Source organism: Chryseobacterium metallicongregator, from assembly GCF_031324065.1.
Classification (GTDB): Bacteria; Bacteroidota; Bacteroidia; order Flavobacteriales; family Weeksellaceae; genus Chryseobacterium; species Chryseobacterium metallicongregator.
Genome location: NZ_JAVIXS010000020.1, coordinates 1 through 57,671 on the forward strand (window position 1 = coordinate 1; position 57,671 = coordinate 57,671).

Below are 57,671 nucleotides of genomic sequence, written 5' to 3' on the forward strand. Positions count from 1 at the left end.
CATATTTTCTACAGGGGTGTCAGCCACTCCGTCACCATCATTACCAGGGTTGGCAGTTGAACACAGAACATTGAACGTGTGCTGAAGATTTAGCCAATGTCCAAATTCGTGAGTGAATGTATCAGAAAACTCGTTTGAAGCCACTGTTCCTGCAGCATTAAATATATAACGTCCATTATAAACAACTCTGGCTGTATTTACTGAAGTCATGTATGAATCCGGATACCACGCCACTCCTGATTGATATAAATCCTTATTAGCATATAGGTCATTTTGGATATACACATTCATATACTTTGAATTATCCCAGGCATCTGTGCCAACTTGTGCATCATATCCGCCACCGTTGCCATATCCACCTTTGAAAGGATGAAATACCACTCCACTTGTTGCTTTTCCGGTTGGATCAATTTTAGCTAATCGAAATTCAATGCTTAGCGCTCCTCTGATAGATTGGAAGTCAGGATCTACAGTGTTTGAATCAGTGTTGATTCCATTGAAATTTAAGTTGATTTGTTGCAGCAAGTCAACTACTTTTTGGTAATTTACTTTTACATTACTCTGAGATTCTCCATACACATGAAAAACCACAGGGATGATATAGGTGGGAGAATTCACCTTTTTATTCAATGGAGTTTTGTTTGATTCCATTTTTTTTACAAAATCTTTGGTGAATTTTTCAAAATTTTCATATTCAGCCTTAGATTCAGGATGCAGTTCAAAATGTTTTTTCATCATTTCATCTGCTTTACACTCATGAGGTCTGTTTTCTTGAGCAAAACCTATTATTGGAAATAGGGAAACAAGTAGTAGTAATTTAAATTTTTTCATGATTTTTGGATTTGGTTGTTAATAAATTATTTGAATAATTAAATGGTTTTAGGCATAATTTTTTTTGTGTGTTATGTGATGTTTTTAATTAAATCTTTCAGGGTTGAATATCTTTATCTCAACCGTTGGCTTTTGGTCATTGGCAAGTTCTGAAACTGTTTTTCCAAAAATGGGTCCTAAGCTTAGTCCCATCATTCCGCCGCCGCCTGCAATAATCAGATTCTTCATTTGGGAAGACTGTCCTAAATACGGAAGTCCATCCGGAGCACAAGGTCTGTATCCGAACCAAATTTCAGATTCTTTTGGGGTTTCAACCTTGAAATCGGGTAAATATTTGGGGATGGATTGGATGATTCCTTCTACCCTTTTCATATTAATTTTATCCTGATGGGAAGCCAGCTCCATAGTTCCGCCGAAACGGATCAGTCCATTCATAGGAGTGACTGCTACTCTAGCTTCAAGTAATAATGCTGCATGCTCTAATGTATTGAGAGGATTTTCCGGTTGGTGCATCAACGAATACCCTTTTCCAGGCATTAATTGTATTTTAATACCTGCTTTTTGAGCAAGCTCAGGTAGGAATGAACCTCCTGTCATAATAAATTGATCTGCAGTAAATTCCTTTCCATTGGCAATGAGTGTTTTAATAGTGTTTCCAAAAGTTTTAAAGCCCGTTACTTGATGATGTGTATGAAAAACGACACCATTATTTTTAAGATAAGAGATCATTTGCTTCATCAGCTTCATGGGATTCATGTGGCCGTCACATTTATAATTGATCCCACCGATTACATCCAGCCGGACATTGGGCTCCAGCTCCTGAATTTCTGATTGATCCAGAATATCAACGGGTAATCCCATATTGATGGCTTTGTAAGCCAGTTCTGTTTCCTCTTCTGCAACTTTCTCTGTTTTATAGAGCATTAGAATACCATTTTGATTCAGTTCAAAATCAAATCCGTCTTTTTGGGCAATTTCATCATACAATTTGCTGCTTGCAAGATTAAGATCCCGGATTGCAGATGCAGAGTAATCAACATGTTTCTGGTTGGAATGTTTCAAAAACTTCAATCCCCAGGAAACCAGTCTGGAATTGAGTGAAGGCCTTACATAAAACGGACTTTTACTGTCAAACATCCAGCGTATTCCCTGAGCGACGACACCCGGTGCTGCCAATGGAGTAAAATGACTGGGTACAATCATTCCTGCATTTCCATAGGAGCAGTTGTTGGTAAGGTCATTCTGTTCCAGAATTTCCACCTGCCATCCTTTCTGTAAAAGGTAATACGCTGAGCTTAATCCTACTATTCCTGCACCGATAATCAGTGCTTTTCCTTTATTCTGTGTCATCTTGTTTGTTTACATCACCTGAAATCCTTGCCAATAAGGATCTTCGTCATCAATAATAATATGATTATAGCCGGTAATTCTGGCCCAGCCTTCTACTGACGGGATAATGGCTGGCCTTCCATCAACAGTAGTGGTTCCTTCAATTCTCCCTATAAACTGAGAACCGATATAGCTTTCATGAATGAATTCTTCCCCTTCTTTTAATTTTCCTTTAGCATACCATTGAGCCATTCTTGCAGAAGTTCCTGTTCCGCATGGAGAACGATCCAGAGCATTTTCTCCTACTAACACTGCATTTCTTCCACTCGCTTTAGAATCTGTAGGATTGCCCGTCCATTGAATATGACTTAATCCGCTAATATGTTCAATTTCAGGATGGAAGAATTCATATTTTTCATTGAGTAATTTTCGGATAATCTTTCCATAATGAATGAGCTGGCTGGCCGTAAAATCAGAAATATCTCTGAAATTTTCCTGAGGATCGATAATGGCATAAAAGTTTCCGCCATAAGCTACATCAGCACTTATTAATCCAAGATCCGGACATTCAACTTCCAGATTTTCAGCGTATAGAAAAGATTTTACATTTGTCAGCTTTACAGACTTTACTTTTTTCCCTTCCTGTATATAATCGATGAGAATGAGTCCTGCAGGTGTTTCAAGACGTAATTTTCCCGGAATTTTAGGAACAACAAGCCCTTCTTCAATAGCTATGGTAACCGTTCCGATTGTTCCGTGTCCGCACATGGGAAGACATCCGCTGGTTTCAATATATAAAACTCCGATATCATTATTTTCATCTACAGGAGGATACAGCATACTTCCACTCATCATATCATGACCACGGGGTTCAAACATCAGTCCTTTTCTTATCCAGTCATATTCTTTCATGAAGTGAAGCCTGCGTTCCATCATGGAATTTCCTTTTAAAATAGGAGTTCCTCCTGCAACAAGACGTACAGGACATCCACAGGTGTGTGAATCTATACAAAAAAATGTTCTGTTCATATTGTCTGTAATTTTAAAGATTCTGAATTCATTACCCCATCCACCATTCTGCTTATTTGTAACGGATTGTCATTTTTAAGCTCTTCGGGTAGAAATTCATCCGGCCAGTTCTGAAAAGAAATTGGACGAACGAAACGCTTTACAGCATCCGGCCCTACAGAGGTAAAACGGGAATCAGTAGTGGCAGGAAAAGGGCCACCATGCTGCATAGCATACACAACTTCTACTCCTGTGGGCATTCCATTGAATAATAGTCTTCCGCATTTATCTTTCAGAATATTAATCAGTGTATCATTATTACGCACATCTTCATGGGTAGCGGCTACAGTAATTGTTAACTGCCCTTTTAATTCTTGAGCAATTTTCACGAGTTCTTCCTTTGTTTCACAAGCTACAACAACACCAAACGGACCAAAAACTTCTTCACTTAATACAGGATTATTCAGGAATGTTTGGGCATTTGTTTTTATAATTGAAGCGCTTACCTTAGAATCTTCTGTTGCTGTGTTTGCTGACATTATTATTTCAACATCAGGCTGTTCTATTGCGCTACTCCTGTTTTTTTCAAAACTTTCCAATATTCCTTTGTGGAGCATATTGACAGGAGTAACATACTGAGTTTCCTCTTTTAATACAGTGATAAAACGGTCAAGAGGTTTCCCTTTCAAAGAAATAAACACTCCCGGATTGGTACAAAATTGTCCAACTCCTAACGTTAAAGAAGCAATATATTCTTTGGCCAGAGTTTCTGCCTTTGTTTCAAGCAAGTTTTGAAAGGCAAATACAGGATTGATACTTCCCATTTCTGCAAATACAGGAATAGGATTTTCACGGCTGTTAGCAATATCAAACAGAGCTTTTCCCCCATGGAAAGAACCGGTAAATGCAACTGCTCTGATGTCTTTATGCTGAGTTAAATAAGCCCCGATTTCATAAGAGGTTCCGGTAATATGGCTAAAAACTCCTTCAGGCCATCCAAATGCTTTAACAACAGTAGTGATAGCATCAGCCATGATTTGTGAAGTCTTAGGATGTGCAGGATGTGCTTTTATAATGACAGGACAGCCTGCACCAATAGCACTGGCAGTATCTCCTCCCGCAGTAGAAAATGCAAAAGGAAAATTACTGGCTCCAAAAATGACAACAGGCCCAATGCCTACATTGTATTTTCTGAGATCTCCTTTTTGTTTTTCAGGCTGCGCAAGATCGAGTCTGGCTTCTGTATATATGCCGGCAGCAACCGCTTTTGCATAGCTTCTCCATTGTCCTGTTGTTCTGGCTTTTTCACCAATAAGTCTGGCTAATGGCAAAGAAGTTTCGGCATGAGTAACTTCCAGAAGCTCTACTCCTAATACTTCAATCTGATCCGCAACAGCATTCATAAATTCTGCCCGTTCATTGATGGTTGTATTCTTCAGGAATTGAAAAGCTTCAACAGCCATCTGGATTCTTTTATCAATATTTTGTGTGGGTGTTTCTTCCATCATATTTGTTGTTCTGGAATTAATAATTCGGGACGATTAGCTCTGCCCTCTTCAATAATTTTTTGAATTTTTTCAGCTTCTTTTCCATAAAGTTCTAGACGTGGAGCTCTTACATATGGATTGCTTATTCCTTCTGCTGTTGCAGCCAGTTTAATATATTGGATAAGTTTAGGGTGAATATCCAGTTCCAACAATGGCATAAACCATCTGTAGATCGCTACAGCTTTATCATACTCATTTGCTTTCACATGATTGTACATCGCCATGGTTTCATTAGGAAACGCATCTACAAGACCTGCCACAAGACCGTCTGCTCCAAGCATCAGGGTTTCCAGACAAATTGTATCTACCCCACCAAGAATTTTGATCCTTTTTCCAAAACGGTTGATCATTCTGGTTACATTCGCGAGATCTCTTGTTGATTCTTTAACAGCCTGAATGGTCGGATATTCAATAAGCTCCTCGAACATTTCAAGGGAAACATATATTCCATAATCTATGGGATTGTTATAAATAAGAATAGGAAGATCTGTCGCAGAAGCCACTGCTTTGAAATACTCAACAACTTCATGGTTGTCTGCTTTGTAACGCATAGGTGGAAGCAACATGAGACCGTCTGCCCCTAATTCTTTTGCTTTTTGGGCAAAGTTGACTGCATTTTTGGTAGTATTTTCAGAAAGATTGAGAATGACAGGAATTCTTCCCTGCGTTATTTTTTTTGCGTATTTCAACAGTTCAAATTTTTCTTCTGTTTCCAAAGCACTGGCTTCTCCTAATGTTCCTGCAAGGATAATTCCGTGAACTCCTGCTTTAATCTGGGCTTCTGTATTGATAGCAAACATTTCAAAGTCTATCCCACCTTCTTTTGTAAAAGGAGTTAATACAGCGGGATAAATACCTTCCCAGTTTAGTTTTGTACTCATATCAAATAATATTTATCCAAAACTAGCAGAATTTCAAAACGGTAAATGTTAATATTTTAATAGGTTCTAACCGTATTTTAACATGTTGTTTTTTTATTGCTCTATGGTAGCCTCTTTATAATGCTTCAGGTATTCTTTAGGAGAATATTTCATAATGGATTTGAACACCCTGTTAAAATTGGTAAGGCTATTGAATCCACTATTAAATGCAACAGATGAAATACTGTACATATTACTGGCAGTTAATAGTCTGCAGGCCCTTTGTACACGAAGTTCATTGAGGTATTCAATATACGTAATGCGGGTACGTTTTTTAAAAGACCGGCAAAAAGCCTGAGGTGTCATACAGGCTTCTTTGGCAATAAGATCGAGAGTCAGTTTACTTTGTGTAAAATTTTTCTTGATAAAAGTCTGCGCATCTATAATTCTTTGATCAGTATCAGAAATAGGATTAGGTAAATTCTTTTCTGAAGATAACGGAATATGCAAATGCCTGTTTTGCATAAGATGATTTAAAATCCTGATAAAATCGATAATCTGATCTACTCCTTTAGTTTTTTGCAGGGCAGCAATATCTTCTGCGATACTTTTTTTAAGCTTGGCTGCCACCTGGAAACCTACTTCGGAATGATTGATGAAATTTTTTAGTTCCTCAAATTCAGGTAAGTCGAAAAATGCAGCAATCTTTTTATGAGGATCAAAGAAAATAGAGATGGCATGAACCTTCTGTTTTTCATTTTTCTCAAAATTGCCCCTGAAAACATGGGATTGATTAGCTCCGAGATAGAAAATATCGCCCGCTTCAAAATTAAAGAGATTCTGTTCTATGGCCAGTGTGCCATGTCCTTTAAGAATCCACATGATTTGCGTTTCTGTATGACGATGGAAATAAGGATAGAAATTAGGCATTATATCTTCCTGAATGCGAATACTTTTGTTGGTATCGGCGGGAACAGAAAACTGGAGGCTCTTCATCATAATATGAATGCTTTACTGGGTTATTAGATTAACAATGTTAAAATATTGCTGAAGTTAAGCAAAATATGAACATTAAATATCATATTAAAATCCAAATTTTACATATTCTTATTTTTAATGAATAAAGTACTATAAATAGTACAAAATCGTAACTTTAAACTTTTAAAATAAAAAGTATTCATAATATATGTTTTCAGCACAAACTTATCAGGACAGAAGGTCAGTATTACAAAGAAATGTGTCTAACGGAATCTTATTATTTCTGGGAAATATAGAGAATCCTGTAAACTTTGAACACAATCCTTATTATTTCCGCCAGGATAGTACTTATTTATATTATTTTGGAATTCAGGAACCCCGAATTGCAGCCATTATTGATATTGATGAAAATAAGACCATTGTTTTCGGAGATGAACTAAATATTGATGATATTGTGTGGATGGGCAGGCAGGAAACCTTGAAAGGAAAAAGCCTGAAGTCCGGAGTACAGGAAACTTTACCTTATGCAGAGCTTTCTCAATATATTGTAAAAGCAAAAGCTTCAGGAAGAAAAGTACATTATCTTCCTCCCTATCAGTCTTCCAATAAAATTGTACTGGGGGATCTTCTTGGGATTAAAATTGCTGAATTGCAACCATCTGTGGAAATGATTAAAGCTATTGTAAAACAGCGCTCCATCAAAGAACCTCAGGAAATTGTACAGATCGAACAGGCTGTGAATGTATCCAATGAAATGCATTTACTGGCAATGCGTGCAGCAAAGCCGGGAATGAAAGAATATGAAATTGCCAACGCAATCCAGTATCTTGCGGCCAACAAAGAGTGTCAGATGTCTTATCCACCTATTGTGACGATCAACGGAGGGATTCTGCATAATCATTACCGCCTCAATACCTTAAAAGAGGGAGATCTTTTCCTCAATGATTCCGGAGCAGAAACAGCGATGGGATATGCAGGGGACCTTACGAGAACCTTTCCTGCAGGCAAAACTTTTACAACCCAACAAAAGGAAATGTATGAAGTTGTTCTGAATGCTTTCAACAATGCCCAACAGCTTCTGAAACCGGGAGTACGATTTAAAGATATTCACCTGAAAGCAGCACAACATCTGGTAGAAGGGCTTATCGATCTCGGATTGATGAAAGGAAATCCTGAAGATGCGGTAAAGAATCATGCTCATACACTATTCTTTCAGTGTGGGCTTGGGCATATGATGGGACTTGATGTACATGATATGGAAGACCTTGGAGAGCAATATATTGGCTATACTGAAGACGAACCAAAAGATACCAAAACATTCGGATTGAAATCTTTACGTTTAGGGAAAGCATTGGAGTCTGGTTTTGTTGTAACGGTTGAGCCCGGTATTTACATGATTCCGGATCTGATTGATATATGGCAGTCCGAAAACAAAAACGCAGACTTTATTAATTATGATAAAGTAAATGAATACCGGGATTTCGGAGGAATTCGTGTGGAAGATGATTTCCTGATAACAGATAATGCTTACAGACTTTTAGGCAATGGACTTATCAAAACGGTTGAAGAAATTGAAAATTACAGAGCTGAACATTTAGCTTAATTTAAATCATATTTATGAGGAACATAAAAAAAATAACATCTATTGCATTGTATTTCCTGTGTTTGTCCCCATTGGCAGCACAGAAAACTCAATGGACTCCTGATGGTAATGCGTATTATTCATTTACTAAAAAAGGGGTTGAAATTGTTGACATACTGCATCCCGGGAAAGATCAGCTTCTTTTAAATAGTAGCGAACTGGTTCCTACAGGAAGTTCTGAAGCCTTACAGGTACAGAGTTTTCAGGTATCTCCTGATGATAAAAGTTTATTACTTTTTGCCAATACAAAGAAAGTATGGAGAGATAATACCCGTGGAGATTACTGGATTTACGACAAAAATACTAAAAAGCTTACCCAATTGGGAAAAGGGTTACCCACTTCCTCACTGATGTTTGCAAAGTATTCTCCGGATGGCAAAAAAGTCGCTTATGTGTCTAAGCATAATATTTATGTTGAAGATCTTTCCAGTAATCAGCAGACTAAAATCACCACAGATGGTACAGACGGAATAATCAACGGAACTTTTGACTGGGTATATGAAGAGGAGTTCGGAACTCAGGATGGATTCAGATGGTCTCCGGATGGAAGTAAAATTGCTTACTGGAAGCTGGATGCACGTGATACGAAAAACTTCCTGATGATCAATAATACGGATAGTCTGTATTCTTTTACCGTTCCCGTAGAATATCCAAAGGTGGGAGAAAATCCTTCCGGATGCAGTATCTGGTTTTATGATCTGGCCTCCAAATCTTCAAAGAAAGCTGATATTGCAGGGGATGAAATGCAAAACTATATCCCAAGAATGGAATGGGTGCTGGATTCTAAATCCATTATTCTGCAGCAACTGAACAGAAAGCAGAATCAAAGTAAAATTATCGTAGCAGATGCCAACTCCGCACGCAGTAAGACGATTCATACAGAAACCGATGCGGCATGGATTGATATAAAATCCCGATGGAATGACAACGATCCAAAGGGTTGGGACTGGATTGATAATGGAAAAGAATTTTTATGGCTTTCTGAGAAGGACGGATGGAGACATATTTATAAAATAGATATGAATGGTAAGGAAACATTAATTACAAAAGATGCTTACGATGTCATAAAACCGGAATTCTTTGATGTTAAGAACAATCAGATTTACTTTTTAGCTTCCCCCAATAATGCCACTCAGAAATACCTGTACAAGGTAAGTATGAAAGGAGGAAAAGCCCAAAAAGTAACCCCTGAATCCTATACGGGTTCTAATACTTATACAATATCACCCAATGGAAAAATTGCCCTGTTTACGAATAACAGTATCAATGCATTTTCCGCAGATGCAGTGATATCACTTCCGGAACATAAAGAATTAGTTGCTGCCAACAGGTCTGTAAAAGCAGATCCTGCAAAATCTAAAGCTGAATTTTTCCAGATTACTACACAGGACGGTATTACATTAGATGGATGGGTAGTAAAGCCTAAAAATTTCGATCCTAATAAAAAATATCCTATCGTTTTCTACGTATATGGAGAGCCTGCTCTGCAAACAGTTACAGATGATTTTTATACCGGCTGGAATTGGTTATATGCCGGAAATATGGCTGAAGATGGTTATTTATATGTTTCTATTGAAAATCGTGGCACACCTTCTCCTAGAGGAAGCGAATGGAGAAAATCTGTCTATCGTAAAATAGGTCAGATGAATATCCGTGATCAGGCTATGGGAGCGAAAGCTTTATTTGCAAAATGGCCTTATATCGATACTTCAAGAGTTGCCGTATGGGGCTGGAGCGGTGGAGGTTCTTCTACCCTGAATCTTTTAGGACAGTATCCTGATATTTATCAAACAGGAATTGCCATTGCACCGGTTGCTAATCAGTTATTCTATGACAATATCTATCAGGAACGTTATATGGGGCTTCCACAGGAAAACAGAGAAGATTTTGTTAAGGGTTCACCATTAGCTTATGCTAAAAACTTAAAAGGAAACCTTCTGTTGGTTCATGGAACGGGTGATGATAATGTACATTATCAGAATACAGAAGTATACATCAATGAACTGGTAAAATACAACAAACAGTTTCAGCTGATGTCTTATCCTAACCGTAGCCACGCTATTAATGAAGGAGAAGGAACATCGCTGCATCTGACAACTATGTTTACAAAATATTTAAAAGAACACTGCCCCCCGGGAGCAAAATAAAAATATACAAAAACCTGCATTATTGCAGGTTTTTGTATTTAAAGAGAAATTGGTATCTTAAACTACGATTTAGTAATGATGATATAATAACTTGTGTCACCACCAGTTGGTATATTGAGTAAACATTCATTGTGAGTTAACTGATTAGGTTCTCCGCCTATATATTGAAAGAAAAGTGCTACTTTTTGATTAGGTACTGTTGTTTGTAATGTATGTGTTAAGATCTGAGCATTTGAAAATGCATAAGATACAGTTGTTGTATTTCCAAAATCATCCCTGTTTGCGTTAATAATTCCTCCTGAAGTAGTATTAGAAGTATAAGTACTGCCGGATGCTGTGGCAAAAACGGTATTTATATTGATCTGTCCGGAGAAACTATAATTTTGAGTGTTATTATATCTGTTGCAACGAATTGATCCCCAGGTTTCAAAAGAATATACACCAGGCTCAGGAATTACAATATATTTAACATTACTTACCGACTGCCCATTCACTGTTGCCGAAGCATCTGTACCAAAGGTAAATCCTGCGCTATTGCCCTTTAAGCCGGCATCATTATTAATAGGAATATTGATATATTGATTGGGGTTATATAGCGAAAATCCGCCTGTGTTGGTAGTAAATGAATAAGTGGCAGGATAGTTGGAAAGTTGCTGATAATACAAATATTTAACAGTGACTGGCATTACTACACTATTTCCAGAGGCATCCACTCCTAATTTATTGAAGGGAGGAGTATAAGCCGGTGATGAAAGTTCAAGTAAATTTTCATGCCTTATATTAAGTACTCCGGCAGAGTTTACATGTAATAAGGCTGTGGGTGTGGAAGTTCCTATATTAATTCCCACCTTTCCTGTATTGATGACTTTCATAAGTTCTGAAGAAGAAGAATTATTAATTTCCAAAGCTTTCGTCCCACTAGTATTACTTTTAGATACAACATCAAGAGTGGCAGTAGGCGTCGCTGTATTGAATCCTATATTGCTGCTTTGAGCAAATAAAAAGAAGGAAACAAATGTAAATGGTATAAAGAATATTTTGTTCATTACCTTTTTATTTGCAGTTATAACTTAGAAATAATAAATGTTGCTTTTTTTTCCAAACCAGCAGCCTCTGAAAGAGAGCATGCATTTGTGTTGAACTGATCACCTGTTCCCCAGTTAGTAAATAGAGCAAGTTTCTGATTGGCTGTTGTAGTAGCTATAATAGAAAACATACTATTTTGTGAGGGATAATCATATTGCTCTGGGCTACTTAAACTACCTGCACTGTCACGTAGAGGAAATATATTGCTGCGTATACTGGCCTGTTCATTATAAGTAGTACTTCCTGTAGCTGCCAGATAAATACTGCTAACTGCACCTATAAAATTGTTTCCTCCATTGCTTCCCGATATAGCACCAGTACAATTAATAGAATACTTTAAATTTAGTTTATATACGCCAGGATCAGGAATGGTAATGTAAATTACATTGGTTGCCGGATTACTTCCTCCGGAGGTTCTGTTAAGCGTTGCAGATGCATCAGTGCCCAATGTTACATTTAGTGAATTACTGGCAATACCGGTAGCCTGGAAAGGCAAACTGTAGAAAATACTATTATTGTAAAGAGAAAATGGAGAAGTTGTCTGAGAGTTGTCGATAGTAATGTAAGAATAAAGTACAGCAGGTACATAGGTACCTACATATCCATTAGCATCTATTGCAATAGGTGTTACACTGCCTGCTAATTGGGGAAGATTTTCGTAACGGATACTTCCTTTGGTATGCAGCTTAGCAGTTGGGATAGGTGCGTTTATTCCCACATTCCCATTATCAAGAACTGTCACCATTTCCGTTCCTGTGGAATTGTTTATTTCCAATGCCTTTGTAGTATTGGTATTGCCTTTTGAGACGATATCCAGTGCAGCAGACGGTGATGACTGATTAATGCCTACTTGGGAATGGCTTAATGCAAAAGTAAGCACAAAAGCCTGTAATAATATTTTTTTCATCCTGTGTTATTTGGTGACAAATCTGCATTAAAAATCAAAATATATCAAATAAATATATACAACATAAATACATCACGCATACAACACAAGTTTCTCATTTTAATCTAAGTTATTAATTTTCAATTATTTAATTATTCTATTATTGTATCAATATAGATTTATTTTATTTATATCTTGACAAAATGAACTGTAAAAATTACCATCAAACATATTATGCAAAGAATAACATTTTTTTTAGTATAAATATTCATAAAAAAATAATATTGAAAAATTACGGCTCTGTACATATTTATTATTTAAAAAAAGAAACTCATCTTCCCGAATTTCATTTAAGATAAATTATTATTATTTTTGAATTAATAATTCTAACATCATTCATGAAACTACCACCCTCCTATTATTCCAATCAGGATGTTCTTTTTCTGGCACAGGACCTTTTGGGAAAAGTACTTTTTACCAAAATCAATGGTGAAACAACAGCAGGAATTATTGTAGAAACAGAAGCCTATTTTGGCGTTAAGGATAAAGCTTCCCATGCCTATAAAGGCAGACGTACAGATCGTACAGAAACATTATACAGTCATGGCGGTGTATCTTATGTGTATCTATGCTACGGGGTTCATCATCTTTTTAATGTGGTGACTTCAGTGCAAGATGATCCTCATGCTGTTCTTGTGAGAGCTATAGAACCTTTAATTGGAACAGAAATTATGGAACTCAGAAGGAATATGTCAGCTTCTAAACCTTCTATTTCTGCAGGCCCCGGATCGGCAGCGAAAGCATTAGGAATTGACAGGACATTCAATAAAAAAGATCTGGCCGGACATGAGATCTGGATTGAAGACCATGGAATTTCATATGCTCAGGATGAAATCAGTGCAAGTCCTCGTATTGGTGTTGCCTATGCACAGGAAGATGCTCTTTTACCCTGGCGTTTTTTTGTGAAGGGAAATAAATATGTGAGTAAACCTAATAAAGTATAAATATCAGGATTCATGGACCGAATGATGGAACTCTTTATAATACATCACCAGACTATCAAGAGAAAAACCTCGGTTCAGACCGCTTGTATTGGGTAAAACCCATACTTTTGCCCCGCAAAAATCTTCTGGCTGCTCTCCCCAAAGAATTTCTTTTTTCTTAGAAAATGCTTTGTAAGCTGCTTTGCCTAGAAAAGCAACATATTTCGGTTGATATTTTGTTATTTTAAGTTTAAAATTTTCAAGAGATTCATCAAATTCTTCCTTTGAAAGTTCATCTGCACGGGAGGTTGCTCTAGCCACAGCTGTCGTTAGTCCATATCCAAAATCCAGAAGAGAAGTATCATTCACCGCTTCTATTTCATAGGGTGTAAACCCTGCCTGATGCAGTACTTTCCAAAAACGATTACTCCTCCCTGAAAAATGGTGGCCGTCATTTGAGGATTTTAAACCTGGATTAATTCCACAAAAAATAACGTTAAGATGTGTTGAAATAATGTCTGTCAGCATAATGATATTAAGTTACTTCGTGGTATAAAGGTATCACTATTTGTGTTATTCAAATTCCATTATATTATTATATTATATGAAACGTTTCATCTTCGGTAAAATACATTCTATCTCTGTTTTTTGCCGGATCACATAGTTTATAGTATTGATTATAAATTGATAGCGGTAATTTTGTATTGTAAAAGCAATGAATTTTCTTTAATAGATTTTCATTCTCAATATCATTAAAACAAAAATAGTATGAACTGGATTGCATTAATTATCGCAGGAATTTTTGAGATTGGATGGCCTTTGGGGCTTAAATTATCCCAACAACCGGAAAATAATAAATGGAGCTGGATCATGTTTTCGATCTTATGCATGACCATCAGTGGTGGATTTCTCTGGTTTGCTCAAAAAAGTATTCCTATAGGAACGGCATATGCAGTCTGGACAGGAATTGGGGCGGTAGGAACTTTATTGGTGGGCATTCTTTTTTTTCAGGATTCTGCAAGTATTTTAAGATTGCTTTCTGCTTTATTGATTGTAGTGGGAATCATTGGTCTTAAGGTATTTTAAACAAAAATTGGCTTAAGATAATTATAAGTCTTAAACCAAAACATTATTCAACATTCAAATAATAAACTATCTTCATTTATATTTGCCACCCTTTGAATCGAAGGACTTAAAATTCCCCTCCTTTGGAGGGGTGGCAAAAATTCTTTGAATTTTTGACGGGGTGGTTTTAAACATAATTTCACTTCTCAATCCTAAAGCTCTATCAATGGCTTATAAGTTCTCCCCACGGGAAGTTTTTTTCCATTGATCTGAATAATATTGACAGATTTCACCTCTATTTTTGATCGTGATATAATATAGGATTTATGAATGCGGACAAACATTTCGGGATTTAGAATTTCCTCTATTTTACTGATGGGCATTTTAAAAGTGAAAGTCTTTGTCTTTGTATGAATATGAATGTATTCTCTTAAACTTTCAATATAAAAAATATCCTGGAGAATAATTTTAACCTTCTTTTTACCACTGTTCATGAAAATAAAATCACGTTCAGAAACTTCAAGTAAAGCATCTTCTGCTTCCATCAAATACCTGAATTTTTCAATAGCAGTCAAAAAACGCTCATAAGGAATGGGTTTCATCAGATAATCCGCAATATCTAGCTCATAACCTTCTACCGCATACTGATGGTAAGCAGTTGTAACAATCACAAAAGGAGGATTTTTTACATTTCTGAGAAAATCAAAGCCCTTTATTACAGGAAGATGAAGATCAAGAAACATTAAATCTACATCATGAATACTTAAAAGACTGCTGGCATATACTGCATCGGCACATTTTCCTACGAGATTCAGTTCCGGATCTCTAGAAATGAAATTTTCCAGTATATCAGCAGCAATAGGTTCATCTTCTACAATAATACAGTTGTATCTTTTAGTGGCTGGTTGTATCATGGAAATCAATGATTAAAGTTATAATATAGCGGTTATTCTTATCTTCTACAGAAAGCGTATGATTGGGATAAAGCAATTCGAGCTGCCTGCGGATATTTTTCAGACCTATTTTTGTGGAATGCTCATGGGGTTGTTCCTGTTTGGAGTTTTCTATGAAATAAGTAAGAATTCCGTTTTTTAATCGGATATCTACTGTAATGAATGCTTCTCCCAGGGTTTCGGAAACGCCATGTTTAAAGGCATTTTCTATAAACTGTATCAATATCAGTGGTGAAATTTCCTGAGAAGCATTATCAATATTTTCTGTAAAGTTCACAGTAAGCTGACGGTAACGAATCTTCTGAATCTGGATGAAATCTTTAATATTCTCAATATCCTTGACTACAGAAATAGTTTTTTCTGCAGCTTCGTAAATATTATACCGCATTACTTTGGAAAGCTGCAGAATAACATCCGGAGTTTCATCTGCTTTTTTCAGTGCCATTCCGTAAATGTTATTAAGCGTATTGAAAAGAAAATGAGGATTGATCTGAGCCTTCAGCATAGTAAGTTCCTGATCTAGTTTTTCTGATTTTAATTGAGAGATCTGTTCTTTGAGTACATTCTTTTGTCGTGTAATTTCAACCCCAAAAATAAGACCTACCATAAAAATCAGATCCATAAAAGAATTAAAAGCCACATAGCCGTTGATAAATCCTGTAGCATGCTTTCCGTCCAATGTTTCTGTAACGCCATAGATCTCAGGATAAAAAATATAATGGGTTAAAAAACGGTGAACCAAAACAGCTGCTATTACAATGAGAATACAGAAAATATATTTAAAAACATGCTTAAGATCAAGCCTTTCGTTTACATACAGCAAAGCATACGCTAAGGGAATTTTCACAAAAAGATATCCGAGCTCCAGCATAAAGGTATTCTGAAGTCTTATCTGCCATTTAAAATCCGGAAACTGATATCTGGACCAGTAAAAGTCAAGGTAAATTTCCAGAATATAATACAATATCCAAAAAAGCAGATGAATCCGCCATTTAGATTGACTGTCTGATTTCAAGCTTATTATCATTTAAAAGTACAAAGTACTATTTGTTCTCTCAAATATAAAAAATAAGTCTATTAAATGAAGGTTACCATCTACCAACTATCAGTATTGATGATGGCTGCTAATAAAGGACTATGAAAAAACAAATGATTTTAAAATGTTACCTCTTCTTTTTATTCATAAAATTCAGGGAAACTTCGGGGTACATCAGATTAAAAAAACTGAAGATCAGCAAAACATTGAACTCAATACCATTAGTTCCGCCACCTGCCACAAACCATCCATTTTGCCAGTGGACGTAATAGATTCCAAAAATGAAAATCAAAATATTACAAACAGCCACTGGCTTGATCCATCTGTCAACCCAGATTAATGGTACCGATAAAAGATGGGTCAGTTTTACTACCCAGGCTATATAAATTCCTACAGGATTGAAACCTAATCCATTCAGATAGATCTGTCCAAAGTCATTTACATCCCCACTGAAAATAGAAATCAGACTATGCATCAGCAAGATCACTGAAAGCGCAAAACGGAGGTAGAAACTCTTTTTCATAGAAACAAAATTAGTATACAAAAACAAAGGCACAATATTCTGAATATCAACAACTGTTAAATCAATATAAACGTTTTATGTTCGTGGTAATTATAACTTTTATTGATGAACAGTATTTTAATGAGATATTAATTTTATAACATATTTCAATATAAAGTGATTTAATTAAAAGAATTTATTATCTTTACGCCCAGATACGATGATGAGTTCCCTCATAATCATTAACCCGTCTTCAACAGATATTTCAAATGATTATGGCAAGATTCTAATACACAAATACTTTTATCTTTTTCAATTAAAAAAGAGTGGTAAAATAACTTACCACTCTTTTATATTATATCCAGAAAACAATCTTTCTTAATTCTGTGTCAGACTTTTCTTAATGAAATCTTCCAGTTCTTTGCCATGAAGGTTTTTAGCTAAAATAGTTCCCTGCCCGTCAATAATGACATTAAAAGGCAGTTCATCAACTTCATAAAGCTTTGCTACAGGGCTTTTCCAGAATTTTAAATCACTGATCTGTATCCAGTTGATCTGAAATCTGTCAATTGTTTTCTGCCAGTTTTCTTTATTCTTATCCAAAGAAACACCTACTATTTCAAACTGATTATTTTTTATCTGTTCTGAGTAGGTACTATACATCGTTTTCAACTGAGGTTGTTCCTCTACACAAGGAGCACACCATGTTGCCGAGAAATCAATCAGAACCAATTTTCCTTTCAATTCGGAAAGAGAAAATGAAGTTCCATCCGCTTTGGTCATTGTAATTTCAGGCGCTTTCTTCCCTATTTCTATTTTGTTTTGAGCATTCATATAGCTTGAAAACAGTATAAAAAATAGTAGTTTAAAACCATTCTTCATATTAATCATTTGTAGGATAATCTTTATCAAGCCAGTCTGTTTTGATATTTTTCGGAAGATTTAAAAGTTTCGCATTTTTGAAGCCCATTTCTATCAGCAAAGCAAATGCAGGACGAATATTGGGGCATTTTACAAAAGGACAGCATCCGCAGTAGACCACAATTTCTCTGTTCTTTGGAATATCTTTAAGATAATTTCTCAATTTTTCCAGATTTTCAGGTTCATGTGTTGGGCCAATGTCAACAGAACCCTTGATAATAGCTTCAGGACCAACTGAAATAATCACAAGATCTTTTGTTTTATTTTTTTCAATTCTGGAAGCCAGTAATACGGGATCCATCAGCTGGCTGTCTTTCCATGGATCCTGTTTTTGCTGTGCCTGAATGAAAACTGAACAGACCAAGCAAGCAATGATAAACAAATATTTCATTCTTCTATTTTTCACAAAGATAAGTTGAAAAGTTCAGAGTTCAGGGCTGGAGTGTTTCAAGTTGACTTATTAAAATTTTTAATTTTAAAGCCTTTAACAAATAATTTTATACATTTATGTGAAGTATTGTTGAATAAAAACACTCTTAACAATGGAAGAAAGATTCCAGCCTGATGCTATCATTATCGGAACCGGACTGGCAGGGCTTACTGCTGCCATGGAAATTACCAATACCGGGAAAAAAGTACTGCTTTTAGATCAGGAAACTGAACAGAACATTGGTGGACAGGCATTCTGGTCATTTGGAGGATTATTTCTCATCAATTCACCACAGCAAAGAAGAATGGGAATCAAAGATTCTTATGAACTGGCATTACAGGACTGGAAAGGAACAGCTGGTTTTGACCGCTCGGAAGACTACTGGCCTCGTCAATGGGCTGAAGCTTACCTGAAATTTGCTGCTGATGAAAAGTACGAATATATTTCAAAACTGGGAATCAAGTTAATGTTTATGGTAGGCTGGGCGGAACGTGGTGATGGTTCCGCAACAGGTCATGGAAATTCTGTACCCCGCTTTCATGTGAGTTGGGGAACAGGAACGGGAGTTGTAAAACCTTTTGTGGAAAAAGCTTATAAAGCTCAGGAAAAAGGGCTGCTTCAGATGAAATTCAGACATCGGGTGACAGAACTTATTACCGAAAACGGAAAGATAAAAGGTCTTAAAGGGGATATTCTGGAAAATGATACCCAGGAAAGAGGTGCTGCTACCAACAAAAATGTTATCTCAACATTTGAATATACAGCTCCAAATATCATCATCGCTTCCGGAGGAATTGGTGCCAACCATGAGCTGGTAAGAAAAAACTGGCCGGAAAGATTGGGAAAAGCACCCGAAAACATGGTTTGTGGTGTTCCGGCCTATGTGGATGGTAAAATGATAGGCATTGCAGAAAATGCAGGCGCTCATATCATTAATCCGGACAGAATGTGGCATTATACAGAAGGCTTACAGAACTGGAATCCAATCTGGCCAAAACACGGAATCCGGATACTTCCGGGGCCTTCATCGCTATGGTTTGATGCAAAAGGGAAACGTCTCCCAGCCCCTTTTCTCCCTGGATTTGATACGCTGGGAACTTTACAGTATATTCAGGAAACGGGGTTTTCTTATTCGTGGTTTATTCTTACTCAGAAAATTATCAAAAAAGAATTTGCTCTTTCAGGTTCAGAGCAGAATCCTGATATCACTAATAAAGACTACTCTCTTTTTCTGAAAAGGATTTTTGGTAAAAAAGCACCAGGACCTGTAGAAGCTTTTAAAGAACACGGAAAAGACTTTATTGTATCAGATAGTCTGGAAGATCTGGTTAAAAGAATGAATGAACTGGCTGGAAATACTCTGTTGAAATATGAAAACATAAAATCTCAGATTGAAGCCAGAGACAGAGAGCTAGACAATAAGTTTTCAAAAGACATTCAGGTTAATTATATCCGGAATACCCGAAATTATTTAGGTGATAAATTGGGAAGAGTTGCTGCTCCGCATAAGATTCTAGATCCTGAAAACGGACCTTTGATTGCTGTACGCCTTAATATTTTAACCCGAAAAACGTTGGGCGGAATAAAAACCAATCTGAATGGTCAGGTATTGAGAGAGGATGACAGTATTATTGAAGGACTGTATGCTGCAGGAGAAGCTGCCGGTTTTGGCGGTGGCGGAATGCATGGCTACAGAGCTCTGGAAGGAACATTCTTAGGTGGTTGTATCTTTTCAGGAATGAAAGCCGGAAAATACATTGCCGGACTTTAAAATTAAATACTAATAAATATGAGTAATTATTTCGATCATAAAGTCATCTGGATCACAGGAGCATCCTCAGGCATTGGCGAAGCTTTGGTAAAAGAGTTAACCGAAAGTAGCAATGCCAAAATTATCCTTTCTTCCAGAAAAGAAGAACAGCTTCATTCCGTTGCTGAAAAAGCTGGTTTGAGTAAAGATCGGTATGCGGTAATTCCTTTAGATCTTCAAAATCATAAAGAAATGCCTTCCATTGCAGTAAAAGCATCAGAACAATTCGGTAAGATCGATATTTTGATTAATAATGCAGGATTGTCACAACGGTCATTAGCTATGGAAACCGATATTGAAGTAGATAAACAGCTTATCAATATTGATTATATCGGAACAGTAGCTCTTACAAAGGCTGTTTTGCCTTATATGATTAAAAATAAAGGAGGACACATTGCCGTCGTGTCCAGTTTAATGGGAATTTTCGGTGCTCCTATGCGAAGCGGATATGCCGGTGCAAAACATGCATTACATGGTTTTTTTGATGCCTTGAGGGCAGAATTATTCAGTCAGAATATTAAGATTACGATCATTTGTCCTGGTTTTAGACAAACTGATATTTCTATTAATGCAGTTACAGGAAACGGATCATTACAGGGTACTATGGATGATGCCACAAAGAATGGTATGCCTACAGATATTTTTGCAAAAAAAATGCTCCATGCCATTGAAAAACAGAAACATCAAAAAGCTATAGGCGGTAAAGAAGTTATGGCTGTGTATCTAAAGAGATTCTTTCCCAATATATTAGCCAAAATAATCCGTAAAGCTAAGGTGGTGTAAAGAAAAAAGCACCATTCAAGAAGAAATGATGCTTTTAATAAATATAATGAAGAATTTGTTTTAAAAGGTTTTTACCAAACCAATTCCCACAATTTTATTCTGATAAAATGGCATTACCATCGTGGATGAAAGCGAAGGTTTAACTTTATTTTTTCCTCGTAATAAATTATCAATTTTTGGAAACAGCCAATAAGCCAGTTCTGTAGAAAGAATTCCAAATCCGGCTCCTGCTACAACATCTCCCAGCCAGTGTTTATCATTCAACATTCTGTAAACTCCGGTGAAAATTGCAAACGGATATCCGGAGATACTGAGCCAGAAATTGGTGTCTTTATATTCCCGGAACATAAATTGTGCTGAAGAAAATGCGGTGGCAGCATGTCCTGAAGGAAAAGATAACGTATTAGATCCGTCCGGCCTTTCCTCTTTTACCAGATACTTTAATGGCATTGTAAAGGCAGCTGCAATTAACTGTGACGAAGCATAAATGATGGTGCGGTCTCTCAGATTATGTTTTCCTTTTATTCCCATTGCATTAAGCCCGTATACCATTACTGCCGGAGCATATTGGGTATAATTATCGAGCTGTATCTGTTTAGGCTGATGTTCGTTGATTTCAACCTTAGTAGATACATTAAGCTGCTTCAGATTCTTAATGGAAAGACCTGCTAATCCATAGGTAATAAATACTGCAGGAATGATCAGGCTTTTATAATTCAGTGTGTTTTTTTGAACTTCTTTCGTGCTAATGCTATCCTGTACAGACTTTTCAACCTTAATTGTATCATTGACACTCTGTGCATTGATTCTGCTTAAAATTGAACTCAAAATCATTACATACATCCATGTTTTTTGAAAGTGCTTTTTCATTCTAAATTACTTTAAAATTATCCGATTCTGTATTAAAATTTATAGCTGTATCCCAAGCGAACCACCTGGGTTTCGTAATAATCATTGCTGGTATAAGCAAATCCTTTACCCTGTACAGACTTCTTGATCACCATTGTATTGAGTAAATCTGAGGCGTTAAAAAAAAGTTCTCCCTTTCCTTTCTGAATGGTTTTTTTCACTCCTGCATCCATCGAAAATCTTGATTGTATTTTTCCCTGAGGAATAATATCCGGAGCCAGATACACCAAGGTAAACTGCATATCCAACCCTTTGGAGAAATGAAAAACATTGTTCATCTTAACATTCCCTGAGATAGCTGTTTGCTGATCTGCAGAGAATGTATTAGGCTGAGGATACAGATTTTGTACGGTAAATGCGTCAATCTGATTACGGTATATATTTCCGTTGACATTCAGGGAATAAACATCCGATACTTTTTGGTTCCAAATTGTTTCAAGTCCTGTATTATAACTCTTCCCTGCATTTTGGAAGATGGCATAAATTAAAGTGCTGCCCGGAACAATACTGGAAATTCTAGTGATCGTCCCATTGGCAAAACGATGATATAATGCAGAATATAAATATCCGCTATCCCAATTGTGTTTATATCCGAGTTCAACGGAGTTCGTAAACTGTGGACGTAAGGCAGGATTTCCTACTTTAATAATTTCAGCATCGTCATATTTAGGGAAAATTCTGATATCTACTTCATTGGGACGGTCTACCCTTCTGTTGTAGAAAACAGAGAACTTATTACGGTCATCAAGCTTATACGCCAACCTGAAATTCGGGAATGGCTGGGTGTAATTGTATCCGTCACTTTTATACGTAGGATGGTTTGGATTTACATCATACTGAATTCTCACATATTCCAGTCTAAGCCCCAATTCTGCTTCCCATTTTTCATTTTCAAAAATATAATTTCCATACACGGCAGGAATAAATTCTTTATAATCTGCCTTCCCACCTGCAGAAACATCCAGAACAGAGTTTGCCCCCGGAATAAAATTCATATTGGTAGGAATGCTTCTGTTTCTCAGCTTAATTCCTGTTTCTATTCGTCCATATTTTAAAGGTTTTACATAATCTACATTGAAATCGTAGACCTGTTCATCCGATAATAGTTTAAAAGCATCTGTTCCGGTAGAAGACGGCAGATAATTGTCATAGAAATATTTTTCATCCTCTCTATGGAACGTATAGTTGAATCCCACATTCAGTACATGTCCGGCTTCTTTGAATTTATGCTGATAAGAAGCAGTTCCCATCACTGTTGTTTTCAGTTCATCCTCCAGAAACTGCCATAAACGAATACGCTGAGACATATCTCCATTGAAAAACGGCTGATCTCCCCTGTCGATAATTTTTTCACTTCCATACATTCCTGAAATAGTGAAGGTATTCTGAGGATCAATATTCCAGTCTATTCCGGCTTTGGTCGTAAAGAAATTGGTATTTCTGTTTCTTTTCAGCTGAGAATTGATCAATGTTCCGTCATCATAACTACGGGTAACAAATTCATTTTTGTTAAGGGTTTCCGTATAAAGATTATCCGCCTGTAAAAATATATTGACTTTGTTTTTTCTGTAATTGATAGATAATGATGGATTAATTTTAGGCGTAAGAGTATACTGTGGTCTTATGGTGGGAAGATTTTCCTTTCTTACCCAAAGTGAACCTAGTCCTGTAGTGAACCCTGCTTTTCCGTTCCATCCGTTCTGTTTATTTTTTTTCATGATAATATTGATGATTCCGGCATTTCCGTTCGCATCATATTTTGAGGAAGGATTGTTGATGATCTCAATTTTATCAATCGCAGAAGCAGGGATATTATCCAGTCCGGTCTGGCTTCCAAAACCTGTAAGAGCCGTCTGTTTGCCATCAATCAGAACGGTTACTTTATCATTGCCTCTCAGCTGTACTTTACCATCCTGTACGGTAATTCCCGGAAGGTTTTGCATACTTTGTAATACGGAACCACCGCTTTGACTGATATTATCGGCCACAGAATAGGTTTTCTTATCCAAACGGCTGTCTATTTCATTCTTTTTGGAAGCTGTAATGGTAATCGCTTCTATTTTGGTTTCAGTTTCCTGCTGTGGAGTTAACTCAATGGTAGGAATTTCCAGAAACTCAGAAAGACTTCCTATAAAAACAGGTTGTATCTGTGTACGATATCCTGCGAGTGAGGTTTCCAGAAGATAGTGGTCTGGTTTTATTCCGGTAAGAGAAAATCTGCCGTCTTCATTGGTAATTGTTCCGGCTGTAAAAGTGCTGTCTTTTTCTTTTTTTAAAATAATATGAGCATAAGGCAATGCTGTTTTGTCTATACTCGTGATCCTTCCTGAAGCCGTCACAGAAGCTATCTGTGCAGAAACAAAGGAAGAAGCCACTATACAGGCTGGAAAAAATATCAGAGCTGTTTTATTCATTCTTCTAGTTTTATATTTTCTTTAAAGTCTTTTTCGTTATAACAGGTGTTGGATTATTCGTTTTGAAGGGGTAATTCCCGGTTGTATTTTCTTTGTGAAATGACAATCATCAATACCATCAGAGCAAGAGATATCAGAGAAGCATTGAGAGTTCCCAGATCCAGCCCTCCTTTCGCTAAAGGTTTGGTTAAAAGATCTCCGAAAGTAGCCCCAAATGGTCTGGTGAAAACAAAAGCAATCCAGAACAGCAACACATGATTGATCTTTGTGGCATAATGAAGTACGACAACAATAAGGATAATCAGTCCGGTAATCAAAGCTCCTGTCATGTAGCCAAGTCCTAAATTATCACTCAGAAAATCTCCAAAAGCAGTTCCCAGGCTGTTGGAAAATAAAATGGCAGTCCAGTAGTATAATTCTTTATTTCTTTCAAAAATGGGATAAACCTCAAGATTACCATACTTTTTATACCACAAAAACAAAGAAAATAAAAGACCTGAAAGTAAAATTAAACTGCCAGTCAGATAGCCGGTCTTCAGAGTTCTGTCGATGCAGTCAGAGATTTCCGTTCCTAAAGTGGTTGTTCCTATAATCACCATCCAATAGATGGCTGGTATATATTTTTTTACACCAAGCTGCACGGATAAAATGACGACAAAGAACAACAGGGTAATCAGAATACCTACTATATAGCCCAGATGAAGCGTCATAGAAATAAAATCACCTAAAGTCTCTCCTAATGTGGTGGCTACAATTTTCATCAGCCAGAATAGAAGGGTAACGGTTGCAACTTTGTTTACTGTTCTCATTTCTAAATAAAATTTATACCTCAGTATGTTTTCAATACAAAGGTGCAACCCGATTTAGAAGAAATTTAGAATTGTGGGAAAAGGGAATATTTTTAACTATAATTTAACAGAGAAAATATGGTGTTGATTCTCAAACCTGTAGTTGATAGTCCACTGATGAAGTCTGCAGATTTCTTGAATAATAGACAGCCCCAGCCCGCTTCCACTATTATCTGTTGAAAGTTTTGAAAATCTTTTGAATAAAAAATCTGTATTCAGTTTCTCAGTCCCGGAATTGGAAACTTCAAAAACAGAATCAGTAAGCTGTAGAGAAATACTCCCGCCTGCAGTAGTATGACGGATTGCATTGATAATAAGATTGTTGATCAGTATTTCTGCCAGAATATTATTTCCACTTACCTGTACCTCATTGAAAATATGTTCTGTAACTGAAATATTTTTTTGCTCAAAATGTTCTCTGAGAATATCAATGCTTTGATGAAGCAAATGATCAAAAGAAATAGTTTCTGAACTGTCGAACTGGTTATTATCAATTTTAGCAAGCAGCAAAAGGTTTTTATTGATACGGGAGCTTCTTGTAAGCGCCCTGTTCATATCTTCTGCAATGCTGTATTGTTTTTCGGTAAGATTCTGATCCTGAAGCAAAAGATCCAGTTTGTTTTTAATAATGGCAAGTGGAGTCTGCAATTCGTGGGAGGCATTTTCAGTGAACTCTTTCTGGGTTTTGTAAGCTGATACATTACGTTCAATAAGTTTGTAAAGAGACTGATTGAGTTCTTCAAATTCAGTGGTGTCAGAAGTCGGAAATTCTATAGTATTCTGACTGTTAAGATTGAAACTCTTCAACTGATCCAATGTACTTCTGAACGGTTTCCAGACAGATGAGGAAAGCCTTCTGTTAAGATATAAAAGACCAACAACAATCACCACAAAAAAGAAAATGGTAATCATGGCAATAACTGCTATGGTTTCATGAGATTCCTCAATATTGGTCTGTATGGTAAACAGATAGGGCTTATTATGAAGATAAATTACTTTTTCAAGACATCTGTAGCGTTCTTTTTTCTGTTCCGAAATAAAAGGAAGATGCCTTTCGTAAGTATAAACACTGTCCCGCTTTACCTGATGGGGAGAAATTCTTTCAATATTGGTTTCAGGCTGAATATGATTCCATAATTCAAGGCTTTTGTCCAGTGCTTCTTCAGAAAGTTGCAGCTGATTGAATTCATAAGCCGTTTTTTCTATAATAATCTGATTATGCTCATCCAACTCACTTTTCCAGATCGTATCCACCACAAAATAATACACAGGAATACTGATCATCAGTACAATAAGTACGTATATAAGAAAGGGTTTGGTGGTTTTGGTGAGTAGAGGCTTCAAAATAATGATGAATTATAAATTATAAATTTTTACTTTTTGAGGTAATGATAATGCTTCGGATTATTTTTAATATTTCTGTAGCTTCATTATTGATGCTTTCATATTCTGTGGATGATAAATAATCAGTATGAAATAAAAGCTCAATCCATTAAATAGATTCATCACATTCTTTTTGGGCAATAGCGAGTTTATGAATAAAGTCTGCTTTACTTTCTGCATTCTGTGATTTTCTTATTAAAGCTCCTACTGCAGTTCCGTTTCTTAATAATTGTTTACTCAGAACATATTCATTCTTATTAGCCGAAAGATATTTATAAAGATTAATGATCCTAATTGCAAAATTAAAACTTTTATCTTTCAGCACATTTTTCTTTTCACTCATAATTTATAATTCATCATTCATAATTACTTAAGTTTTCCCACTTATATCCCGTTCCATAGACTGTTTTCAGATAATGTCCACATCCTGCGTCATAGAGCTTCTTCTTGAGGTTTTTTACATGAGCATAGACAAAATCATGATTGTCAAGCATATCTGCGAAGTCTCCGGAAAGATGTTCTGCCAGAGTACTTTTGGAAATAACTTTATTTTTGTTACCGATAAAATAAATGAGGAGATCGAATTCTTTTTTTGTCAAAGAAATCACTTCATCATTTACAACCACAGTTTTGGCCAATAAATCGATTTGAAGTTCATTTTGTTTTACTACATTAGAACTGCTGAACTGTTTCCGCCGGATAATAGAATATACTCTGGCCATAAGCTCAGAAAGATGAAAAGGTTTGGTAAGGTAATCATCAGCGCCCAGCTTTAGCCCTTCAATTTTATCATCAAGGGCATTTTTTGCAGAAATAATAATTACTCCGTCCTGTTTCTGTTGTTTTTTTAATTCTTCCAAAATGGTAAGTCCATTTCCGTCCGGTAGCATAATGTCCAATAAAATACAATCATAGTCAAATGTTTCAATTTTATCCATGGCTTCACCGAAGGTACTGGCCGTTTCACAAAGGTAGTTTTCTCCGGAAAGATATTCGGAAATACTTTGAGCAAGTGCTGCTTCGTCTTCAATGATAAGAATTTTCATGCGATAAATCTATAACCAAATTTAGAAGAAATTTTGAATTTTAAATTAAATTATAAATTACAAAAATAGAATCTATAGAACAAGTGTAAAGGCTCAAAAGGAGGTTTTTTGTGATATATTTCATAAATTTACGGTGCTGTATCAATCTGATGATAGTATAAAATATTTCCAAGGTGAAAATTCACAACAAAAAAAAGTACCTGAGCTTCCTTAAATTTAAAAGAGATTTCCAAAAATACGGACTAGAAAAAGCACGCAGTTATGAGCTTATTCTGCATTGGCTGAACAACAGGCTAAGTAGAAATCAGTTTCTTGTTCTTTCCGGAATTCTGGTAGGCTGCACAGCTGGTCTGGCAGGAGTTATTCTGAAAACGCTGGTACACAATATTCACTATTTTATTACGAATAAAGTTCATTTTGAATATCAGATATTATTCTATATCGTCTTTCCATTTTTAGGAATTGTTTTGACTACCATGATTGTTCTGACGCTGTTCAAAGGTCAGGACCGTAAAGGGATCGGAGCTATTTTGTACGAAATTGCTCAGAATTCCAGTATTGTGGCTTCCGTTAAAATGTATTCTCAGGTAATACAGAGTGCAGTTACCGTAGGATTGGGAGGATCTGCCGGATTAGAAAGTCCTATTGCCGTTACCGGAGCTGCCATTGGTTCCAATTATGCACAGACGTACAGACTAAGTTACAAAGAACGTACTTTATTACTTGCTGCGGGAGCTACTGCCGGGATTGCATCTGCTTTCAATGCTCCTATTGCCGGGATTATGTTTGCCTTTGAAATTCTTTTAACCGGAGTTGTTTTCACAGATTTTATTCCTTTAGTCGTTGCTGCGGTCTGCGGAAGTCTTTTATCTAGGATTTTGTTGCAGGAAGATGTGCTTTTTAGGTTTTATACCAGAGATCCATTTAACTATAAAAATGTTCCGTATTATCTTATTTTAGGAATTGTTACAGGCTTGTACGCCCGTTATTTTGTGATTATTTCTCAAAAAGTAGAACATTTTATAAAAGGGCTTCAGCTTTCGAGAATGCGTAAAGCAATGTTCGGAGGAGCTGTTCTTTCTCTATTATGCGTTCTTTTTCCTCCTTTATTTGGGGAAGGTTATGAAACGGTAAAAGCTTTTACCAATGGAAATACCTACTCTATTATTGAAAACAGTTTTTTCAGATATTTTGAGATCGGAGACTGGACCATTATTATATTTTTAGTTCTGGTATTGCTTCTAAAAGCATTTGCCACTTCATTTACCATATTCAGTGGTGGAAATGGTGGTAATTTTGCGCCTTCTCTTTTTGCCGGAGGAACTTTAGGTTATTTATTTGCACTGGTTTGTCAGCATTTAGGCTTTACGGATGTTCCTGTGACCAATCTTGTTCTGGTAGGAATGGCAGGTGCCATGAGTGGTGTACTCTATGCTCCTCTTACAGCTATATTTCTGATCGCAGAATCAAGTTTCGGATATGATTTGTTTATTCCCTTGATGATAGCCTCTATCATATCTTACCTTATTGCCAAATGGTTCTCCCCAATTTCTCCGGAATTAAAATCATTAGCTGATGAAGGAAAAATTTTCACAAACAAGCATGACAAAAACCTACTTTTCGCCCTGAGAACTGAAGACTTTATTGACAAATATTCACAAACAATCAGTCAGAATGCCTCTGTTACAGAATTGTTTGAAATGGTAAAGAATGGAGATAAAAATATTTTCGCTGTGGTAGATGAGAACAGAAAACTTAAAGGAGTTCTTACTTTGGATGATATAAGGCCTTATCTATTCAACAAAGAAATGGAAACCTCTCAGACAGTTACTCAGATCATGAAAGCACCACCAGCTGTTCTTCATAGGGAAAATAGACCACTGGATATTCTCCAGACCTTTGATGATACAGGAGTGTGGAATCTGCCGGTAGTGAGTGATGCTAATGATTTCATAGGCTTTATTTCAAAATCTTCAATATTAATGAGCTACAGACAGCTTCTGAAGGAATATTCCGATTAATAGTAATAACAGAATATAACAACCGAAAACCTAAATTCCCCTCCTCCGGAGGGGTGGCGAAAATTCAAAGAATTTTTGACGGGGTGGTTAACATCGTCGAATAACAAAAAAATCCGTTCATTTCTGAACGGATTTAATTTTAGTCTATAATGAAATTTGAAAAAATTAGTTGCTTGCATTATTCAGCAGGTCAATATCTTCCTGATCCAGAATAAGCTTAGGCGCATTGAATACGGTCTCCAGCTGTGAAGCACTGGTGGCACTTACGATAGGTGCTGTGATCAAAGGATTGGATAGCAGCCATGCCAGAGAAACCGTTCCCTGAGTGGTATTGTGTTTTGCACTCACCTGATCCAGCGCTTTTAAAACTTCAAGCCCTTTTGGATTCAAATATTTTCTTACCCCTTCCCCTCTCGCGCTTTTTGCAAGATCTGCTTCATCACGATATTTACCGGTCAGGAAACCTGCTGCCAGTGACCAATACGGAAATACACTTAAGTCAAACTGGTCTGCCAGAGGAGCATAATTTTGTTCAAAACCTTCTCTTTCCATCAGATTGTAATGAGGTTGTAACGCAACATATTTAGGAAGATTATTCTTTTCCGCGGCTTCAAATGATGCTTTCAGGCGTTCCGGAGATAAGTTGGAAGCCGCAATATAACGTACTTTTCCAGCCTTAATGATCTCATCATAAGCAGAAAGCGTTTCTTCTACCGGAGTGGTGTTATCATCAAAATGGGTATAATAGAGATCAATATGATCCGTCTGAAGTCTTTGCAGAGACTCATCTACAGATTTAAGAATATGTTTTTTACTGATATCATAACCATGTTCTTTTGTCTCTGAGCCAACTTTCGTTGCTAAAACGATGTCGTTGCGGTTTGATCTGCTTTTCATCCACTTTCCGATGATCTCTTCAGACTGTCCGCCTTTTCCGTTCACCCACCATGAATAGGTGTCTGCAGTATCTATAAAATTGAATCCGGCTTCAGTAAAGCGGTCCAGTATATCAAAAGACTGTTTTTCGTCCAGTGTCCATCCAAAAACATTTCCTCCGAAATTGATTGGGGCAATCGCTAAATCGGTGTTTTTGATTTTTCTTTTTTCCATAAAAATAATTTTACTAAGTGAGCTCTAAGGTAAGGAATATTAAGTCCGGAGAATATTCAAAATGACCATTCTCTTTATAGTTATTATAAATGAAAATGCTGATCTTTCCTCAGTTTTTTTGATTATTATTTTGTTAGAAAATCGCAAAGACGCAAATAAATTAAACACCAGCTGCTTTAAGGTGCAAAGATTTTATCTCTGATTTGCTATTTTCAAACAAAAAAGCTAAAAAAAATAAAAACAGCCCGTTTGAAAAGCTGTTTTTATTATCTATCAATTAAAAATACGGTTATTTTTCAACCTGTGGAATATCAATAGCAATAAGCTGAAGTTTGTATTCCTGTAATTGAAGATTGATGGCTGATAAACCGTTGCTGAAGAATGATGATGCTGTAAAAAGCTCATGATAATATGCGATCCCTTCAAGAACATTTTTCCTGAAAGCATTCCATTTTTTTGTCTGCGAATGAGTAATCTGTACAGTGGATTCGGTGATTTCCTTTCTCAGATAATCCACATACATTTTCAGTTCATTAATAAACATATTCGGACGTTGATTATCAGAAAGAATATTGGTGTTTCCGTAGATATGTTTTACCATTTCTGAAAGAGAAACTTCCTTATCAAAAAAGGCAATATTCGGTCCGGGACATATTACAACGCCTTGCTTTTCTCCTTTAATTTCAAGGTTCTGTTCCATGTATGCTGCATTCACAAGTCCTACACATAAGCAGGCTTTATCGGTAATTTCGGATTTTCTTTTATTGAATTCCTTTTCCGTCAAGGTTTGTTTGTTTTCGAACAGCTCTTTCAGTTTGATCTCCTGATATTTTCTGGAAGCAGTACATGTTCCTTCCTGAGAAAATTCTTTGCTTAGTGCGAGAAGCTTTTTGGGACACGAACTTCCATATTTCCCTTTTGCTTCTTTCTCATACTTCAAGACTTCATTGGATGTCCCTTTTACCGTATTAAAAGGCACTCCCAATGGCGAAATATTACTTAGATAGAAATCCTTCTCTTTTGACTGTAAAAGCAGATTTCGGGTTTCTGTATCTACCGATGTTGCTTCTGGTACAAGTAAAAATGGTGAACCCCATCCAACACTGTCTACACTATAATTAGCCAGTAAAAATTCATGCTCTTCAGAAGTTCCTACTCCACCCTGAACGGTAATCTTCATTTCTAAAGGTTCGGAAACTATATGTTTTCCTTTTTGTTCTAAAGCAGCCGTCATTAAGGTGTGAGCTGATTGTATCAGATCGCTTTTTTTCTGCTTAAATTCTTCCATGATAGGTCCAAGAAGCATTCCTTCAGTGGCAAAAGCATGACCACCGCAATTCAGTCCGGATTCTATTCTGTATTCTGAAACCCATAATCCTTTTTTAGCCAGAAAATTTCCCTGAATCATAGCAGAACGGAAATCGCTTACTTTAAGGATAATTTTCTTTTTGATGTTGCCGTTTTCATCCGGAAAAAAATCATCAAACTCTTCCATATAGCTATACAAACGGGGGTTCATCCCTGCAGAAAGAACCATTGATGATGATAGTTTACTTTTGGCAAATCCACGCAGAGAGGCATGCGCATCGTTGTACATCACAGGAAGCTGTTCATTATTCTGATAATTGTCTTTATCGACTTTCGTCATGATATTGACATCAATACTTCCCGGTTTTAAATTGGATTCTATGAAATTTTTGATATTAGAACTCCAATTGTCTTTTTGATTGATAAGATTCTGAAGACTGTTTTTGAGATCTGATGTATTGGGAAGCATAGCTACGAAATCCATCAAAGCTTCTTTATTCTTGCTGATTTCTTGTTTGAAAGATTCAAATTTTTCATTCACAATATCATCCACCATATCCAGATAAGCCGTAACTCTTCTGGCTCTGTAGTCTTCTGTTTTTGCTGAAATTCCGAAATAGTTAAGATTGAACTTTTTGTTGTAAAAGTTCTTCATTTTTTCCAGAATTTCATCATCAATAATGGAAATGACGGAAGAAATTCCATACTGGGCAACACGAATCGGGCTGTCTATTGTGTAAGCCAGACCCATTACCGGAATATGGAAATTGTGCAAAGGTTTTTTTGTCATAAAGTTTTGATAAAAGTTCTTTTGTTATTCATCTAAAAATCCTTTACAACTATTCACTCCTTAAAAATATTATTTTAAAATGAATTATGCATTAAATAATATTTCATTTTGTGTAAAACATGTCAAATGTCATTTTTTTGAATCGATTTCTGTAAAATTGTTACTGAGACACCATTAATTGTATGACTACCACATCAACTATAACTTTTTTTACTATATTTATTAGTTGAACGATGACCATCCTATGAGAAAAAATAAAGGATTATTCGCCGGAATAATCGCCGCTCTAATTGCTTTTTCTTCTTCCATTATAATAATTGGAGCCCTGGTCGCAATGGAAATTGCAAAAAGTACTTCTGACGTAATAGGAGATCTTTTTACGATTGATTCCAATATTAAAGAACATCTTATAACAGATCTTCTGTTTCTTGGTATTACCGGAGTTGCGTATGTATTCTCCCTCAGAAAAATTAAAAATGATATTTTTTCATTTATTATTCTTTTGGTTTTTATGGCTTCAATATTTGTTTTTGGGAGTGATGTATTGCTCCAGTTTGAAGCAATGAAAGTAGAGAAGCTTGATGGACAATTTGGGTTTTATATTTTTGAAAAAGTAGCCTATACCAGTTTGATATATCCTGTTGTTGGTCTTATTTATGACAGATACAGAAGAAAACTTAAATGATAACAAATAAAATATACGTATTAAGCTTATTTTTAAGCTCTATCTGGACTTTTTCCCAAAATGTCAATGAAGATCTTATTCACTATTTAAAAGAGGCGGAAACGATTCTTATTACCAGTCATGAAGATCTCAGACTTGATATTGAAACACCTGGTAAGAGTAAAACAATTTACAGAGACTTACTAAAAAATGGTGTTCCCAACAATGAAATCATAATAAATAAGGTCGTACTCACTCCTGAATCAAAACAAGAATTAATAGAGATTATAAAAGGGCAGAAAAGTGTAAAAGTCTGGGATGGAGCTTTCTGTTTCGAGCCGCACAATACTTTGTTTATTTATAAGGAAAATCAGTGGAGGAATATTGAGTTATGTTTTGGATGTAAGCAATATAATCATAGTAAAGAATTACCCGTTAATAGAGAAGAATTTCTGCATAGTTATCAGGACTGGCTCAATCTTGAAGAGTTTTTTAAAAAGCAGGGAGTGCATTGGAATGAGTCTGTAAAAAAATAACAAAAAGATCAGTCAAACCAGACTGATCTTTTTACTTGTATCATGTTTCCCTAAGAGCTATTCAGCTTTGTTCTTAAGCATCATCAGAAGACTGTAAGCTCCTTTCTGTACAATTTTCTTATCTTTTAAAAAGTCTGATTTTATTATCTCTGTAAACTGATCATCAGAAATTCCGGTCACTACGGGAATTATTTTATAATTGGATTTTCCCAGATCTTCAAAAACGTAATTTTTATTTTCATAAGAAACCACTGCTTCATTGGGAAGACCTTGTGTATAACGGCTACTGATTTTAACTTCAGCATTGATATACATTCCTTTTACAAATTCAGCATTTGCCGAAGACAGCTTAGCAATTGCAGTGGCAGATCCTCCATTTTCAATACTTGGCACTACGCTGACAATTTTGGCATTGGACTTCAGCTCCGGATTCTGATTGTTATACACTAAAATTTCCTGTCCTGTTTGAATATCATTCACATCATTTTCAAATACCTTTAATTCTAAAAGTAATCCTGCAGGGTTGATCAATTCAAATAAAGTATCTGCCGGATTGATGTATTGTCCGTTATTCACAAGAATTTTGCTTACAAAACCTGTAAACGGAGCATAAATATTGATTTTACTTCTGATATTTCCGGTAGTCAGACTTTTGGCATTGATTCCGATGATTTTCAGTTTTTCTTCCAACCCCTTTAGAGTGGCATTCAAAGTAGAATAATCTGCCTGGGCAATCTGCATGGTTTTGTCACTGCTGGCTTTACTTGTATTCAAATCTTTCTGACGGTTGAAATTCAATCTTGCCGCTTCAAGCTGGGCTTTGGTGACCAGATAATCCTGTTGTAATTGTATAAACTGTGGATCTTCTACGACTGCAAGCACTTGACCTTTGCTGAAATGACTTCCATTAATGATATTGATCGATTTGATATGTCCACCCATAATACTGGAAACTAAACTAATGTGGGAAGGTGCAATTTCCGCCTTTCCATTCAATCTCACCAGCTTTTCCATATTCCTGTTCTGAATACTGGTTGTTGTTAATCCTACAGACTGAATCTGTTTTTCTGTAAGATAAACGGAGTTTTTGTCGTTCTTAGAAAATTTCGTGTTTTCATACACCGTTTTTTCCTCCTCATTTTTTCCTGAACATGAAGATAGAGTAAGGATGAAAGCTAGGCTGTATAGGGATATATTCTTGAAATGCATGATGGTATTATTTTGAAATTAAGAATTGAAGTTCGGCTCCGATCTGATTCAGTTTTTCCAGCTGATCAATATAATCTGCTTTGGTTTTTACGGCCTGATTCACCAATATTACCCAGTCCAGATAGTCTATTTCTCCTACTTCCATCTGTTTCTGGGCTGTTTTTAAAATGATTTCAGATTTTGGAAGCTGTTTTTGTTCATAATTTTCGATGATCTGCTGTTGGTTCATATAGGTAGTCAACTGTTGTTTCAATCTGTTTTTAAGCTCAATTTCTTTTCTCTGATACTGATTTTCGGAAATAACAATTTTAGTCTGTGCTGCCTTTGCTAAAGCTCTCTGTCCTTTGGTAAACAATGGAATTCCCACTCCTACCTGAACCGAATTGAACCGATTATTATTGATGTTTTTCATACTCTGATTGGTATATCCTATAAGAAGATCCGGAAGCAGCCTGCTTTTTTCAAGCTGTACTTCTGCCTCTCCTACTTTGATCTGTTGCTGCAAATATTGAAGCTCAGGATGCTGTTTTACCATTTCTTCTGAGATCTGTAAACCAATATTCATCGTGGGATGATCAGCAATGGGGTGATAAGGTGTTGTAGACTGTAGCAATAATTGAAGTTGAAGCTTTGCAATATTCAGATCATTTTCAAGGGTATTCAGTTGTACTTCTATCTGTTCTTTCTGAATTTCCGCGGTGGATTCCTCCAGAATATTGGCTTCCCCTTTTTTTAATCTTAATCCGGCTTTATCTGCAAAATTATGATATAACTGGCTGATGTATTCCAGGACTTTTTTCTTCTCCTGAAGCACCAGTATCCTGTAGAAAACATCTGTTACTTCTTTTGTAAGCTGTATTTTAGTCAGATTCTGATTGATGACACTGGCAGACCATTCGGCATCCAGCATTTGTTTTCTTTTTGAATACACTGTTGGAAAACTGAATCTTTGAGAGATTCCGAATGAATTATCCGTTTCCTCGCCCTGAATTTGACCAAATCCTCCGGTAATTTCCGTCTGGGGAATATCCAGATAACTGGCTTTCAGTTTTTCCTGATAATCTGATACTAATTTTGAATTTTTAAGAGTACCATTCTGCAGGTATGCTTTTTCCAAAGCCTGATCGTAGGTAATATTTTCCTGAGCCTGATAAGTTCCAAAGGATATTAACAACAGGAAAACAGACAATTTTTTATAGTTGAGTTTTTTTGAGTATTTCATTTTATCTTTATTAATATGTTCAAACAGGACGTATAAAATTGGAAGGACAAACAAGGTTAAAAGGGTCGCAAGCATTAATCCTCCGATCACCACCGTTGCCAAAGGTCTCTGTACTTCTGCTCCTGCACCGTTGCTGATTGCCATGGGAAGGAATCCCAGAGAAGCTACAAAAGCCGTCATTAAAACCGGACGAAGCCTGATTTTTGTTCCTATGAGTACAATTCTGCTCGTATTTACTATTCCATTCTTTTTCAATCGGTTAAATTCTGATATCAAAACAATTCCATTAAGTACGGCAACTCCAAATAATGCAATAAATCCTACCCCTGCACTGATGCTGAAAGGCATTCCTCTCAACGCCAGAAAGTACACACCTCCTATCGCAGATAAAGGAATGGCTGTATAGATCAGCAGGCTATGTTTTACAGAACCGAAAGCAAAGAATAAGAGCAGGAAAATCATCACTAACGAAATAGGAACTGCAATTCCCAGTCTGGCTTTGGCTTCATTTAAATTTTCAAAAGCTCCTCCATAAGAAACAGTGTAGCCCGGTGATAATTTCAGGCTTTTATCTGTTTTTTGCTGAAGTTCTTCCACGATACTCTGAACATCTCTTCCTCTCACATTAAAACCTACAATAATTCTCCTTTTAGTATCTTCCCTCTGAATCTGGTTCGGACTGTTTTTAAGCTCTACTTTAGCCAATTGAGACAAAGGAATCTGTTCTCCTGAAGTGGTAGGAATCAGAAGGTTTTGGATGCTTGTAATATCTTTTTTATGTTCATTATCCATTCGGACAACGATATCAAACTTTTTCTCACCTTCATACAATGCTCCTGCAGTTTGTCCGGCAAAAGCCATATTAATCACTCTGTTGATATCTGCAACTGAAATATTATATCGGGACAGTTCCGAACGGTTATAATCAATCACAACCTGTGGAGCTCCTACTACCGGCTCGATATATAGATCCTGTGCACCTTTTACAGTGTTAATAATGCTTCCAATCTTTTTGGCATACGTGGCAAGGCTGTCCAGATCTTCACCGTAAATCTTGCAGACTACATCTTGTCTTGCACCCGTCATCAGTTCATTGAAACGCATCTGTACCGGAAACTGGAAACTGGTGGTGAGGCCTGGGATAACGCTTAATGCTTTGCTCATTTTGTCAGAAAGCTCAGGAAATGTTGTTGCGGAAGTCCATTTCTTTTTAGGCTTTAAAACGACGATCATATCTCCGGAATCCATAGGCATAGGTTCTGTAGGAATTTCTGCACTCCCAATTTTCATGACTACTTTTTCTACTTCAGGAAACTGTGTTAAAAGGATATGTGCGGCCTGTGTGGTGGCTTTTTTGGTTTCATTGATATTACTTCCCTGAAGAATTCTCATTTCAACAGCAAAGTCGCCTTCCTCCAAAGAGGGTATAAATTCTCCACCCATTCTGGAAAGGGTAAAAACAGCACCTGCAAACAGGATCAATACGCCAATGATGATAGTTTTTCTGAATTTAAGAGCTTTCATCAGTAATTGCTGATGTCCGGTTTCCACTTTACCCATGACGCGGTCCGAGATGTTCTCTTTTTCTTTTTTCTTTCTGCTTAATACCAGAGAACTCATCATCGGAATATAAGTCAGGGAAAGAATAAATGCTCCAATCAGGGCAAAGGCAACGGTCTGAGCCATAGGCTTAAACATTTTCCCTTCAATTCCCTGAAGGGTAAAAATCGGAAGATATACGATTAAGATAATGATCTGCCCGAAAACCGCACTGTTAACCATTTTGGTAGCAGAGCTGGAAACCTGATCATCCATTTCTCTTTTGCTGAGCATATTGTCTTTTCCAAAATGCTTTTTATGGGCAAGTTGATGCAGCACGGATTCCACAATAATGACGGCACCGTCTACAATAAGACCAAAATCCAGCGCTCCAAGACTCATAAGATTTCCTCCTACACCGAAAATATTCATCATGATAATGGCGAAAAGCATAGCCAAAGGAATAACAGAAGCCACCAATAATCCTGCTCTGAAATTTCCTAAAAATAATACCAGAATGAAAACCACAATCAAAGCTCCTTCCATCAGGTTTGTTTTTACAGTACTGATGGTATTATTCACCATCTTAGCACGATCAAGGAAAGGCTCAATTACTACTCCTTCCGGTAAGGACTCCTGAATTTTCTCCAGTCTTTGTTTGATATTTCCAATCACTACATTGGCATTTTCACCTTTCAGCATCAGAACTATAGCTCCGGAAACCTCTCCGGTGTCATTATAAGTCATAGCGCCATACCTTGTTGCATAACCTATTTTCACAGAAGCTACATCTTTGATATGTACCGGAATGCCTTCTTTCGTTTCCGCTACCTGAATGCTTCCAATATCTTCCGTACTTCCCAGAAGCCCTTCACTGCGGATAAACAAAACAGTTTCTTTCTTTTCAATATATGCACCTCCGGTATTCTGGTTATTCTTTTCCAGCGCGGCAAAAACATCATTGATATTGATGTTGAATGCTTGTAGTTTATTAGGATTAATGGCAATTTCATATTGTTTCAGTTTTCCTCCGAAACTGCTGACATCCGCCACACCTTTAGTTCCAAGAAGTTGTCTTCTGACCACCCAATCCTGGATAGTCCTCAGTTCTGTTTCATCATATACATTTTCGTATCCTTTTTTTGCCCGTACCACATATTGGAAAATTTCTCCCAATCCTGTTGAAATAGGCCCTAATTCCGGTTTACCGATTCCGGCTGGTATATTGTCCTGAACAAGCTGCAACCGTTCCTGAACCTGTTGACGAGCCCAATACACATCCGTCTTATCATCAAAAACTACAGTCACTAATGAAAGTCCGAATCGTGAGAAACTTCTCAGCTCCGTAATTCCGCTGATATTGCTGGTGGCCTGTTCGATAGGAAATGTAACAAGGCGTTCTATATCTGCAGCACCATAAGAAGGAGCAGTAGTAATAATCTGAACCTGATTATTGGTGATGTCCGGCTGGGCATCAATGGGAAGTTTAGTGGTTTCATAGACTCCAAAAAGGATGAGAGCTACTGTAAACAGAGCAATGATGAGTTTATTCTTTACAGAAAACTCAATAATTTTATTTAACATGGAAAAACTATTAATTGATAATCCGGAATGCTTTATAAAAGCTGAGATTCACCCAAAACTTAAAGTATCAAAACAAGTGTTTGTAACTTCTCTGGTTAAGGTTTAAGCATCAATACAATGCATTACGAATTAATTGATATGTAACAAGAATTCACTGCTTTAGGTAAAAACATAAAGCATTAATTTTCAATGTAAAGTCAATTAAGAAAGCCGTGGTGGCTGGAAAATCTGAGAAAGGTATTGGTTGGAAAAATCTTTTTCCTTATAGATACTGCTTTTCTTTGAAACAGTAATTTCCTTAGGTTTTTTTATTTCAAATGAAAGCTCAGGAAGCTGGGCGTGTACAGTAAGTACGATAGGTGGATTGATAAACGGCAGTTTCTGATCGGTATCCCAGTCAGAATCCTGTTTGTGGTTATCATAGTGCTCCATTACAAATTCTGAAAAGCTTCCATGGTATTCCATGAAATGTTCCACAAACATAGGCACTTTCAGTACTTCCCCCGCATTGGTGGTAGCCAGCACATACATTATTGAACATAATATGGAGAACCATTTTAACATGAGTGCAAATATAGGGCTTAAATTTTTTCTGAGAAGGCTGTAATATTAATTTTTTGAGAATTTTAGCCAGTTTAAAAGCAGTTTAAATAAATAATAACTCTTCGTAAAAATGTTAGGTTTATCAAACAAGAATCAAAGCCTTGACTTCAGCCTGCTCAATGTCTCCTGCGAAATATTAAGATATGAAGCGACCAATTTATTGGAAAGCCTTCTTACCACCACCGGATTTTCATCCAAAAGCTGGCGGTATTTTTCAAGTGCATCCTGAACAAGGAAAGACATCAGTCTTTTGGTATTATTTACATAGGCAGTTTCAAGATATATTCTGTAAAACTTTTCCCATTGAGGGATAATCTCCAGAAGATGATAAAAATCTTTATGAGTAATATAATATACTTCTGAATCCTCTACGGCTTCTATGAATTCCTCAGAGGGTTCAGAAGTAATAAAACTGGTGAGTGCAGTTGCAAACTGATTTTCAAAAGCAAAATATCGGGTAGAATCCTGCCCTTCTTCATTAATAAAAAATATACGGAGACAGCCATTGACAACAAAAAATGTTCTCTGGCTGTTTTGCCCGTTGGAAAGTAATAACTCATTTTTTTTCAGGGAAATAACTTTAAAATAAGAAAGTATCGTTTCCAATTCATAATCTGTTATTGATATTCTATTTTTGATATATGACGTTAAAAGTTCCTGCATGTAAGCAAAAATAGTGATAAATGGCTTTGCTTACATCTTTTATTCTTTCCTGTTTAGAGGTTTTCTGCCTGTCCGGCTTTCCAGTATGAACAAATGTACATTCCATGTGGATCCCATTCCAGTGTTGTTTTGAAGTAAGTACGAAGTTCATGCACAGTGGAATATTCTGCAGCGATATAAACATATTCTTTTAAAACGCCAGGTGGAAACTGAACAGATTTCACTGCTTCTGCAAGCTTGCTTCCCTGTTCAGGATGAGGATTGTGCAGCCATTCAACCGAAATATCTGCCGCAGAACACAGGATCAATTCGTCCTCTTTACCTGCCACTTCCAATATTATTTTTGCTCTTACATAGGAAGGAAACTGTTCTGAAATGGCACAAATCACCGGCAGTGCCGTTGCATCTCCTGCAAGCAGATAAAAATCAGCATTCGGAACTAACGGTTTTGAACTTTCTTTCATTCCTATTTCCAATAGACCTCCTGGTTTGGTCTTCAATGCCCATGCAGAAGCTGGTCCGTTGTCACCATGAGCTACAAAATCAACACTCAGTTCTTTTTCTTCCAGGTCAATTTTTCTATTGGTATAGGTTCTGATCAGAGTGATGTTTTCTTCTTCAGCGGGGATAAAGATTTTATTATTAGATCCGGACTTTACATTCGCCAATAGTTCAGCCTGTTTTTCATCAATATTAAATATAACACGGATTAAATGTGGTGTAATAAAGAGTTTCTTTTTAACGGTAAATACAGAATGTATTTTCTTCGTTTCTTTTACTTGAGATGTTAGTGAATGTTCCATTTTTATTTTTTGTTAAATAGTAAAATAATCATTGCAATGATACAGCTGATGCCTCCGAACAGGTATACAGTCTGATAATCAAACCAACCGGCAATTAATCCTGCTATAGGACCTGCGAGCCCTAATGAAAGGTCAACAAATGCGACATAGGCTCCTAGTGCTGTTCCTCTCATCTGCGGTTTTACTTTTTGAATGGCAAGAACTCCCAAAGCCGGAAAAACCAATGAAAACCCAACACCCGTCAACCCACATCCGATAATGGCCAATGTTTTGGATGCAGAGGTCCAAATCAGCATTTGTCCAGCCACTTCGATAATCAGAGAGATCAAGGCTATTGTAAAGCCTCCGTATTTATCTGGAAAAGAAGCAAATAAAATTCTGGTCAGCACATAACATGCTCCGAAGATCATAAAAGCCAATGAAGCATCACCCCAATTTTTTTGAGAGAAAAATAACGCAATAAAAGAAGCAATACATCCAAAAGCCATTGATGAAAAAGCAAGGCTCAGACCCTGACCAGATATGGCACCAATTATTTTGTAGAAAGGTGTTCTTACATAATCTTTATCCACAGGAATAGAAGGAAGTTTAGCAGTGGAAAGCCAGCTTACCAGCGGAAGTAAGGCAATAAAAAGAAAAGCAGGCAGAATATTGTATTCTTTACTTAACCATATACTGATGGGAGCTCCGATTGCAATTCCCGCATACATGGCAATACCATTCCAGGTCATTACTTTTCCCGAGCTGGAATGTCCTACAAGCCCTATTCCCCACGTTAACGCTCCGGTAACCAGAAAACTTTCACCAACCCCATGAATAATTCTTGCCAATAAGAGAGAAGCAAGTGCCAGAATAGGATTAGCTTGGAATAATACTGCCAGTACATAAATAATCCCAGCAATAACAGCCAATATTACACCTGACATTTTACTTTTCTTAGCACCTCTGGTGTCTGTCATCTTTCCGGAATAGGCACGGGTTAAAAGTGTTGATAATGATTGCAGACCAATCACAAGTCCTACAATAATGCTGTCAAAGCCTAATGTGTTCTGAACAAACCTGGGAAGTACTCCTAAAGCAATTCCTATGGTAAGGTAGACCGCAAATACCGAAATGATAATAGGAGCAGTTGCCTGATAGAAATTAATAGTCTGTCCTTTTTCTAATGTTGTACTCATAAATTTTGTTTAAAATATTCGGGTGCAAAGGTCCCGGTACAACAGATAAAAAACTTTGACTTAGATCAAAAAAGGAAGAACAGCCTTAATCAAGATTCAAAAAACCGTCTGTAAGACCTTTCCATTGTATTTTAGCAATCCCCATCATTCCACCTATAGCAGTGGCAAGATTTCTAAAAACATCCAGGAGTTGAGCATTCAAGTTGGGTCTTTCATTTCGTCCGTATACAGCTGCTTTTAAATAAGCTATATTTCTGGATATCATAAAGGTTGAGCTTGCTGCAGAACTGTAAAAATGAGCAATATGACGGCTTTTTTTATTTTGAGGATCTATTGATGGTCTGCATGTGATTGATATACTTTCGGAAAAACTGTCCTGATAGAAACAGATATCTGTTATTTCTACCCAATCGTATCCTTTAGCTTCAGGTTCTCCCGGACCAGGAATATCAATCCTGATAAAATCTCCTTTTTGAGGTTCTCGGTCTGCGGGATTCCCATCAAAATCATACAATTTAAATGTAGCAAATGCTTTTCCACTATAACTTCCCCAATTATTAACTGAAAAAAATCTTTCTTTTAATATGGTAAACTTTTCCGGAATCAAACCCTGTTCAAATACTTTTCTGCTTTCTGTATCATGGAAGCCTCCGAATTTTTGTGAAGGAACTCCCTTAAATATCTTTGGACTCATATGACAGGTTTTTAAGCAAAATAGAACAAAAAAACTATAAAATTTTATGAGCAGGGTCACAAAAGAGTTAAACAATTGTTTGAATACAGACTCATCAAAGCCATATTTTGATAATAATTCACTTTTTACGACATTTTTATTTTGGATAAAAAACAGGCATACAATTCTTCAGGTGGCGAATTATATTTAAATAGATATATTTTTCCGTTAGTAATTTCGGAATCCCAAAGAAAACCAACAACATTTAAGGAATAATTGTTTTTACTTAAAATAAATTTTTTTTAAAAAAAATAAGCTTATGATGTTTTGCATACCATGATTTTTGCTTATATTTGTGAATCGAAATAATTTTTTTTCATCATTTGTGTTTTTTTAAGGTCTTCACTCGTGGAGACCTTTTTATTTTCAATAATCTCATAATTGAATATTGGCTATTGAAGTGAAAAAATGAACGAAATGTGAAATATTATCTTTTTCAATATCCCCAATCGCTTTTACACAAAGGAATATATAAAGTTTTGAGATGTTAATAACTCTTCTTTTTAATAAATCCCGACCCGCTTTGTACGTGTTTTAAAGCTTATTGAATGGTTTTAATAAAATCAGTTGGCCTGAACTGCATCACAGACTGAAAACTTCTGGTATAAGCCTGAACACTCTTATATCCTACTTCATAAGCTGTTTCTGAAATGGTAAGATTTCCTGAACTCAAATATTCCAGACTCTTGAGGATACGAAGCATTTGTTGATATTTGCTTAAGGTAAGGCCGGTTTCTTTTTTGAAAATACGTTCCAGGGTACGGAAAGATAAAAGTGCTGTATCACTGAGGTCTTCCATTTTGATCTCATTCCGGTAATGATTGTGGAGATGTTCTATAACTTTTGTAAGACGTTTATCTTTGGGAAGACTGATATGAAGAGTAAGAGAATGTTCTACAAACCGTGGAAGTTCGTTGAATAATGCTTTCAGAAATAGGCTCTCATGATGATCCGGAGTCATCAGCTTAGACCATTTCTCTGCATATTTTATCATTTCCTTCAAAACAGGAGGAACAGAAAATACATTCACTTCATGATAAAAAGGTTCCTGGGTGCTGATCTCCGCAAACATGATCATCAGCTTGATCTTTTCAGAATGGGAATTGGTTTTATGGATAGCATTTGGCGGGATCCATACCGCATGATTCTGAGGAAGGAGATAGATTTTTTCTTCAATAGTAATATACTGAAAACCACTCTCCACATACACGAGCTGACCTTTTTGATGGTAATGGAGCACATCATCATGTATCCAGTTTTCTTCAAACCATACAAAATAAGGCTTTTTCAGTTCATCTATTTTTATGCTGTCGTTAGCGTTCATGTCGTTTTAGGTTAAAACTTTGGCAAAATTAAACAAAATTACTGTATTAATTTTGTGCAAAAGTTTTTATTATGATGAAGAATGAAGTAAAAAAGAATGCTTCTTATGTTTTATTAATCATTAATGTTCTGGTAGTTATATTAATTTCCAGTAACCTCCGTTCACCTATTGTAGCGGTTGCCCCTGTACTGGGAGAAGTAAGAGATGCATTGAAACTGGATAATTTTCAGGTAAGTCTGCTTACGTCTATTCCACTGTTCATGTTTGCCGCCTGTTCTGTTCTTGTGAGTAGATTTTCTAATAAGTTCGGGATCAGTAAACTTCTAATATACTCTCTGATTATTTTAAGCTTCGGGTTATTTTTACGAATCAGTGGATCTCTATGGCTTTTGTTTTTAGGTTCTCTATTCATTGGTTTAGGAATATGCATCGGAAATGTGGTTACTCCGGGATATGTTAAGAATAATTTTCCGAAGCAGATAGGTCTTATGACAGGAATTTTTGCTGTATCTATGAATCTCACTGCAGCTTTAGCTTCTGGGTTCAGTGTAAAAATAGGAGAATTGACAGGTTTTGGATGGAAAGGATCTCTGGGAATATGGCTGGTGATTGCCGCACTCGGCTTTCTGGTTTTATCATTGGAATTCATATTTAACAAAAGAAATCCGGTTCAGCCTAAAACAGCGCTCAGTACTTCAGATTTTAATATGTTTAAATCTGCCCAGGCATGGAATATCAGTATTTTTATGGGTCTGCAGTCTTTATTTTATTATTGTCTGGTGGCCTGGCTGCCTTCATTTCTTGCGGATTTTAATATGCAGGGAGAAAGCTCGGGATGGGTTTTCTTTGTGATTCAGATTACGATGATTCCTGTGACGTTCTGCTGCCCGATTATTGCCAGTAAGATGAAAGATCAGAGACTGATGATTTTTTTTATATGTGCTCTGATGTTCGGAAGTACGATGATGTTTGTGTTCCTGAAATCTCAGTGGATTTATGTGAATGCTGTGATCATAGGAATTTCCAACGGTTTGTCTTTCAGTTTATCTATCCTGTTTTTTTCAACGAGAACGAAAAGCAGTATCAATGCGGTTAAAATATCTGGTATGGCACAGTCTGTGGGATATCTGATTGCCGCATTCGGACCTCCGTTATTTGGAAAACTGCATGATTGGGATATTTCCTGGAACAGTTCATTCTATTTATTAAGTTGTGCCGTACTGCTGATGCTGTATTTCGGATTGAAAGCAGCGAGAAATAAATATGTTGAGGATTAAGATGGCCAAAGGTTATGTGACACGTCTTTTATTGCTGGATGCTACCCATTCTTCTTTTTGGCATTTTGGGCAGCGTCCGGCATTACCCGCTTTTTTATGTTCAGTATACCCACAGAATATACAAGAGTAATGTCTTTCCTCATGAATATATTGTAACGGATTATGTAATGAGCCTGGCATAATAGGAAGTCCATATTTTACAGATTCATCTTCTAAAAAGAATACACTGATCTCTCCTGATATCTCTTCTATAGCCATTTCAATCTGCCCAAGTTGCGAAATTCCTTTTAGCCTCAACTCAGCAAAGAATTCATCACTCCCAAGGTTTTCTTTTTGAAAGTTTTTAATTGAAAATTCGCCATTTTCTACCAGGCAGATAGATTTTCCTTCCACCAGATTTTCAAAACTTTTACTTTTTCCGATAAAATGGGTCACAATAGAATATAGAAGGATAATAACAATAAAAACAATAAGGGATGAAATAATTCCGACATCCTTATTAAACATAGGATCTCCTGCTGCTGATCCTAGGCCAATAATGACTACCAACTCAAAGATTGAGAGTTGTTTTACCCCTCTTTTTCCTAAAATTCTAAGTCCGATGATAATAGCAAGGAACATAATCATGGTACGAAGAATGATCTCCAAAAGAAAAGACCATTCTTCGTGTCCCAGTAATAATTCTTTCCAATCAAGATTTAAGAGAAAAACTGACAGCATACAAATTATTTATCAGGAAATATTCAAAAAATAAGCCATAACTCCTGTTATTTATTTCATATCTGTTTCAGGCTTACCTCTTCTCCGTCTTTCAGTATGAAACATTGGTTTTCGAGTCCTTTTTCTGTTATTTTTCCCTGAATAAATTTTCTGTCTTCTCTGCAATGGCTTACCGCTTCCAGATGGGTTACCCAAACGGTAGATTCCGGTGTGTATTCACAGAGTTTTATAATATCTTCAGCAGTCATAATAATAGGATCTCCCACAGAGAAAGTGGCAGCTCCTCCTGCAACAATAATGTGCTGTGGCTGGTGTTTGTCGATTTCTGCGGCAATTTCATCATACCAAATCGTGTCTCCTGCTATGTAAACGGATTTATTTTCTTTTTTAAAAACAAAACCATTTACGATTCCCATTTTTTCTCCGATTTCTCCGGTTCCATGCTCGCCTTTCGTGGTAGATATCCCAATATTTTTCCACTGAATCTTATTATTCACAGCAATAATATTGGTAAAGCCCTGTGCTGCGATTTGGTCTGAAATAACATCCGGACAGATGATCGGAATATTTTTATCAAGAAGTCTGGCGGCTTCAGAATCCCAATGATCAGGGTGAAGATGGGTGACCGCAACTGCGTCTATCTCTTCCAATCTTTTATTTAATTCTTCTTTATTAAAAGGCAGATCTGTGAGAGGGTTCAGTAATTCACTTTCTGTCATCGGCATTTTTCCCATAGAGCCTTTTTCGCCCAGCATAGGATCTACTAGGATGGAAATCCCATCAATATTCAATAGCAATGTAGCATTGCGCCATAATTGTAATTTCATTTTGAGTATGTTTGTAGAACAAAGTTATTGCCCGATAAGGATAAAACAATCGAAGGTTACCAAAAGGTTAACCATAAATTTTCAACTGAGCTATGAATTTTGAAGAATTTAAAAACTGTGGATTAAGACGAAGCCTGAATATTCTTTCAGGGAAATGGAAACCTTTGATCCTGCACAACCTTTTTGAAGAAGACCAGGTCCGTTTTGTAGAACTTTGGCGGAATATGCCCCGGGTTTCCAAGAAAGTATTGGCAGAACAGCTGAAGCAGTTGGAAGAAGACCTTATTATTGAACGGATTGAAGTTTATAATTTCCCACCGGAAGTCTATTATAAACTAACAAAGAAAGGACAAAAACTGGGACCTATTCTTTCCGAACTTCATTCTTGGGGAAATGAATTGGGATAAACTATTTTTAAAATTTTATATATTGTTGAAAATTACACTGTAATTTAAATGATATAAAAACTAATAACAATTTTTACAGATGAAAAGAATTATTATTTTGATTTCCTGTGCAATAGGCGCATGGGTAACTGCACAGATAGCTCCACCGCCAACGATTCAAAGATCTAACACCACATCCCGCGGACTTACTGTCAATTCTAGAAAAGGGACATTAATTGAAAAGAAAATTACCAATCTGGGCAAGTTCAAAAACCTGAATATTCAAAAAATTGTAACGAAAGATGTTTCCGACAATTCTTCAGATACTCTTCTGGGAATCATGTACGAATACGAAACGTTTGATGAAATATCAAAAAAAACACTTACCGTTGATAAAAATGAACTGGGAAAACTGATCCAGTCTCTTCAGATTGTGGAACAGAAAGAAAACGAAAAGGCTGGCCAGGAAACCAAATATAAGTTTGTAACGATGAGTAATATTGAATTTGGAAGTGTTTATCGTGAAAAGCTTTCTTCGTGGGTGAATTATATAAAAATTCCAGGCAATCATTTTAATCATAATTTACTGGAATTCAATAAAGATGAATTAAAAGAATTGATTACTATTTTAAAGAAAGCAGAACAGGAGATTTAAAAAATACAGGCACTGGCATTCAACATAAAAACCTTATAGGTCTTGGAAACCTATAAGGTATATTAAAAAAATTAAAAATAATTATTACCGGAACAGATCGTTTATTCTCTAAACTGATCCAGAACCTCTGTAATATTCTGATAGACAAAATCTAATTCTTCTGATGTAATACAATAAGGAGGAACCAGATAGATTACATTTCCCAACGGCCTCATGATAATCCCTCTCTGTAAGAATTCATTGTAAAGCGTCTTTCCTATTTCATTGAAATAAGAAGTGTCATTCCCGGTTTTAAAATCGAAAGCTAAAATAGTTCCGATCTGCCTAACCTTTTCTACATGAGGATGCAATGCAAGTACTTTTACAAACTCTGAATGTTGATGAGTGATGCGGTTGATATTCATTTGAGTTTCGTTTGTAAGTAATAATTCCATACTGGCAAGAGCCGCTGTACAGGCTAAAGGATTAGCTGTAAACGAATGCCCGTGAAATAATGTTTTATAACGGTCTTCAGAAAGGAAAGCCTCATAAATTTCATTGGAGCAGGTCGTAATTCCCATTGGCATGGTTCCTCCTGTCAATCCTTTTGAAAAACACATAATATCCGGCTTTTCCGTAAGATAATCTGCTGCGAAAAGTTTACCTGTTCTTCCAAACCCTGTAAAAACTTCATCCTGAATCATAAGAACCCCTTCTTCTCTGCAGAATTTCATCAGCTGGCTAAGGTCTTCAGCTTTATACATCAACATTCCGGCAGCCCCCTGAACTAATGGCTCATAGATAAAGCAGGCTACTTCATCAGCAAGTTCTTTAATCTGTTTCTGCAGGCTTTCCAAGTTTTCTGCATTGGGTGTATCTATAAAAACAACTTCAAACAACATGCTTTCAAAAGGCCTTGTCCAGAAACTCTTTCCACTTACAGACATCGCCCCGAAAGTATCTCCGTGATACGCATTTTTAAAAGCTAAAATCTTTGTCTTCTTTTTCTCTTGATTATATGCATATTGAATACACATTTTCAAAGCAACTTCTACTGAGGTAGAACCATTATCCGAATAAAAGACCTTTTCCTGACCAGCCGGAAGAAGTTTCAGCAAATTTTCTGAAAGCTGTACAGCAGGTTCATGGGTAAATCCGGCGAAAATCACCTGTTCCAGTGTATTTAACTGTTCAAAAACACGTTGTGCAATATAAGGATGTGAATGTCCGTGTAGTGTTACCCACCATGATGAAACAACATCCAGATATTTTTTTCCTTCGGTATCATACAGGTAAATTCCTTTTCCTTTTACAATAGGAATGGCATCATCAGCTGTTTTCATCTGCGTGTACGGATGCCAGTTGACCGCTTTATCTCTCTCCTGCAGGCTGATTTCTTTTATTATTGTATTCATATTTTGATGTAAAAAGTAGAAATAAGTGATGGAGTTGGATTTAACAATAATTTAGTTGAATATGTTGTCGTAAATGTTGAAGTAATCGCAAAGGCGCAAAGTTTTTGTCATAGATTGCGAGTATTTTAAGGCGCAAGAAAATCAAAGATTTTCAGCAAGTGAAGTGTTATAAATTTCCTTGCAGATTTAGGGAATTTAGTAGATTTTCTAAATTTCATCTGCTTACTTTGTATAATCTGCGAGAGACTAAAATTTGCAATATCCAATTTTATTGGAGATAAAATTCTTGCGCCTTAAAATATTATTTACCTTAAAAATCTTCGCGTCTTTGCGTTTTCCAACTCATATCCGTTTAAAGCAGTTTATAAAAATTCAAAACCAATTTTATAATAAGCGCTATAATACCAATAATCCAGCTCATCACTCATAATTTATCATTTATAATTCATAATTATCTAGCAGCATGTTTCTTTTTTCATCATAGGTTTCAGTCCCAATGTCTGAAGCATCTGCATATCTTCAGAAACTCCCGGATTAGGCGTTACCAATAGCGTTTCTCTTTCTCCTGTAAAAATGGAATTAGCTCCTGCCATAAAGCACCATGCCTGCTCTGTTTCAGTCATTTCTATACGTCCTGCACTTAATCTTACCATAGAAGAAGGCATTACGATTCTTGCAGTAGCGATCATTCTTACCATTTCCCAGGTATCAACTTTTTCATTGTCTTCTAACGGAGTTCCTACTACTCTTGCTAAAGCATTGATAGGAACAGATTCGGGATGTTTTGGCATTGTTGCCAAGGTCAGAAGCATTGAAATTCTGTCTCTGTGGGTCTCTCCAAGTCCGATAATTCCTCCGGAACATACTGTAATTCCTGCTTTTCTTACGTTGTTGATCGTATTGATTCTATTGTCAAACGTTCTGGTAGAAATGATCTCTTCATAATATTGTTCTGAGGTATCAAGATTGTGATTATAGGCATATAATCCGGCTTCCTGCAATCTTAAAGCCTGCTCTTCGGTAAGCATTCCCAGTGTACAGCAAACTTCCAGACCAAGGTCATTTACTCCTTTCACCATGTCAATCACTCTGTCAAAATCACGGTTATTACGAACTTCACGCCATGCTGCTGCCATACAGAACCTTGAAGATCCTGAATCTTTTGCTTTTTGTGCATGGGCAATTACAGTTTCTGTAGGTAATAAAGCCTGTACTTTGATATCCGTATGATAACGGGCTGCCTGTCCACAATATGAACAGTCTTCAGGGCATCCGCCTGTTTTGATGGATAATAATGTGGAGATCTGTACTTCAGAAGGATCATGCCATTCGCGATGTACGGAGGCTGCTTTATAGATCAGCTCCATCAGGGGAAGGTGATAAATTTCCTCAATTTCTTCTTTCGTCCAGTTGTTTCTCAATGTTGTTTTTGTATCCATTATCCTATTTTTGTTATTGTTAATTGCTTTGCAGCATGTTGTATAGATTCTTTATCCGTACTGTTGATTTCGGGAATCTTTATAATTTTTGTTTCTTTTTCGATAAAACTGCAGATTACCCTTTCTGTATCTTCCGGAAAATCTCCGTTAAGAATTAAATATTCTAACTGAATTCCCCTCTGTTGTAAAGCCAGGATTGAGAGCAGGCTATGATTAATGCAGCCTAAATAATTTCTGACTACCAATGCTGTCGGAAGGTTTAATTCTTCAATCAGATCTATCATGAAAGTAGTGTCTGATATAGGTACCATAAGCCCTCCTGCTCCTTCTACAATCAGTGGATTTTCTGTTTCAGGGAGTTGAAAATCATTCAGATTGATGGCAATATTTTCTTCTCTTGCGGACTGGTGTGGTGATGCAGCCAGCTGTAAACGATAGGTTTCCGGATGGCATACCTTCGTATCAGTCCATTCCTCAATTTTATGACTGTCTGTGTAGTGAAGATCTCCGGACTGTATGGGTTTCCAGTATTCTGTTTTAAAATGCTGAACCAAAACGGCTGAGCAGACTGTTTTTCCTATTTCGGTTCCTATTCCTGTTATAAATAATTTCATGTTTTCGGGATTCGTGGTTCGTGTTCCGGGTTTTGAATCTTTTTGCTTTAAATAAATTCTTTAATAATTCCCGTCAGTTTCATAATTTCTTCTTCTGTATTAAAGCTGTGAAGGCAAATCCGCAGTCGTTCACTTCCTTCTTTTACCGTAGGACTGTATATGGCATAGGTTAAAAAACCTTCTTCAGATAAAGTATCCTGTAATTGTTTTAGTTTTTGATTATCCGGAATTACGATAGCCTGAATGGGGCTTATTTCCATTGATGGAGACTGTAGATTTTGACTTCGGAAAATTTTAATATTGTCCTGAAGTTTTATCGCCAGGTCATGATTTTGATCTAAAAATTCATATCCTGTCTTGATACTCATCCACTGAAAATCCTGTGCGGATGTTGTATAAATGAACGGACTTGCAAAATTGATCAGGTAAGATTTCACCGTTTCATTACAGAGAATTGCAGCTCCATGGGCTCCGAGAGCTTTTCCGTAGGTCACAACTGCCGCTGAAACCTGATGTTGTAACTGATACTTTTCAATCAATCCATATCCGAAAACTCCAAATGCGTGGGCTTCGTCAACAATCAGAGAGGCTTTGTATTGATGGGCAAGCTCAGCAATTTCCTGAATAGGGGCAAAATCTCCTTCCATTGAGTACAAACTTTCTATGGCGATATAAGAATGACCTTTCTGTCTTTTTAAAACATTCTCAAGACCTTCAATATCATTGTGTTTGAATTTCAGTTTTTTTGCATTTGATAATCTGCAGGCATCATGCACCGACCGATGAATCTGTTCGTCTACAATCACAGTATCATGACGGTTTGGAAGTGTAGAAAACAAAGCCAGATTCGCATTATATCCGGATGGAAAAAGCAATGCAGACTCAAACTGATGTTTTTGAGCGATATTCTTTTCCACAGAAACTGCCATATCACTGTTTCCGCTAATCAATCTTGAACCTGTACTTCCGGAAAGCAGCTGAGGGTTATCTGTAATGTTTTGCAGCAGTAATTGTTGAAGCTCTTTACTTTTTGCCAATCCCAGATAATCATTGGAATAAAAATCTATTCCATCGGATTGAAGAAGCAAACGCCTTAATATTCCCTCTTCTGTTCTTTTGTCAAGAGATTCCTGAAAACGAGAGGTATTGCTAAGCATAATTCAACTGAGCAACTTCCTGGGTAATGGCATTGATCCACTCTTCATGCAGTTCTTTTTCTATCGTCAGAATATGATCCGCGTGATGTTTCCAATCTGGCGAAAACTCATTAAGCTGGTTGATCATTTCTTCCAGATGTCCTTCTTCTTCAATAATAATTGATTTTACCATAATTTTAGAAGAAGCTTCAGTAAGTGCTTGTTGATACACAGGATAAAGTTCATCAGCACGAACTTCAATAGCGTAGGTTACAAAAAGATAAGCGGCATATTTAATATCTGTTTTATCAAGATTGAATGCTTTCTGAAGATATCGACAGGCTTTAATATCCAATGAGTGAAGATATTGGCTTGTTGCAATAGGGGCCAGAAGTTCTGTGCTTTCGTAAGTTTTGCAGAGTTCAGGATTTATTTTCCCTATTTGTTTTTTTAAATAATAAGCATGGCGATGCTCTTCAGCAGCGTGTTTCAGCTGGATCTGAGAAACCAGGGTTGGATGTTCACATTTTGATATTTTTCTTGCACCGGCATTTTCCATGAATGAAAGAGTGTTCAGCCATTTGGCGTGGGTACTTCCTTCCTGTACAATTTTTTTTAACAGATGATGAAATTCCATAGATTTTTATTTTGATGTCAAAAGTAGTATATTGCCGGATGGTTATATTATGCCAGTTTTGATATTATGGATAGTCCGGTTAAGATTCCTTATGAAAGTTTTATAAAAATTGATAGAAAATCAGAGACTTCTATCTATCTACAGATTGCCAATCAGCTGATCAATGCCATTCAGAGAGGTTTTTTGCCTTTTGGAACGAAGCTGCCTGGAACAAGAACGTTTAGTGAAATGCTGGAAATCCATAGAAATACAGCAGTTGCGGTATATGATGAACTCTCTGCACAAGGGTGGACAGAGAGTTTTCCAAACAAAGGAACTTTTGTCATTGGAAAAGATCAGGAAAAACCTGTTAAATTGAACGATTTTGAACAAAATAACCTTCAAAACTACCCTGCTTCTACTGGTTTTTCATTCAAAACATCCAATATTCTCGATAATCCTTTTGAACATTCGGACTGTGAGTATGTCTTTAATGATGGTGTACCGGATATCCGTTTGACTCAGATCGGACAGCATTCCCGATTTTACAGTTCTATTCTGAAACGCAAATCTAATCAGAAAGCTTTGGGACATTATAATCATGATGGAAGTGAATTTTTTAAAGAACATTTATCCCAATATCTGAATCTTTCCCGTGGACTTCCTATTTCTAAGAACAACCTGCTCATCACCCGAAGCACGGAAATGAGTATTTATATTGTTTCAGAAATTCTTCTCTCTGCCGGTGACACTGTATTGGTGGGAGCTTTGAGCTATTTCTCCGTCAATATGATCTTTATGAAAGCTGGGGTTGACATTGTTTCTATTCCCATAGATGAAGAAGGAATTATTGTGGAAAGCGTTCGTGAAGCCTGTAAAAAGCAGAAAATACGGATGCTTTATCTTACTCCGCACCACCACTATCCTACTACGGTTGCGTTAAGTGCCCAGAGAAGATTTGAACTGCTGGAACTGGCCAATGAATATGGATTTATTATTCTCGAAGATGATTACGATTACGAATTTCATTATGATAAAAGCCCCATTCTTCCTTTAGCCAGTGCCGATACCAACGGAATGGTAATTTATATTGGTTCATTCGGGAAATCTTTGGCTCCGGGATTCAGGACAGGATTTATTGTTGCTCCGGAAAATCTGATGACCGAAATGCGTAAATATTTGGGAATTATTGACCGTCAGGGAGATATTCTAATGGAAAGAGCCCTTGGAGAAATGATTGCAGAAGGGGAAATCAACCGTTATCTGAAGAAGTCTTTAAAAGTATATCAGGAAAGGCGTGATCATTTTACTTTGTTGCTGGAAGAAAATCTGGGTGATTTGATTACTTTTCAAAAACCTTCCGGAGGGCTCGCTATATGGCTGGAATGGAATATTCCACTGAATCTGATGCAACTAAGCCGAAGCTGTGCTAAGGATAACCTTTTCATTCCCAAAACATTGTTATATCAGAATAAAGGTCTTACCGCCATGCGTTTGGGATTTGGTGATCTTAATTTTGAAGAGATGAACAAAGGGATTGAGGTTTTTACTAAAAATGTGAAGGGATTGATTGGTTGATTAAAATAGATAATTGTACCGTTTTATGGATCTGCAGGAAAATTATGAGGTATCACTTGCTGAAAATCTTTGATTTTCTTGCGCCTTAAAAAGTTATAAGATTAAAAAACTTTGTGCCTTTGCGATCACCAAAAAATACTTTATCAAAAGAATATTTTAGTTTTGAACGCAAAGGCGCAATTGAAATCAAAAATAACTTGTTTTGAAGGCGCAAGGATTTTATCTGCAATAAAATTGATACTGGATATTTAAAAATAAGAAGTTATCTAACTTTTAGATTGATTGATTTTAACCACAAAAGACACAAAAGTTTTGAATATTTAAGTTTTAAGAGTCTGATTTACGCTTAATAAGTACACATGAGTTTTTAGAAAATCTTTGATTTTCATCTTAGTGAACTTTTTTGCAGTATCATTTTAAGCTTATTTAAACAGTTAAAATTTTTAAAGTAAAATCTTTTGTGACTTTTGTGGTTTTAAAAAAAAATAAAAGCCTCTTTCCAGAGGCTTTTTATTAATGATGAGAAGGAAAAACTACTTTGTTTTTCTTATGTTTTGGTTTCTTCTTTTTCTTATTCAAATAGATAATAAAACCGGTAATCGGGAGTGACAGAGCAATAATGGCTGCCAGAAAATAAATAATTCTGGTGGTCATTCCAAAGATGCTTCCGGTGTGAAGATCATAATTTCTTTCTCTCAATGCGGTTCCATATCCGATATTTTTGTTTTTATAAGATTGAGATTTTAAAATATCTCCTGAATATTGATCCAAATTAAAATGTTCGTTTCTATACTGTCTACCGTCATAGGTCAGTTCAGCATAATATGTTCCCTCTTCCGATCTTGGAAAATTGATAAGTGCTGATTTTTTATCTTTCAATCCTTTTTCCATAGTGTTTCCAATCAAATCCAGGATGTTATTCCGGTTTGAAAATTCTTCGGAAGGAATTGTACTTTTGGCTTTTTTTTCTGTTGGAATATTTCCGTTCAGTGTGTTCTTTACCCATTTATCTACATCTTCGAAGCTCCATATCAATGCGGAATAAGAGATTAAGAGTAAAGGAATCACAGCGTAGAACCCCAACACATTATGAACATCATAATTGATTCTCTTCCAATTGGCGGACGTTTTAATGAAGAACATTCCTTTCAGCATGGCTTTACTCATTTTTCGGGGATACCATATCACAAGCCCCGATAAAAGGATAATAGCAAAAATCAATGTGGAATAACCGGTAATTGTTTTTCCGATTTTTTCTCCCAGCAGAAGTCTTCTGTGAAGATCCAGCACAATTTCAAAGAAATCTTTTTTGGCATCTTCTACTTCCTGTACTTTTCCCGTGTAAGGATCTACATAAATCCGGTAATAATAAAGATAAGTTCCCCAATACGTCCATGCTTCCTTATCCATTTTCAGTGTGCGGAAGACATAGGTTCGTGAGGGATCGGAAGGCATTACCACTCTTTTGACTTTCAAACCTTCAGGAAGTGCTTTTTCTGCTTTTTCCGTAAGTTCTGATAATGAAAGTTTTTTTCTTCCAATGTTTTCAACATAATATCTGTTGGGATGAACAATATGTTTTAATTCTTCTTCGAAAGCCAGAATACAACCTGTAGCGGCTATGATAACAACTATAAGCCCGGACGTTAGTCCGAGCCATAGATGTAACTGATATGCAATTTTTCTAAACTTCAGCTTCATTCTTAAAATTTAAAGCTAACCTCAGCAACAAAATTACGAGGCATTTGAGCTACTACCACTCCCTGTCCTGCAAAATATTGTACATTGCCCAGGTTATTCATTTTAAATCCTAATCTGTATCTTTCTTTTTCAAGTGAAATAGAAGCATTGATTAAGGTGTAGGCAGGAAATATAAACTGTCCGGTTCTCACTTTATTTCCGGTAATCTGTTTTCCTACACGGTTTACCCCAAAACCTACTCCAAGTCCCTGAAGTCCTTTGATCGGAAGAATATAACTGATCCAGGAATTAAATACATTCGCAGGACCTGCAGATTCCGGACGACGTCCTTCTACATCTGCATCTGCTTTTTCAAATCTGCTGTGGTTATAGGAATATCCGGCCATAATGTTTAATCCCTGAACAGGATTCATGATGGTTTCAATTTCAATCCCTTTACTTCTCTGTGTTCCATCCTGAACAACAATATTGTATTCTTTTCCGTCACGGATTACGCCACTTCCTCTCTGGATGTTATCTACAAGAATATCGTAGTATCCAACGGTGAAATTAATTTTATTTCTCCAAAGATTTCCTTTTAATCCTACTTCCCACTGATTGGCCATCTGAGGTTTCATTTCTCCGCTATAATCTGGCAACTGCTG

52 protein-coding genes (1 of these 52 running past the window's edge) are annotated in these 57,671 nt (G+C 36.5%); 13 read left to right on the top strand and 39 right to left on the bottom strand.

Annotated features, from left to right (window positions below; genetic code table 11):
* From REB14_RS17900 to REB14_RS17925, 6 genes are all read right to left on the bottom strand, one after another.
* Window positions 1-831, bottom strand: an 831-nt coding sequence (locus REB14_RS17900; protein WP_309522878.1) for a M43 family zinc metalloprotease, incomplete at its 3' end; no start/stop codon positions are given.
* A gap of 84 nt (window positions 832-915) precedes the next feature.
* The gene (locus tag REB14_RS17905; protein WP_309522879.1) at window positions 916-2,181 is read right to left on the bottom strand and encodes an NAD(P)/FAD-dependent oxidoreductase; all 1,266 of its coding nucleotides are present in this window, start codon (window positions 2,179-2,181) and stop codon (window positions 916-918) included.
* Window positions 2,182-2,190: 9 nt separating this feature from the next.
* Complete coding sequence (locus REB14_RS17910; RefSeq protein ID WP_079241727.1) at window positions 2,191-3,189, bottom strand: 4-hydroxyproline epimerase; 999 nt, start codon at window positions 3,187-3,189, stop codon at window positions 2,191-2,193.
* The gene (locus tag REB14_RS17915; protein WP_309522880.1) at window positions 3,186-4,676 is read right to left on the bottom strand and encodes an aldehyde dehydrogenase (NADP(+)); all 1,491 of its coding nucleotides are present in this window, start codon (window positions 4,674-4,676) and stop codon (window positions 3,186-3,188) included. Before REB14_RS17915 ends, REB14_RS17910 begins: the two co-directional genes overlap by 4 nt.
* Window positions 4,673-5,596: a dihydrodipicolinate synthase family protein gene (locus tag REB14_RS17920; protein WP_079241725.1), complete on the bottom strand. Its 924-nt coding sequence runs from the start codon at window positions 5,594-5,596 to the stop codon at window positions 4,673-4,675. The genes REB14_RS17915 and REB14_RS17920 overlap by 4 nt, the downstream gene beginning before the upstream one ends.
* 93 nt (window positions 5,597-5,689) lie before the next feature.
* On the bottom strand, window positions 5,690-6,574 hold the full coding sequence (locus tag REB14_RS17925) for an AraC family transcriptional regulator (protein ID WP_238594408.1): 885 nt from the start codon (window positions 6,572-6,574) through the stop codon (window positions 5,690-5,692).
* A 187-nt stretch (window positions 6,575-6,761) separates the two neighbouring features.
* On the opposite strand from REB14_RS17925, the gene REB14_RS17930 reads away from it, so the two are divergent.
* Window positions 6,762-8,156 (top strand): aminopeptidase P family protein, encoded by a 1,395-nt coding sequence (locus REB14_RS17930; RefSeq protein WP_309522881.1) that lies wholly within the window; start codon window positions 6,762-6,764, stop codon window positions 8,154-8,156.
* Between the two features lie 14 nt (window positions 8,157-8,170).
* Window positions 8,171-10,342, top strand: coding sequence for a S9 family peptidase (locus REB14_RS17935; RefSeq protein WP_099049842.1), 2,172 nt, complete (start codon window positions 8,171-8,173; stop codon window positions 10,340-10,342).
* A gap of 62 nt (window positions 10,343-10,404) precedes the next feature.
* On the opposite strand, the gene REB14_RS17940 is transcribed toward REB14_RS17935, so the two are convergent.
* Both REB14_RS17940 and REB14_RS17945 read right to left on the bottom strand, forming a co-directional pair.
* The gene (locus REB14_RS17940; protein WP_309522882.1) at window positions 10,405-11,388 is read right to left on the bottom strand and encodes a hypothetical protein; all 984 of its coding nucleotides are present in this window, start codon (window positions 11,386-11,388) and stop codon (window positions 10,405-10,407) included.
* 17 nt (window positions 11,389-11,405) lie between these two features.
* Entirely contained in the window at window positions 11,406-12,335 is a 930-nt protein-coding gene (locus REB14_RS17945; protein ID WP_309522883.1) for a hypothetical protein, read from the bottom strand.
* A 377-nt stretch (window positions 12,336-12,712) separates the two neighbouring features.
* On the opposite strand from REB14_RS17945, the gene REB14_RS17950 reads away from it, so the two are divergent.
* The gene (locus tag REB14_RS17950) at window positions 12,713-13,318 is read left to right on the top strand and encodes a DNA-3-methyladenine glycosylase (RefSeq protein ID WP_079241721.1); all 606 of its coding nucleotides are present in this window, start codon (window positions 12,713-12,715) and stop codon (window positions 13,316-13,318) included.
* A 3-nt stretch (window positions 13,319-13,321) separates the two neighbouring features.
* Here REB14_RS17950 and mug read toward each other — a convergent pair whose 3' ends face one another.
* Complete coding sequence (mug, locus tag REB14_RS17955) at window positions 13,322-13,825, bottom strand: G/U mismatch-specific DNA glycosylase (RefSeq protein WP_079241720.1); 504 nt, start codon at window positions 13,823-13,825, stop codon at window positions 13,322-13,324.
* A 240-nt stretch (window positions 13,826-14,065) separates the two neighbouring features.
* On the opposite strand from mug, the gene REB14_RS17960 reads away from it, so the two are divergent.
* Window positions 14,066-14,383, top strand: a complete 318-nt coding sequence (locus tag REB14_RS17960) for a DMT family transporter (RefSeq protein WP_034698029.1) — start codon at window positions 14,066-14,068, stop codon at window positions 14,381-14,383.
* Between the two features lie 191 nt (window positions 14,384-14,574).
* Here REB14_RS17960 and REB14_RS17965 read toward each other — a convergent pair whose 3' ends face one another.
* The 5 genes from REB14_RS17965 to REB14_RS17985 all read right to left on the bottom strand — a co-directional run bounded on the left by REB14_RS17965 (window position 14,575) and on the right by REB14_RS17985 (window position 18,165).
* Window positions 14,575-15,276 carry a LytR/AlgR family response regulator transcription factor gene (locus REB14_RS17965; RefSeq protein ID WP_309522884.1) on the bottom strand — a complete coding sequence of 234 codons (702 nt, stop codon included), beginning with the start codon at window positions 15,274-15,276 and terminating at the stop codon, window positions 14,575-14,577.
* Window positions 15,257-16,330, bottom strand: a complete 1,074-nt coding sequence (locus REB14_RS17970; protein WP_309522885.1) for a sensor histidine kinase — start codon at window positions 16,328-16,330, stop codon at window positions 15,257-15,259. The genes REB14_RS17965 and REB14_RS17970 overlap by 20 nt, the downstream gene beginning before the upstream one ends.
* Window positions 16,331-16,478: 148 nt before the next feature.
* On the bottom strand, window positions 16,479-16,874 hold the full coding sequence (locus REB14_RS17975; RefSeq protein ID WP_309522886.1) for a DoxX family protein: 396 nt from the start codon (window positions 16,872-16,874) through the stop codon (window positions 16,479-16,481).
* A 357-nt stretch (window positions 16,875-17,231) separates the two neighbouring features.
* A complete protein-coding gene (locus REB14_RS17980; RefSeq protein WP_309522887.1) occupies window positions 17,232-17,735 on the bottom strand; it encodes a TlpA family protein disulfide reductase in 504 nt (167 codons plus the stop codon).
* A gap of 1 nt (window position 17,736) precedes the next feature.
* Window positions 17,737-18,165 carry a rhodanese-like domain-containing protein gene (locus REB14_RS17985; RefSeq protein WP_309522888.1) on the bottom strand — a complete coding sequence of 143 codons (429 nt, stop codon included), beginning with the start codon at window positions 18,163-18,165 and terminating at the stop codon, window positions 17,737-17,739.
* A gap of 151 nt (window positions 18,166-18,316) precedes the next feature.
* On the opposite strand from REB14_RS17985, the gene REB14_RS17990 reads away from it, so the two are divergent.
* A complete protein-coding gene (locus REB14_RS17990) occupies window positions 18,317-19,975 on the top strand; it encodes an FAD-binding dehydrogenase (protein WP_309522889.1) in 1,659 nt (552 codons plus the stop codon).
* Window positions 19,976-19,993: 18 nt separating this feature from the next.
* Complete coding sequence (locus tag REB14_RS17995; protein WP_309522890.1) at window positions 19,994-20,797, top strand: SDR family oxidoreductase; 804 nt, start codon at window positions 19,994-19,996, stop codon at window positions 20,795-20,797.
* A gap of 60 nt (window positions 20,798-20,857) precedes the next feature.
* Here the strand turns inward: REB14_RS17995 and REB14_RS18000 are convergent, their stop codons facing one another.
* From REB14_RS18000 to REB14_RS18025, 6 genes are all read right to left on the bottom strand, one after another.
* The gene (locus tag REB14_RS18000) at window positions 20,858-21,667 is read right to left on the bottom strand and encodes a phosphatase PAP2 family protein (protein ID WP_309522891.1); all 810 of its coding nucleotides are present in this window, start codon (window positions 21,665-21,667) and stop codon (window positions 20,858-20,860) included.
* A gap of 32 nt (window positions 21,668-21,699) precedes the next feature.
* A complete protein-coding gene (locus tag REB14_RS18005) occupies window positions 21,700-24,120 on the bottom strand; it encodes a TonB-dependent receptor domain-containing protein (RefSeq protein ID WP_309522892.1) in 2,421 nt (806 codons plus the stop codon).
* Window positions 24,121-24,173: 53 nt separating this feature from the next.
* Window positions 24,174-24,929 carry a COG4705 family protein gene (locus REB14_RS18010; protein ID WP_079241711.1) on the bottom strand — a complete coding sequence of 252 codons (756 nt, stop codon included), beginning with the start codon at window positions 24,927-24,929 and terminating at the stop codon, window positions 24,174-24,176.
* 96 nt (window positions 24,930-25,025) lie between these two features.
* Window positions 25,026-26,312, bottom strand: a complete 1,287-nt coding sequence (locus REB14_RS18015) for a sensor histidine kinase (protein WP_079241710.1) — start codon at window positions 26,310-26,312, stop codon at window positions 25,026-25,028.
* A gap of 148 nt (window positions 26,313-26,460) precedes the next feature.
* Entirely contained in the window at window positions 26,461-26,694 is a 234-nt protein-coding gene (locus tag REB14_RS24230) for a four helix bundle protein (protein WP_409993841.1), read from the bottom strand.
* Between the two features lie 13 nt (window positions 26,695-26,707).
* Window positions 26,708-27,397 carry a response regulator transcription factor gene (locus REB14_RS18025; protein WP_309522893.1) on the bottom strand — a complete coding sequence of 230 codons (690 nt, stop codon included), beginning with the start codon at window positions 27,395-27,397 and terminating at the stop codon, window positions 26,708-26,710.
* Between the two features lie 173 nt (window positions 27,398-27,570).
* Here REB14_RS18025 and REB14_RS18030 point away from each other — a divergent pair, with 173 nt between their 5' ends.
* Complete coding sequence (locus REB14_RS18030) at window positions 27,571-29,418, top strand: chloride channel protein (RefSeq protein ID WP_079241708.1); 1,848 nt, start codon at window positions 27,571-27,573, stop codon at window positions 29,416-29,418.
* A 165-nt stretch (window positions 29,419-29,583) separates the two neighbouring features.
* Here REB14_RS18030 and REB14_RS18035 read toward each other — a convergent pair whose 3' ends face one another.
* Window positions 29,584-30,528 (bottom strand): aldo/keto reductase, encoded by a 945-nt coding sequence (locus REB14_RS18035; protein WP_309522894.1) that lies wholly within the window; start codon window positions 30,526-30,528, stop codon window positions 29,584-29,586.
* Between the two features lie 289 nt (window positions 30,529-30,817).
* Window positions 30,818-32,626, bottom strand: a complete 1,809-nt coding sequence (locus REB14_RS18040; protein ID WP_309522895.1) for a hypothetical protein — start codon at window positions 32,624-32,626, stop codon at window positions 30,818-30,820.
* Between the two features lie 244 nt (window positions 32,627-32,870).
* Here REB14_RS18040 and REB14_RS18045 point away from each other — a divergent pair, with 244 nt between their 5' ends.
* Window positions 32,871-33,311 (top strand): hypothetical protein, encoded by a 441-nt coding sequence (locus tag REB14_RS18045; protein ID WP_309522896.1) that lies wholly within the window; start codon window positions 32,871-32,873, stop codon window positions 33,309-33,311.
* Entirely contained in the window at window positions 33,308-33,826 is a 519-nt protein-coding gene (locus REB14_RS18050) for a hypothetical protein (protein WP_309522897.1), read from the top strand. Before REB14_RS18045 ends, REB14_RS18050 begins: the two co-directional genes overlap by 4 nt.
* A 57-nt stretch (window positions 33,827-33,883) precedes the next feature.
* Here the strand turns inward: REB14_RS18050 and REB14_RS18055 are convergent, their stop codons facing one another.
* From REB14_RS18055 to REB14_RS18090, 8 genes are all read right to left on the bottom strand, one after another.
* Window positions 33,884-35,035 (bottom strand): efflux RND transporter periplasmic adaptor subunit, encoded by a 1,152-nt coding sequence (locus tag REB14_RS18055; protein ID WP_309522898.1) that lies wholly within the window; start codon window positions 35,033-35,035, stop codon window positions 33,884-33,886.
* Window positions 35,036-35,042: 7 nt separating this feature from the next.
* Window positions 35,043-39,380: a CusA/CzcA family heavy metal efflux RND transporter gene (locus REB14_RS18060; RefSeq protein WP_309522899.1), complete on the bottom strand. Its 4,338-nt coding sequence runs from the start codon at window positions 39,378-39,380 to the stop codon at window positions 35,043-35,045.
* Between the two features lie 201 nt (window positions 39,381-39,581).
* Entirely contained in the window at window positions 39,582-39,944 is a 363-nt protein-coding gene (locus tag REB14_RS18065) for a hypothetical protein (RefSeq protein ID WP_079241701.1), read from the bottom strand.
* A 132-nt stretch (window positions 39,945-40,076) separates the two neighbouring features.
* Window positions 40,077-40,646, bottom strand: a complete 570-nt coding sequence (locus tag REB14_RS18070) for a Crp/Fnr family transcriptional regulator (protein WP_079241700.1) — start codon at window positions 40,644-40,646, stop codon at window positions 40,077-40,079.
* Between the two features lie 53 nt (window positions 40,647-40,699).
* Window positions 40,700-41,449: a siderophore-interacting protein gene (locus tag REB14_RS18075; protein WP_309522900.1), complete on the bottom strand. Its 750-nt coding sequence runs from the start codon at window positions 41,447-41,449 to the stop codon at window positions 40,700-40,702.
* Window positions 41,450-41,451: 2 nt separating this feature from the next.
* Entirely contained in the window at window positions 41,452-42,627 is a 1,176-nt protein-coding gene (locus tag REB14_RS18080; RefSeq protein ID WP_309522901.1) for an MFS transporter, read from the bottom strand.
* Window positions 42,628-42,712: 85 nt separating this feature from the next.
* Window positions 42,713-43,321: a hypothetical protein gene (locus REB14_RS18085; protein ID WP_079241697.1), complete on the bottom strand. Its 609-nt coding sequence runs from the start codon at window positions 43,319-43,321 to the stop codon at window positions 42,713-42,715.
* Between the two features lie 580 nt (window positions 43,322-43,901).
* On the bottom strand, window positions 43,902-44,684 hold the full coding sequence (locus REB14_RS18090; RefSeq protein WP_079241696.1) for an AraC family transcriptional regulator: 783 nt from the start codon (window positions 44,682-44,684) through the stop codon (window positions 43,902-43,904).
* Between the two features lie 71 nt (window positions 44,685-44,755).
* Between REB14_RS18090 and REB14_RS18095 the strand changes: the two genes are divergently transcribed.
* Entirely contained in the window at window positions 44,756-45,961 is a 1,206-nt protein-coding gene (locus tag REB14_RS18095) for a CynX/NimT family MFS transporter (protein WP_238594406.1), read from the top strand.
* Window positions 45,962-45,973: 12 nt separating this feature from the next.
* Here REB14_RS18095 and REB14_RS18100 read toward each other — a convergent pair whose 3' ends face one another.
* Window positions 45,974-46,681 carry a DUF421 domain-containing protein gene (locus REB14_RS18100; RefSeq protein WP_079241694.1) on the bottom strand — a complete coding sequence of 236 codons (708 nt, stop codon included), beginning with the start codon at window positions 46,679-46,681 and terminating at the stop codon, window positions 45,974-45,976.
* Between the two features lie 56 nt (window positions 46,682-46,737).
* Complete coding sequence (locus REB14_RS18105; protein WP_309522902.1) at window positions 46,738-47,508, bottom strand: MBL fold metallo-hydrolase; 771 nt, start codon at window positions 47,506-47,508, stop codon at window positions 46,738-46,740.
* Window positions 47,509-47,600: 92 nt separating this feature from the next.
* Between REB14_RS18105 and REB14_RS18110 the strand changes: the two genes are divergently transcribed.
* Window positions 47,601-47,915: a winged helix-turn-helix transcriptional regulator gene (locus REB14_RS18110; RefSeq protein WP_079241692.1), complete on the top strand. Its 315-nt coding sequence runs from the start codon at window positions 47,601-47,603 to the stop codon at window positions 47,913-47,915.
* A gap of 79 nt (window positions 47,916-47,994) precedes the next feature.
* Window positions 47,995-48,549 (top strand): hypothetical protein, encoded by a 555-nt coding sequence (locus REB14_RS18115; RefSeq protein WP_079241691.1) that lies wholly within the window; start codon window positions 47,995-47,997, stop codon window positions 48,547-48,549.
* A 101-nt stretch (window positions 48,550-48,650) separates the two neighbouring features.
* On the opposite strand, the gene bioA is transcribed toward REB14_RS18115, so the two are convergent.
* The 5 genes from bioA to REB14_RS18140 all read right to left on the bottom strand — a co-directional run bounded on the left by bioA (window position 48,651) and on the right by REB14_RS18140 (window position 53,769).
* Entirely contained in the window at window positions 48,651-49,943 is a 1,293-nt protein-coding gene (bioA, locus tag REB14_RS18120) for an adenosylmethionine--8-amino-7-oxononanoate transaminase (protein WP_309522903.1), read from the bottom strand.
* Between the two features lie 455 nt (window positions 49,944-50,398).
* On the bottom strand, window positions 50,399-51,382 hold the full coding sequence (bioB, locus tag REB14_RS18125) for a biotin synthase BioB (RefSeq protein WP_309522904.1): 984 nt from the start codon (window positions 51,380-51,382) through the stop codon (window positions 50,399-50,401).
* A complete protein-coding gene (gene bioD / locus REB14_RS18130; RefSeq protein ID WP_309522905.1) occupies window positions 51,382-51,996 on the bottom strand; it encodes a dethiobiotin synthase in 615 nt (204 codons plus the stop codon). Before bioD ends, bioB begins: the two co-directional genes overlap by 1 nt.
* Window positions 51,997-52,043: 47 nt before the next feature.
* Window positions 52,044-53,153, bottom strand: a complete 1,110-nt coding sequence (locus REB14_RS18135; protein WP_079241687.1) for an aminotransferase class I/II-fold pyridoxal phosphate-dependent enzyme — start codon at window positions 53,151-53,153, stop codon at window positions 52,044-52,046.
* Window positions 53,146-53,769, bottom strand: coding sequence for a hypothetical protein (locus REB14_RS18140; protein ID WP_309522906.1), 624 nt, complete (start codon window positions 53,767-53,769; stop codon window positions 53,146-53,148). Before REB14_RS18140 ends, REB14_RS18135 begins: the two co-directional genes overlap by 8 nt.
* Window positions 53,770-53,835: 66 nt before the next feature.
* On the opposite strand from REB14_RS18140, the gene REB14_RS18145 reads away from it, so the two are divergent.
* The gene (locus REB14_RS18145; protein WP_309522907.1) at window positions 53,836-55,326 is read left to right on the top strand and encodes an aminotransferase-like domain-containing protein; all 1,491 of its coding nucleotides are present in this window, start codon (window positions 53,836-53,838) and stop codon (window positions 55,324-55,326) included.
* A gap of 513 nt (window positions 55,327-55,839) precedes the next feature.
* Here the strand turns inward: REB14_RS18145 and REB14_RS18150 are convergent.
* Together REB14_RS18150 and REB14_RS18155 are read right to left on the bottom strand one after the other, a co-directional pair.
* Entirely contained in the window at window positions 55,840-57,027 is a 1,188-nt protein-coding gene (locus tag REB14_RS18150; RefSeq protein ID WP_309522908.1) for a PepSY-associated TM helix domain-containing protein, read from the bottom strand.
* A 2-nt stretch (window positions 57,028-57,029) separates the two neighbouring features.
* A protein-coding gene (locus tag REB14_RS18155; RefSeq protein ID WP_079241683.1) for a TonB-dependent receptor crosses the window boundary here: on the bottom strand, window positions 57,030-57,671 show its 3' portion. Its footprint extends 1,803 nt past the window's final position; 642 of the gene's 2,445 nt are visible here — the last part of the coding sequence; its start codon lies off the right edge, out of view — the gene reads right to left on this strand; the stop codon is at window positions 57,030-57,032.

What these genes read in the sequence shown, in the direction of transcription:
- REB14_RS17905 (WP_309522879.1), bottom strand. Translation starts at nt 2,181, where the DNA reads ATGACACAGAATAAAGGAAAAGCACTGATTATCGGTGCAGGAATAGTA.
- REB14_RS17910 (WP_079241727.1), bottom strand. Translation starts at nt 3,189, where the DNA reads ATGAACAGAACATTTTTTTGTATAGATTCACACACCTGTGGATGTCCT.
- REB14_RS17915 (WP_309522880.1), bottom strand. Translation starts at nt 4,676, where the DNA reads ATGATGGAAGAAACACCCACACAAAATATTGATAAAAGAATCCAGATG.
- REB14_RS17920 (WP_079241725.1), bottom strand. Translation starts at nt 5,596, where the DNA reads ATGAGTACAAAACTAAACTGGGAAGGTATTTATCCCGCTGTATTAACT.
- REB14_RS17925 (WP_238594408.1), bottom strand. Translation starts at nt 6,574, where the DNA reads ATGATGAAGAGCCTCCAGTTTTCTGTTCCCGCCGATACCAACAAAAGT.
- REB14_RS17930 (WP_309522881.1), top strand. Translation starts at nt 6,762, where the DNA reads ATGTTTTCAGCACAAACTTATCAGGACAGAAGGTCAGTATTACAAAGA.
- REB14_RS17935 (WP_099049842.1), top strand. Translation starts at nt 8,171, where the DNA reads ATGAGGAACATAAAAAAAATAACATCTATTGCATTGTATTTCCTGTGT.
- REB14_RS17940 (WP_309522882.1), bottom strand. Translation starts at nt 11,388, where the DNA reads ATGAACAAAATATTCTTTATACCATTTACATTTGTTTCCTTCTTTTTA.
- REB14_RS17945 (WP_309522883.1), bottom strand. Translation starts at nt 12,335, where the DNA reads ATGAAAAAAATATTATTACAGGCTTTTGTGCTTACTTTTGCATTAAGC.
- REB14_RS17950 (WP_079241721.1), top strand. Translation starts at nt 12,713, where the DNA reads ATGAAACTACCACCCTCCTATTATTCCAATCAGGATGTTCTTTTTCTG.
- mug (WP_079241720.1), bottom strand. Translation starts at nt 13,825, where the DNA reads ATGCTGACAGACATTATTTCAACACATCTTAACGTTATTTTTTGTGGA.
- REB14_RS17960 (WP_034698029.1), top strand. Translation starts at nt 14,066, where the DNA reads ATGAACTGGATTGCATTAATTATCGCAGGAATTTTTGAGATTGGATGG.
- REB14_RS17965 (WP_309522884.1), bottom strand. Translation starts at nt 15,276, where the DNA reads ATGATACAACCAGCCACTAAAAGATACAACTGTATTATTGTAGAAGAT.
- REB14_RS17975 (WP_309522886.1), bottom strand. Translation starts at nt 16,874, where the DNA reads ATGAAAAAGAGTTTCTACCTCCGTTTTGCGCTTTCAGTGATCTTGCTG.
- REB14_RS17980 (WP_309522887.1), bottom strand. Translation starts at nt 17,735, where the DNA reads ATGAAGAATGGTTTTAAACTACTATTTTTTATACTGTTTTCAAGCTAT.
- REB14_RS17985 (WP_309522888.1), bottom strand. Translation starts at nt 18,165, where the DNA reads ATGAAATATTTGTTTATCATTGCTTGCTTGGTCTGTTCAGTTTTCATT.
- REB14_RS17990 (WP_309522889.1), top strand. Translation starts at nt 18,317, where the DNA reads ATGGAAGAAAGATTCCAGCCTGATGCTATCATTATCGGAACCGGACTG.
- REB14_RS17995 (WP_309522890.1), top strand. Translation starts at nt 19,994, where the DNA reads ATGAGTAATTATTTCGATCATAAAGTCATCTGGATCACAGGAGCATCC.
- REB14_RS18000 (WP_309522891.1), bottom strand. Translation starts at nt 21,667, where the DNA reads ATGAAAAAGCACTTTCAAAAAACATGGATGTATGTAATGATTTTGAGT.
- REB14_RS18005 (WP_309522892.1), bottom strand. Translation starts at nt 24,120, where the DNA reads ATGAATAAAACAGCTCTGATATTTTTTCCAGCCTGTATAGTGGCTTCT.
- REB14_RS18010 (WP_079241711.1), bottom strand. Translation starts at nt 24,929, where the DNA reads ATGAGAACAGTAAACAAAGTTGCAACCGTTACCCTTCTATTCTGGCTG.
- REB14_RS24230 (WP_409993841.1), bottom strand. Translation starts at nt 26,694, where the DNA reads ATGAGTGAAAAGAAAAATGTGCTGAAAGATAAAAGTTTTAATTTTGCA.
- REB14_RS18025 (WP_309522893.1), bottom strand. Translation starts at nt 27,397, where the DNA reads ATGAAAATTCTTATCATTGAAGACGAAGCAGCACTTGCTCAAAGTATT.
- REB14_RS18035 (WP_309522894.1), bottom strand. Translation starts at nt 30,528, where the DNA reads ATGGAAAAAAGAAAAATCAAAAACACCGATTTAGCGATTGCCCCAATC.
- REB14_RS18040 (WP_309522895.1), bottom strand. Translation starts at nt 32,626, where the DNA reads ATGACAAAAAAACCTTTGCACAATTTCCATATTCCGGTAATGGGTCTG.
- REB14_RS18045 (WP_309522896.1), top strand. Translation starts at nt 32,871, where the DNA reads ATGAGAAAAAATAAAGGATTATTCGCCGGAATAATCGCCGCTCTAATT.
- REB14_RS18050 (WP_309522897.1), top strand. Translation starts at nt 33,308, where the DNA reads ATGATAACAAATAAAATATACGTATTAAGCTTATTTTTAAGCTCTATC.
- REB14_RS18055 (WP_309522898.1), bottom strand. Translation starts at nt 35,035, where the DNA reads ATGCATTTCAAGAATATATCCCTATACAGCCTAGCTTTCATCCTTACT.
- REB14_RS18060 (WP_309522899.1), bottom strand. Translation starts at nt 39,380, where the DNA reads ATGTTAAATAAAATTATTGAGTTTTCTGTAAAGAATAAACTCATCATT.
- REB14_RS18065 (WP_079241701.1), bottom strand. Translation starts at nt 39,944, where the DNA reads ATGTTAAAATGGTTCTCCATATTATGTTCAATAATGTATGTGCTGGCT.
- REB14_RS18070 (WP_079241700.1), bottom strand. Translation starts at nt 40,646, where the DNA reads ATGCAGGAACTTTTAACGTCATATATCAAAAATAGAATATCAATAACA.
- REB14_RS18075 (WP_309522900.1), bottom strand. Translation starts at nt 41,449, where the DNA reads ATGGAACATTCACTAACATCTCAAGTAAAAGAAACGAAGAAAATACAT.
- REB14_RS18080 (WP_309522901.1), bottom strand. Translation starts at nt 42,627, where the DNA reads ATGAGTACAACATTAGAAAAAGGACAGACTATTAATTTCTATCAGGCA.
- REB14_RS18085 (WP_079241697.1), bottom strand. Translation starts at nt 43,321, where the DNA reads ATGAGTCCAAAGATATTTAAGGGAGTTCCTTCACAAAAATTCGGAGGC.
- REB14_RS18090 (WP_079241696.1), bottom strand. Translation starts at nt 44,684, where the DNA reads ATGAACGCTAACGACAGCATAAAAATAGATGAACTGAAAAAGCCTTAT.
- REB14_RS18095 (WP_238594406.1), top strand. Translation starts at nt 44,756, where the DNA reads ATGATGAAGAATGAAGTAAAAAAGAATGCTTCTTATGTTTTATTAATC.
- REB14_RS18100 (WP_079241694.1), bottom strand. Translation starts at nt 46,681, where the DNA reads ATGCTGTCAGTTTTTCTCTTAAATCTTGATTGGAAAGAATTATTACTG.
- REB14_RS18105 (WP_309522902.1), bottom strand. Translation starts at nt 47,508, where the DNA reads ATGAAATTACAATTATGGCGCAATGCTACATTGCTATTGAATATTGAT.
- REB14_RS18110 (WP_079241692.1), top strand. Translation starts at nt 47,601, where the DNA reads ATGAATTTTGAAGAATTTAAAAACTGTGGATTAAGACGAAGCCTGAAT.
- REB14_RS18115 (WP_079241691.1), top strand. Translation starts at nt 47,995, where the DNA reads ATGAAAAGAATTATTATTTTGATTTCCTGTGCAATAGGCGCATGGGTA.
- bioA (WP_309522903.1), bottom strand. Translation starts at nt 49,943, where the DNA reads ATGAATACAATAATAAAAGAAATCAGCCTGCAGGAGAGAGATAAAGCG.
- bioB (WP_309522904.1), bottom strand. Translation starts at nt 51,382, where the DNA reads ATGGATACAAAAACAACATTGAGAAACAACTGGACGAAAGAAGAAATT.
- bioD (WP_309522905.1), bottom strand. Translation starts at nt 51,996, where the DNA reads ATGAAATTATTTATAACAGGAATAGGAACCGAAATAGGAAAAACAGTC.
- REB14_RS18135 (WP_079241687.1), bottom strand. Translation starts at nt 53,153, where the DNA reads ATGCTTAGCAATACCTCTCGTTTTCAGGAATCTCTTGACAAAAGAACA.
- REB14_RS18140 (WP_309522906.1), bottom strand. Translation starts at nt 53,769, where the DNA reads ATGGAATTTCATCATCTGTTAAAAAAAATTGTACAGGAAGGAAGTACC.
- REB14_RS18145 (WP_309522907.1), top strand. Translation starts at nt 53,836, where the DNA reads ATGGATAGTCCGGTTAAGATTCCTTATGAAAGTTTTATAAAAATTGAT.
- REB14_RS18150 (WP_309522908.1), bottom strand. Translation starts at nt 57,027, where the DNA reads ATGAAGCTGAAGTTTAGAAAAATTGCATATCAGTTACATCTATGGCTC.